This is a genomic window from Mesorhizobium sp. WSM4810 (assembly GCF_055811235.1).
Map to the genome: position 1 here is coordinate 55,951 of NZ_JBVVQV010000020.1, position 56,908 is coordinate 112,858.

At 61.0% G+C, this 56,908-nt stretch carries 54 protein-coding genes and 1 pseudogene (2 of these 55 running past the window's edge); 38 read left to right on the forward strand and 17 right to left on the reverse strand.

Features of this window, described 5'->3' with window-relative positions; genetic code table 11:
- A protein-coding gene (gene gor, locus AC0L3O_RS24735; protein WP_473616873.1) for a glutathione-disulfide reductase crosses the window boundary here: on the forward strand, positions 1-375 show its 3' portion. It extends 1,014 nt beyond the left edge of the window; the window shows 375 of its 1,389 coding nt (coding positions 1,015-1,389); its start codon lies off the left edge, out of view; it ends in the stop codon at positions 373-375.
- 116 nt (positions 376-491) lie between these two features.
- On the opposite strand, the gene AC0L3O_RS24740 is transcribed toward gor, so the two are convergent.
- From AC0L3O_RS24740 to AC0L3O_RS24750, 3 genes are all read right to left on the reverse strand, one after another.
- A complete protein-coding gene (locus tag AC0L3O_RS24740) occupies positions 492-2,396 on the reverse strand; it encodes an ABC transporter ATP-binding protein/permease (protein WP_473616875.1) in 1,905 nt (634 codons plus the stop codon).
- A 507-nt stretch (positions 2,397-2,903) separates the two neighbouring features.
- Positions 2,904-3,584: a DsbA family oxidoreductase gene (locus AC0L3O_RS24745; protein ID WP_473616876.1), complete on the reverse strand. Its 681-nt coding sequence runs from the start codon at positions 3,582-3,584 to the stop codon at positions 2,904-2,906.
- A gap of 23 nt (positions 3,585-3,607) precedes the next feature.
- A complete protein-coding gene (locus tag AC0L3O_RS24750; RefSeq protein WP_473616877.1) occupies positions 3,608-5,422 on the reverse strand; it encodes an extracellular solute-binding protein in 1,815 nt (604 codons plus the stop codon).
- 231 nt (positions 5,423-5,653) lie between these two features.
- Between AC0L3O_RS24750 and AC0L3O_RS24755 the strand changes: the two genes are divergently transcribed.
- On the forward strand, positions 5,654-6,283 hold the full coding sequence (locus AC0L3O_RS24755; RefSeq protein ID WP_023801844.1) for an invasion associated locus B family protein: 630 nt from the start codon (positions 5,654-5,656) through the stop codon (positions 6,281-6,283).
- Positions 6,284-6,420: 137 nt separating this feature from the next.
- Here AC0L3O_RS24755 and hspQ read toward each other — a convergent pair whose 3' ends face one another.
- Both hspQ and AC0L3O_RS24765 read right to left on the reverse strand, forming a co-directional pair.
- Positions 6,421-6,744 carry a heat shock protein HspQ gene (gene hspQ, locus AC0L3O_RS24760; protein WP_023801843.1) on the reverse strand — a complete coding sequence of 108 codons (324 nt, stop codon included), beginning with the start codon at positions 6,742-6,744 and terminating at the stop codon, positions 6,421-6,423.
- Positions 6,745-6,944: 200 nt separating this feature from the next.
- A complete protein-coding gene (locus tag AC0L3O_RS24765) occupies positions 6,945-8,156 on the reverse strand; it encodes a UbiH/UbiF family hydroxylase (RefSeq protein WP_473616878.1) in 1,212 nt (403 codons plus the stop codon).
- Between the two features lie 62 nt (positions 8,157-8,218).
- On the opposite strand from AC0L3O_RS24765, the gene AC0L3O_RS24770 reads away from it, so the two are divergent.
- The 8 genes from AC0L3O_RS24770 to AC0L3O_RS24805 all read left to right on the forward strand — a co-directional run bounded on the left by AC0L3O_RS24770 (position 8,219) and on the right by AC0L3O_RS24805 (position 16,584).
- Positions 8,219-9,157 carry a DUF2182 domain-containing protein gene (locus tag AC0L3O_RS24770; protein ID WP_287342571.1) on the forward strand — a complete coding sequence of 313 codons (939 nt, stop codon included), beginning with the start codon at positions 8,219-8,221 and terminating at the stop codon, positions 9,155-9,157.
- Between the two features lie 12 nt (positions 9,158-9,169).
- The gene (locus tag AC0L3O_RS24775; protein ID WP_023801840.1) at positions 9,170-9,784 is read left to right on the forward strand and encodes a DUF1326 domain-containing protein; all 615 of its coding nucleotides are present in this window, start codon (positions 9,170-9,172) and stop codon (positions 9,782-9,784) included.
- A complete protein-coding gene (gene pcsA, locus AC0L3O_RS24780) occupies positions 9,781-10,617 on the forward strand; it encodes a phosphatidylcholine synthase (protein WP_287342573.1) in 837 nt (278 codons plus the stop codon). The genes AC0L3O_RS24775 and pcsA overlap by 4 nt, the downstream gene beginning before the upstream one ends.
- A 34-nt stretch (positions 10,618-10,651) precedes the next feature.
- Entirely contained in the window at positions 10,652-11,629 is a 978-nt protein-coding gene (locus AC0L3O_RS24785) for a quinone oxidoreductase family protein (RefSeq protein WP_287342575.1), read from the forward strand.
- A gap of 229 nt (positions 11,630-11,858) precedes the next feature.
- Positions 11,859-13,436 carry an ABC transporter ATP-binding protein gene (locus AC0L3O_RS24790; RefSeq protein WP_473616880.1) on the forward strand — a complete coding sequence of 526 codons (1,578 nt, stop codon included), beginning with the start codon at positions 11,859-11,861 and terminating at the stop codon, positions 13,434-13,436.
- Positions 13,433-14,545, forward strand: coding sequence for an ABC transporter permease (locus tag AC0L3O_RS24795; protein WP_287342579.1), 1,113 nt, complete (start codon positions 13,433-13,435; stop codon positions 14,543-14,545). The genes AC0L3O_RS24790 and AC0L3O_RS24795 overlap by 4 nt, the downstream gene beginning before the upstream one ends.
- Positions 14,545-15,465 carry an ABC transporter permease gene (locus AC0L3O_RS24800; protein ID WP_027151731.1) on the forward strand — a complete coding sequence of 307 codons (921 nt, stop codon included), beginning with the start codon at positions 14,545-14,547 and terminating at the stop codon, positions 15,463-15,465. The genes AC0L3O_RS24795 and AC0L3O_RS24800 overlap by 1 nt, the downstream gene beginning before the upstream one ends.
- Before the next feature lie 51 nt (positions 15,466-15,516).
- Positions 15,517-16,584, forward strand: coding sequence for a BMP family ABC transporter substrate-binding protein (locus AC0L3O_RS24805; protein ID WP_473616881.1), 1,068 nt, complete (start codon positions 15,517-15,519; stop codon positions 16,582-16,584).
- A 172-nt stretch (positions 16,585-16,756) separates the two neighbouring features.
- Here AC0L3O_RS24805 and rimO read toward each other — a convergent pair whose 3' ends face one another.
- A complete protein-coding gene (rimO, locus tag AC0L3O_RS24810; RefSeq protein WP_023801833.1) occupies positions 16,757-18,070 on the reverse strand; it encodes a 30S ribosomal protein S12 methylthiotransferase RimO in 1,314 nt (437 codons plus the stop codon).
- 192 nt (positions 18,071-18,262) lie between these two features.
- On the reverse strand, positions 18,263-18,949 hold the full coding sequence (locus tag AC0L3O_RS24815) for a TerC family protein (protein ID WP_023801832.1): 687 nt from the start codon (positions 18,947-18,949) through the stop codon (positions 18,263-18,265).
- Between the two features lie 317 nt (positions 18,950-19,266).
- On the opposite strand from AC0L3O_RS24815, the gene AC0L3O_RS24820 reads away from it, so the two are divergent.
- From AC0L3O_RS24820 to AC0L3O_RS24845, 6 genes are all read left to right on the forward strand, one after another.
- Complete coding sequence (locus tag AC0L3O_RS24820; RefSeq protein ID WP_128172543.1) at positions 19,267-20,064, forward strand: helix-turn-helix domain-containing protein; 798 nt, start codon at positions 19,267-19,269, stop codon at positions 20,062-20,064.
- Between the two features lie 68 nt (positions 20,065-20,132).
- Positions 20,133-20,531: a hypothetical protein gene (locus AC0L3O_RS24825; RefSeq protein ID WP_023801830.1), complete on the forward strand. Its 399-nt coding sequence runs from the start codon at positions 20,133-20,135 to the stop codon at positions 20,529-20,531.
- Positions 20,532-20,560: 29 nt separating this feature from the next.
- Positions 20,561-20,917 carry a VOC family protein gene (locus AC0L3O_RS24830; RefSeq protein WP_023801829.1) on the forward strand — a complete coding sequence of 119 codons (357 nt, stop codon included), beginning with the start codon at positions 20,561-20,563 and terminating at the stop codon, positions 20,915-20,917.
- A gap of 282 nt (positions 20,918-21,199) precedes the next feature.
- Positions 21,200-21,733 (forward strand): hypothetical protein, encoded by a 534-nt coding sequence (locus AC0L3O_RS24835; protein ID WP_051407909.1) that lies wholly within the window; start codon positions 21,200-21,202, stop codon positions 21,731-21,733.
- A complete protein-coding gene (locus AC0L3O_RS24840) occupies positions 21,730-22,323 on the forward strand; it encodes a hypothetical protein (RefSeq protein ID WP_051407908.1) in 594 nt (197 codons plus the stop codon). Before AC0L3O_RS24835 ends, AC0L3O_RS24840 begins: the two co-directional genes overlap by 4 nt.
- Complete coding sequence (locus tag AC0L3O_RS24845; RefSeq protein ID WP_473616883.1) at positions 22,299-22,859, forward strand: hypothetical protein; 561 nt, start codon at positions 22,299-22,301, stop codon at positions 22,857-22,859. Before AC0L3O_RS24840 ends, AC0L3O_RS24845 begins: the two co-directional genes overlap by 25 nt.
- On the opposite strand, the gene AC0L3O_RS24850 is transcribed toward AC0L3O_RS24845, so the two are convergent.
- From AC0L3O_RS24850 to AC0L3O_RS24870, 5 genes are all read right to left on the reverse strand, one after another.
- Positions 22,840-23,991, reverse strand: a complete 1,152-nt coding sequence (locus AC0L3O_RS24850; RefSeq protein WP_473616884.1) for a hypothetical protein — start codon at positions 23,989-23,991, stop codon at positions 22,840-22,842. The genes AC0L3O_RS24845 and AC0L3O_RS24850 overlap by 20 nt on opposite strands.
- A gap of 419 nt (positions 23,992-24,410) precedes the next feature.
- Positions 24,411-24,620 carry a hypothetical protein gene (locus AC0L3O_RS24855; protein ID WP_287342587.1) on the reverse strand — a complete coding sequence of 70 codons (210 nt, stop codon included), beginning with the start codon at positions 24,618-24,620 and terminating at the stop codon, positions 24,411-24,413.
- A gap of 118 nt (positions 24,621-24,738) precedes the next feature.
- Entirely contained in the window at positions 24,739-24,972 is a 234-nt protein-coding gene (locus tag AC0L3O_RS24860) for a hypothetical protein (RefSeq protein WP_128184257.1), read from the reverse strand.
- A 640-nt stretch (positions 24,973-25,612) separates the two neighbouring features.
- A complete protein-coding gene (locus tag AC0L3O_RS24865; RefSeq protein ID WP_473616886.1) occupies positions 25,613-25,837 on the reverse strand; it encodes a hypothetical protein in 225 nt (74 codons plus the stop codon).
- 570 nt (positions 25,838-26,407) lie between these two features.
- On the reverse strand, positions 26,408-28,126 hold the full coding sequence (locus tag AC0L3O_RS24870; RefSeq protein ID WP_128172549.1) for a hypothetical protein: 1,719 nt from the start codon (positions 28,124-28,126) through the stop codon (positions 26,408-26,410).
- Positions 28,127-28,491: 365 nt separating this feature from the next.
- Here AC0L3O_RS24870 and AC0L3O_RS24875 point away from each other — a divergent pair, with 365 nt between their 5' ends.
- From AC0L3O_RS24875 to AC0L3O_RS24920, 10 genes are all read left to right on the forward strand, one after another.
- Entirely contained in the window at positions 28,492-28,797 is a 306-nt protein-coding gene (locus AC0L3O_RS24875; RefSeq protein ID WP_287342588.1) for a hypothetical protein, read from the forward strand.
- Between the two features lie 322 nt (positions 28,798-29,119).
- Positions 29,120-29,932, forward strand: a complete 813-nt coding sequence (locus AC0L3O_RS24880; RefSeq protein WP_287342590.1) for a porin family protein — start codon at positions 29,120-29,122, stop codon at positions 29,930-29,932.
- 55 nt (positions 29,933-29,987) lie between these two features.
- Positions 29,988-31,274 (forward strand): alpha/beta hydrolase, encoded by a 1,287-nt coding sequence (locus AC0L3O_RS24885; protein ID WP_287342592.1) that lies wholly within the window; start codon positions 29,988-29,990, stop codon positions 31,272-31,274.
- 219 nt (positions 31,275-31,493) lie between these two features.
- On the forward strand, positions 31,494-32,402 hold the full coding sequence (locus AC0L3O_RS24890; protein ID WP_287342594.1) for a peptidyl-prolyl cis-trans isomerase: 909 nt from the start codon (positions 31,494-31,496) through the stop codon (positions 32,400-32,402).
- Entirely contained in the window at positions 32,399-33,442 is a 1,044-nt protein-coding gene (locus AC0L3O_RS24895; protein WP_473616888.1) for a HupE/UreJ family protein, read from the forward strand. Before AC0L3O_RS24890 ends, AC0L3O_RS24895 begins: the two co-directional genes overlap by 4 nt.
- A 21-nt stretch (positions 33,443-33,463) precedes the next feature.
- The gene (locus tag AC0L3O_RS24900) at positions 33,464-34,579 is read left to right on the forward strand and encodes a hypothetical protein (RefSeq protein WP_287342596.1); all 1,116 of its coding nucleotides are present in this window, start codon (positions 33,464-33,466) and stop codon (positions 34,577-34,579) included.
- A 58-nt stretch (positions 34,580-34,637) separates the two neighbouring features.
- Positions 34,638-36,581 carry a DUF3604 domain-containing protein gene (locus AC0L3O_RS24905; RefSeq protein WP_473616909.1) on the forward strand — a complete coding sequence of 648 codons (1,944 nt, stop codon included), beginning with the start codon at positions 34,638-34,640 and terminating at the stop codon, positions 36,579-36,581.
- Between the two features lie 921 nt (positions 36,582-37,502).
- Positions 37,503-39,062, forward strand: a complete 1,560-nt coding sequence (locus tag AC0L3O_RS24910; protein ID WP_473616889.1) for a DUF1254 domain-containing protein — start codon at positions 37,503-37,505, stop codon at positions 39,060-39,062.
- 50 nt (positions 39,063-39,112) lie between these two features.
- Entirely contained in the window at positions 39,113-39,535 is a 423-nt protein-coding gene (locus AC0L3O_RS24915) for a hypothetical protein (protein ID WP_473616890.1), read from the forward strand.
- Between the two features lie 103 nt (positions 39,536-39,638).
- Complete coding sequence (locus tag AC0L3O_RS24920; protein WP_287342601.1) at positions 39,639-39,902, forward strand: DUF1254 domain-containing protein; 264 nt, start codon at positions 39,639-39,641, stop codon at positions 39,900-39,902.
- Positions 39,903-39,922: 20 nt separating this feature from the next.
- Here the strand turns inward: AC0L3O_RS24920 and AC0L3O_RS24925 are convergent, their stop codons facing one another.
- Together AC0L3O_RS24925 and AC0L3O_RS24930 are read right to left on the reverse strand one after the other, a co-directional pair.
- Positions 39,923-41,995 carry a mechanosensitive ion channel domain-containing protein gene (locus AC0L3O_RS24925; protein WP_473616892.1) on the reverse strand — a complete coding sequence of 691 codons (2,073 nt, stop codon included), beginning with the start codon at positions 41,993-41,995 and terminating at the stop codon, positions 39,923-39,925.
- Positions 41,996-42,140: 145 nt separating this feature from the next.
- Positions 42,141-42,444, reverse strand: a pseudogene (locus AC0L3O_RS24930) (hypothetical protein); the annotation flags it as partial.
- A 597-nt stretch (positions 42,445-43,041) separates the two neighbouring features.
- Between AC0L3O_RS24930 and AC0L3O_RS24935 the strand changes: the two are divergent.
- The 9 genes from AC0L3O_RS24935 (at position 43,042) to AC0L3O_RS24975 (ending at position 52,678) form a co-directional block, all read left to right on the forward strand.
- Complete coding sequence (locus AC0L3O_RS24935; RefSeq protein ID WP_287342604.1) at positions 43,042-44,679, forward strand: arylsulfatase; 1,638 nt, start codon at positions 43,042-43,044, stop codon at positions 44,677-44,679.
- A 72-nt stretch (positions 44,680-44,751) separates the two neighbouring features.
- Positions 44,752-45,309, forward strand: a complete 558-nt coding sequence (locus tag AC0L3O_RS24940) for a hypothetical protein (protein WP_287342606.1) — start codon at positions 44,752-44,754, stop codon at positions 45,307-45,309.
- Positions 45,306-46,307, forward strand: coding sequence for an HAD family hydrolase (locus AC0L3O_RS24945; protein WP_287342608.1), 1,002 nt, complete (start codon positions 45,306-45,308; stop codon positions 46,305-46,307). The genes AC0L3O_RS24940 and AC0L3O_RS24945 overlap by 4 nt, the downstream gene beginning before the upstream one ends.
- A 17-nt stretch (positions 46,308-46,324) precedes the next feature.
- Positions 46,325-47,293, forward strand: coding sequence for a formylglycine-generating enzyme family protein (locus tag AC0L3O_RS24950; protein WP_473536524.1), 969 nt, complete (start codon positions 46,325-46,327; stop codon positions 47,291-47,293).
- Positions 47,290-47,409, forward strand: coding sequence for a DUF2950 family protein (locus AC0L3O_RS24955; RefSeq protein ID WP_287342612.1), 120 nt, complete (start codon positions 47,290-47,292; stop codon positions 47,407-47,409). Before AC0L3O_RS24950 ends, AC0L3O_RS24955 begins: the two co-directional genes overlap by 4 nt.
- A 217-nt stretch (positions 47,410-47,626) precedes the next feature.
- Positions 47,627-49,759 carry an adenylate/guanylate cyclase domain-containing protein gene (locus AC0L3O_RS24960; RefSeq protein WP_287342614.1) on the forward strand — a complete coding sequence of 711 codons (2,133 nt, stop codon included), beginning with the start codon at positions 47,627-47,629 and terminating at the stop codon, positions 49,757-49,759.
- A 364-nt stretch (positions 49,760-50,123) separates the two neighbouring features.
- Entirely contained in the window at positions 50,124-50,258 is a 135-nt protein-coding gene (locus AC0L3O_RS24965) for a hypothetical protein (protein ID WP_473616894.1), read from the forward strand.
- Positions 50,259-50,333: 75 nt separating this feature from the next.
- The gene (locus tag AC0L3O_RS24970; RefSeq protein ID WP_473536589.1) at positions 50,334-51,671 is read left to right on the forward strand and encodes a DUF3300 domain-containing protein; all 1,338 of its coding nucleotides are present in this window, start codon (positions 50,334-50,336) and stop codon (positions 51,669-51,671) included.
- A gap of 20 nt (positions 51,672-51,691) precedes the next feature.
- Complete coding sequence (locus tag AC0L3O_RS24975; protein ID WP_473536522.1) at positions 51,692-52,678, forward strand: DUF2950 domain-containing protein; 987 nt, start codon at positions 51,692-51,694, stop codon at positions 52,676-52,678.
- A gap of 134 nt (positions 52,679-52,812) precedes the next feature.
- Here AC0L3O_RS24975 and AC0L3O_RS24980 read toward each other — a convergent pair whose 3' ends face one another.
- Entirely contained in the window at positions 52,813-52,974 is a 162-nt protein-coding gene (locus AC0L3O_RS24980) for a hypothetical protein (protein WP_023801807.1), read from the reverse strand.
- 35 nt (positions 52,975-53,009) lie between these two features.
- Positions 53,010-54,659 carry an alpha/beta hydrolase gene (locus tag AC0L3O_RS24985; protein ID WP_473616911.1) on the reverse strand — a complete coding sequence of 550 codons (1,650 nt, stop codon included), beginning with the start codon at positions 54,657-54,659 and terminating at the stop codon, positions 53,010-53,012.
- Between the two features lie 364 nt (positions 54,660-55,023).
- On the opposite strand from AC0L3O_RS24985, the gene AC0L3O_RS24990 reads away from it, so the two are divergent.
- Positions 55,024-55,593, forward strand: a complete 570-nt coding sequence (locus tag AC0L3O_RS24990) for a winged helix-turn-helix domain-containing protein (RefSeq protein WP_287241519.1) — start codon at positions 55,024-55,026, stop codon at positions 55,591-55,593.
- On the opposite strand, the gene AC0L3O_RS24995 is transcribed toward AC0L3O_RS24990, so the two are convergent.
- Positions 55,505-56,029, reverse strand: coding sequence for a PTS sugar transporter subunit IIA (locus AC0L3O_RS24995; protein ID WP_287055665.1), 525 nt, complete (start codon positions 56,027-56,029; stop codon positions 55,505-55,507). The two genes, AC0L3O_RS24990 and AC0L3O_RS24995, sit on opposite strands and share 89 nt — an antisense overlap.
- Before the next feature lie 431 nt (positions 56,030-56,460).
- Between AC0L3O_RS24995 and AC0L3O_RS25000 the strand changes: the two genes are divergently transcribed.
- Both AC0L3O_RS25000 and AC0L3O_RS25005 read left to right on the forward strand, forming a co-directional pair.
- The gene (locus tag AC0L3O_RS25000; RefSeq protein ID WP_027153955.1) at positions 56,461-56,874 is read left to right on the forward strand and encodes a DUF5602 domain-containing protein; all 414 of its coding nucleotides are present in this window, start codon (positions 56,461-56,463) and stop codon (positions 56,872-56,874) included.
- A protein-coding gene (locus tag AC0L3O_RS25005; RefSeq protein ID WP_473616895.1) for a plastocyanin/azurin family copper-binding protein crosses the window boundary here: on the forward strand, positions 56,871-56,908 show its 5' portion. 487 nt of this gene lie beyond the right edge of the window; only the first 38 of its 525 coding nucleotides appear in the window; its start codon is at positions 56,871-56,873; its stop codon lies beyond the right edge, outside the window. Before AC0L3O_RS25000 ends, AC0L3O_RS25005 begins: the two co-directional genes overlap by 4 nt.

A 56,908-nucleotide genomic window follows, 5' to 3' on the forward strand; every position in this document is an offset into this window, starting at 1 on the left:
GAAACGATCGCCACAGCGGTGTTCTCGCAGCCCGAGATCGGCACGGTCGGCCTGTCGGAAGACGAGGCCATAAAGCGTTTTTCCGACGTCGAGGTCTACCGCGCCACCTTCCGGCCGATGCGCAACACTCTGTCGGGCCGCGACGAAAAGATGCTGATGAAGCTGGTGGTCGACGGCGCCTCGAAAAAGGTGCTCGGCGCCCATATCCTCGGGCCTGATGCCGGCGAGATGGCGCAGCTTCTCGGCATTCCGCTGAAGGCCGGGCTGACCAAGGATGACTTCGATCGCACGATGGCCGTGCACCCAACCGCGGCGGAAGAACTCGTCACCATGTACAAGCCGACCTACCGGGTGAGGGACGGCGAGCGCGCCTGACGTTTTGCCCGTATCGTCACCAATGGTGCATCTATGCACCAAGGCAATGGTGCAGCGCCACTCGACCGCAGATCACCAATCCGATGCGACACTGTGCAACGATATTCTGTTCGCCGCTATTTCTGCCTGATGCGGCGAGGGAAGCGCAGCCATCTTTCCTCGACCGGCCTTGTTTCCTCGACTGGCCTGGGGTGCGCGAGGATGGTGGTGAGCTCGACCGGCAGGCTCGGCGCCAGCGGCTTTTTGGTCGCGACGCCGTCCGCGATGGCAACGATGCTGTGGTAGAATTCGGCGCCTGAAAGCGACCTTGGCGGCACGGCCTCGTGCATGATCGAGATCACCATGACATCTGGACAATTGTCCTTGATCGCTTGATGGAAGGCAATCTTCCCTTCCGGATCGAGCGCCCCGGTCGCTTCGTCGAGGAACAGCAGCCCCGGCTGCTGCAGCACGATACGAGCGACAACCAGCTTCTGTTTCTGGCCGCCCGAAAGCACCTGGTCCCAGCTCATTCCGTCACGGCTTTCATCGGCCATGTGTTCGATGAAATCGCCAAGGCCGGCTTTGTGCAGAGCCGATGCAACCTGCGTGTCGGTGTGATCGCGCTCTGAACCGGGCAGGCAGACCAGTTGCTTCAGCGAGACCTGCTGCAGCTTGACCTCCTGGGCGGCATAGAAACTTTCGACCCCTTCCGGGAAGACGATGGAGCCGCGGCCATAGGGCCACAGGCCGTTGATCGCCTTGATCAGCGATGTCTTGCCGCAGCCGGATTCGCCCTTCAGGAACGTCCACTCGCCACGCCGGAAGCGCAAATTCGCAGCACTCAGGAAGGGGGTGGCGTCCTCGCCCTGGTGGGCCAGCTCGAGTTTCTGGATGGTCAAGCCGAAAACCGGGTTCTGACGGTCGTAGCGGAAATCGGAACAGCCGGTGAGACTGTAGAATTCCTGCGGGTGTTGGACGTTTTCGATCGCGTTGGCGAGTTCGGTCACGCGTTGGCTGTTGGCGCGCAGCGCCGCAATGGAAGGCATGACATGGATGAACCACGAACATTGACCGATGAGCGAGTTGACCATCTCGGAGCCGGTTATGTAGCCCTTGAGGTCGAAACGGTTGTGGATGTAGGGCACCAGGCCCGGCGCATAGGCGACAATGCGGGCGCCGATGAAAGTGTAGACCAACTCGAAAGAACGATAGCTGGTGTTGACGATGTTCAGCCTTGCCCAGGTACGGTCGATGTCGACATAAAGCCGGTCGTGCATCGTCTTTTGCACATTCTCGCCCTGGGAGGCGGCGACGTGGAAACTGCGGCGCAGGAACGTGGTCAGTTCGCCGCGATAACTGCCTTCGGATTGCTGCATCCGGATGTTGAGCCGTTCCAGCAACCTGCCGAGCTTCACCGCGATCCAGGTGTTCAGCGGCACGTAAATGGCGACCGCCAGGAAAGCCAGGACCGCGCTGCCATAGCTGCCGAGGAACTCCAGCCCTTTCACCTCTGCCGAGGTTTCAAGCAGTTTCTGGCCGACGAAAAAAAGCGATGTGGCGACAGCCATGACCCCCATGGCGAGGCCGATGGCTCCGCCGGTCATGTCCTTGATCGATTCCTGGACGCGCTGGTCGATGTTGTCGGGAGCAGCAGCGCCGGAGGAACCGTGCTGAGCATGGAAATGCGTGTGATTGGTGTCGAGAAGCGCTGCGTTGAAACGGCTGTCCAGCCAAGCGCGCCATTTGCGATGCAGCGTCGCGGAAACAAAAGTGCGGATGCCGGTAAAGCCCGCGTCCTTGAGCACGACCAGAAGGATGAGCACGCCGGCGTTGGTGAGCAGCGATGCGAGCGGCGTGGTGTTCGCGGCGTCGTGGTAGAAGGCGATCGAGTTGACCAGTTCCCCGGATGCTTCGGCGAACCAGACGCCAGCCTTGCTGGAGAGCGCGGTAAACAGGGCGATGACCAGCGTCAGCGTCCAGGCCTCCACCCAGCGGTCCGAGAACCAGTAGGCCCGCATCAGTCCCCAGAAGCTGCGCATCGAGGAAACCGGTGTCAGGAGCGGCGGCCTTGCGGCACCGCGGAGCCATTTTTCCGATATTGAATGTCGCCCTGGTCTACCGACCCGAATCACAATCCCGCCCAACCCTCTTTTAGTTTTGTTACAGACAGTAACACCAATTGATCATTTTCCATTATCTTTTCTCGGGCTGTCGAGGATTGAACCCCTGGCCGTTGCCATTAAGCAACAGCGGCAACGCCTTGCGAGGTCGCCCTCGACGCAGATTATCCGTCATGAGTTGCTGATTCACGTGTGCAAGCGTCAGCATCTTCCCCAAGGGAAAGCTTTTTGCACAGTTTTGTTATGGGAAGAGCGTGATCGATCGGCCGATTTTTATGCTGCGGAAGACGAATCGACGCAAAGCGCGCCGTCATCTTTGTTGCCATATCGACCTGGCGGCAGCCGGAAAGTGACCGGAGGGCGTTGGCCCGGAGGGCGTTGGCTGCTGTGGCGATGTCGCCAAACGCGCCTATGGAAGGACGTCTATCAGTTCGCTTTCTTCAACTCGCCCCGCGCCTTCGCCGCCGCAACCTGGCGAATGGCGTCGGTGAGCGTGTCAACGTCTTGCGCGCCCATCACCGCATACTTGCCCTCAAGCAGAAAGCACGGCACGCCCGTGATGCCCATGCTCGATGCGGTGCCGATTTCGGTGCGCACCGCCTCGACATCTGCGTCCGTCGGCAAAAGCGTCTCGACGACGAACGCATCCATGCCGGCCTCGCGGGCGGCGTTGATCAGCACGACATGGTCGCCGAGATTGGCGCCTTCCTCGAAATTCAACTGGAACAGACGTCGAACCAGCCGGTTCTGCATGACCTCGCCGGCGGCACCAGCCCAACGGATGAGGCGGTGCGCGTCCAGCGTGTTGGGCGCAACCTTTATGGCGGCGAAGGCGAAATTGATGCCCTCGGCTTCGCCCAATGGCTCGATGCGGGCGTGGATCTCGCTGACGCGTTCGTCACTGCCGAATTTGGCCATCATGTATTCGCGGCGATCCTTGCCTTCGGGCGGGATGGTTGGGTCGAGCTGAAACGGCCGCCAGCGAATATGCACCTCGACCTCGTTTGCCGCGGCGATCGCCTTGTCGAGCCGCTTCTGGCCGATGAAGCACCAGGGGCAGACGACGTCGGAGACCACATCGACGGTAATCGACTTCTCGTCGCTCATCTTGATCTCCTGTTCCGAAGAGGTCACTTCGGCTTGCGCCACCATGTCGGCAGTCGATAACCGGATATGGGGGTCTTTCGCGGATGTTCCAGATAGCTCCAGTAGGCGAGCCATTGCTGCGTGTTGTGCTGCATCGGAACCATATAGTGGCCGGAGATCAACAACCTGTCGAGGACCCGGACGGCGACAACATAATCTTCGCGGCTGCGGGCGTCGACAATCGCCTCAAGTGCTGCATCAATCGCCGGATCGGCGACGCCGGCAAGGTTGAACGACCCTTCGGCATTGGCGGCAGCCGATCCCCAGCGCCCGAACTGCTCGATGCCCGGCGACAGCGAGTTCTCGAAGCCGCTGGCGCCGATCAGCACCTCGAAATTGAAACGTTGCTTACGTGACTGGATCTGGTCGCCGTCAAGGCTGCGGATGGTGACATCGATGCCGATCTTCGCAAGCGTGCGCTGGTAGACGGCGGCAAGGCGCTCCTCGTTCTGGGAGGCGGTCAGGATCTCGAAGCCGAAGGGTTTCTCCTCGGGATCGAGCATCACTCCATCCTGCAAGGCATAGCCCGCGCCCTTGAATATGTCGAAGGCGGCTTTCAGCACCTTGCGGTCCTGGCCCGAGCCGTCGGTGACAGGTGGCCGCCAGGTGCCGTCCATGACATCGGCTGGCACACGACCCGGGTAGGGCGCCAGGAGCGCCTTTTCCCTGTCGTCGGCCGGATGGCCGAGTGCCGACAACTCGGAATTCTGCCAATAGCTCATGGTGCGCATGTACTTGCCGCCAAACAAGTTCTTGTTGGCCCATTCGAAGTCGTAGAGCATGCCGAGCGCGCGTCGAACCACCGGATTGGAAAACTTCTGCAGCCGCGTGTTGAACAGGAACCCCGTCACCACTGGCGGGATGCCGGTGTCGAACGTTTCGGCGATCACGTCGCCCTTGTGGAAGGCCGGGAAGTCGAGATCTCGCTCGCGCTTGACCGGATCGCTGTCGTCAGCGATGGCGCAGATGCCTTTCTTGAAAGCTTCCAGCTTGGCGTTGGCGTTGAGGAAATATTCGATGGTGATCTGGTCGTAATTGTCGAAACCGCGCTTGGCGGGGATGTCCTTGCCCCAATAATTCGGGTTGCGCTTGAACACGATGCGCTGGCCAGGCGCCACATGCGCCACGGTGTAGGGGCCGCTGCCGATCACCGGTTTCAGCGTGGTCCTGTCGAAGGTCGCCTTGTCGAAAGCGTGCTTCGGCACGATCGGCGTCATCGCGATAACCAACGGAGTCTCGCGATTAGCCTTGTCGTTGAATGTAAACCGCACGCTGAGGTCGCCGGTCTTTTCCAGTTTGGCGACCATGCTCATGCGGGCGCTGTAGGGTGGCCGGCCTTTCTCGGTAAAGACCTCGTAGGTGAACAGCACGTCTTCCGCAGTCACCGGTTGACCATCAGACCATTTGGCCCTCGGATCGAGGTGGAATTCGATGCTCTTGCGCTCCGGATCAATGTCGGCAGTGTCGGCAAGCAGGCCGTAAAGACTGAAGGCCTCATCGTCGTTGCGCTGCATCAACGGCTCGAAGACGAGATTGCCGAAAATCCTGTCGATCATGCCGCGTGCCGTCGTGCGCAGGCTCTTCAGGATGAACGGGTTGAGATTGTCGAAGCTGCCAACGACGCAATAGGTGATGCTGCCGCCCTTCGGCGCATCGGGATTGACGTAGTTGAAATGCGCATAGTCGGCCGGCAGCGCCGGCTCGCCCTGCATGGCGATCGCGTGTTTCGGCTCCGACAAGGCCGGCCGGGGCGAAAGGGTGATAATCGCGGCGATCAGCCAAACAAGAACGCGGCCCATGACCGTCTCCTTACCGGGTCGGCTTGTGATTCGGAGCGCACCCTAACATGAGCCGACCGCCTCCCGGCTAATCGCGAGCTCAAGAATTGCGGGTATCGGGCTGGATTCGGCACCGCTTGCAGTGTAACACGCCGTTCGAAGTCATTCTGTTGCCTCATTTCGGCAACAGTTAGCTGGACCACACGGCGCGAAGAAGCCGGTCCCGGGATCATTTGAGAGGAAGTGCACGATATGACGAGCCTGAACAGCAACGCGTACCGCCTGTCGGTCATGGCCGCTGGAGTGGTCGGCTTTTTGGGCGCACAGCTTCCCGCTGCTCTTGCGCAGCAGCAACAGCAGATTCCGCAGGGCTGGTTCAAAGCCTGCACCAAGCAGGAAGACGTCGACATCTGCAATGTCCAGAACATCACCACCGCCGGCAACGGCCAGCTCGTCACCGGCGTCAGCCTGATCGAATTGAAGGGCAAGGTAAACCGCAAGGTGTTCCAGGTGACGGTTCCGAGCGGTCGCCTGATTCCTCCCGGCATTGGCCTCCAGATCGACACCGCGAAGGCGCAGAAGCTCGACTATGTGATCTGCTTCCCCGACCGCTGCGTGGCGGAAGTGCCGCTGACCGATCAGCTCATCAGTTCCTTCAAGAAGGGTTCGAACCTGACGCTGACCTCAGTCAATTTCCAGAACCAGCCGAACCCGATCAAGGTCGCTCTGACCGGCTTCAGCGGCGCCTTCGACGGGCCGCCGCTGCAGCAGTCGGACATCGAGGATCGGCAGAAGAAGCTTCAGGATTTCGTTGCCAAGAACAACCAGGACTTCGCCAAGAAGCTCAAGGAAGAACAGGACAAGGCGAAGACCGCCAACTGATTCCTGGGGCAAACAAGACAATTTCTCAAGCCAACAAAAAGCGGGGTCATGCCCCGCTTTTTTGTTCCGTCCGGCCATTTCTTGATCCGATCCCACGAGGCCCGCAATCGCGTCAGGTCCCCGCGCTTTTCGTCAGCTCAATGTCTTGACTGGCGTCTCGGCTCGTAGCGTCCGTCCGGCCTCTTGTCGAACATCTCGCCGATCTCCGGATGCCGCACCGGTTCGCCAGACCGATCCTCGAGCAGGTTCTGCTCAGACACGTAGGCGATGTATTCCGTTTCCGAATTCTCGGCGAGCAAGTGGTAGAAGGGCTGGTCCTTGCGCGGCCGCACATCCGCCGGGATCGCCTCGTACCATTCGTCGGTGTTGGCGAATTGCGGGTCGACATCGAAAATGATGCCGCGGAACGGAAACAGCCGGTGGCGGACCACCTGTCCGATCGAAAATTTGGCTGTTTTCATCATGGTACTCACCACTAAGTCCTAGAGTGCCGCGTCCTTGGAATGCGCAAAGACTCCCTAAGACCTTGAATTTACGCGTTACGCTTCAAAAAATCGAGCCCGACTTATGGCTGATACCTGACCTATTTGACGCAGACGCCGCATGATTTCAATGCCGAACGCTTGACGCCACGCCAAGCTACGGGCCAGCCCGCCCTGTGCTAGCGCCGGATCTGTTTCCTTAAGCCGCCGGCGAGCGCTGCAAAACCACTGCCGGGCCGCAGCCCCTCGCGCATGAAAAAGGCGCGGAGCGGCGCGAAGCCGCCGAGCACGCCAAGGCCAGCACTGCGCGCCATCTGTGCCGGCAGCATCTGCGAGAGCAGCGATTTGTTGAGCAGGTTGACCGCATTACTGCGCGCCAGGATGTCGGGCCGGCGCTTGAAATCATAGGCTGCGAGGGCCTTGACGGCGCCCGGGTCATCCCTGTTTTTGCAAGCAATTCCAATCAGATCATCGATATCCCTGATACCAAGGTTGAGACCTTGTGCGCCGATCGGCGGAAACACATGGGCGGCTTCGCCGACAAGTGCGACCCGGTTGCGCGCGAAGCACCGCGGCGTCACGCCGGAAAGCTGGTAGATCTGCCGGCCGGGTTCGACGGAAACCCGGCCCAGCATCGATTGCATCCGCTGTTCGACCCGCATCGAAAGCGCCGCGTCGTCCAGTGCGGCGAGTTCCTTCGCCGTTTCCGGCTCTACCACCCAGACAAGGCTGGACCGGTTGCCGGGCAGGGGAACCTGGGTGAACGGGCCGGTCTCGGTGTGGAACTCGGTCGACGTGAAAGAGTGGTCGCTGCGGTGGCCGAAATTGAGAACCAACGCCGCCTGCGGATAGGACCGCGCCGACGTCGAGATGCCGGCAGCCTCGCGGGCCGGCGACAAACGGCCATCGGCAGCGACGGCCAGCGATGCCGTGATCTCGCTGCCGTCAGGCAGGATCGCATGCGCATGGTCGCCGTCCAGGCGCCAGGTCTCCACCATCGCTTTTCGCCATTCGATGCCGGAATGGGCGGCAACAACACTGGCAAGCGCGGGGTTGAGCGCACTATTGGGTAAATTCAGCCCAAACTGCTGCTCGCCGATTTCGCTGGCGCGGAAAATGACCACCGGGCTGCGGATCAGCCGGCTGGTTGCATCGACGATGCGCATCACCTTCAGCGGTGCGGCCTGGGACCTCACCGCATCGAGGACGCCCAACCGCTCGAGGATCTTCAGGGCCGGGTTCATCAGGGCCGTCGTGCGGCCGTCCTGGCCATTTGCCTCGGGTCCGACGAGCGTCACGGGAAGGCCGGCGTCTGCGAAACCAAGCGCTGCAATCAGCCCTGCCGGGCCACTGCCGGCCACCAGTATCCGTGCTGTTTCCCGACGGTCCAATTCGGCTTCCCGGTTCCGATGCGAGGCGGTTGGTCCGACCTGAGGAGCATATAGATCAGATCATGCGGCTTGATCAACGCGGCGATTCGGCCCATTCGACTGCCATGACCGCCGAAGACCATGATTTCAGTCATCTCGACCGTTTCGGCCGCGCAGCGGCGAGCGTCTCGCGCAATCCTCGACTGGCGGTGAACATCGTTTTGGGCGCCGCCGTCGTCCTGGCATGGCTGTTGCTTGGCGCCATGGCCATACGTGGCGCCGAAAGCCGGGTTCCGGGCGTGGATGCACCCGGCGACACGATGCTCAGGCACCTGCCGGGGCTGCCGCTGCCGGATCTTCTCGAGCGCTTCTTCAGCCTTTGTCTTGCACCTGCGCCGCTCGACGGCGGCGTCGGCGCGCAGGCCGGAGCGCTCATCGTCATGTGGTTCCTGATGGCGGTCGCCACCATGCTGCCTTCGGCGGCGCCGATGATCCGCACCTATTGCGAGATTGCCGATACCGCGCGGATCAAGGGCGAAGCGGTCGTCCATCCGCTGATCCTGGTCGCCGGTTACCTCAGCGTGTGGTTGGCTGCGTCGGCAGTGTTTGCGGCGCTGACGCTCATCGTTCACGCCTTCGCCTCATCTGTGCAGATGCTCGATCCGGTGGTCGGAGCGACAGGAGCGGCTGCGCTTCTGGTTGCTGGCCTCTATCAGTTCAGCGGCCTGAAGGAAGCCTGCCTGACAAAATGCAAAAGCCCGTTCTCGATCCTGTTTTCGAACTGGAGCGCGAGGCCCGGCCGCATTTTCCGGCTCGGCATGGAGCAGGGCGTCTGGTGCCTCGGCTGCTGCTGGGCGCTGATGCTGGTGATGTTCGCCGTCGGTGTGATGAACGTGTTCTGGTTGGCGTTGATCGGCCTGTTCACCTTGATCGAAAAACAGACGGCGGGCAGGCTGCCAACCCGGGTCGCCGGTGCGATACTGCTTGTCTGGGCAACCGCCCTGCTAGTAGTCTCGGCATAGGGAGAGAATTCTATGGCGGATCAAGGCTGGGCAATGAAAGGAGAGTTGGTGCTCTCCTGCAATTGCACGGTTTTTTGTCCTTGCGTGCTCTCTCTCGGCAGTCATCCGCCGACCGAGGGCTATTGTCAGACCTGGGCGGGGTTCCGCATCGACGCCGGCCATTTCGGCGAGGTCGAGCTTTCCGGCCTCAATCTTGGGCTGGTCATGGAAATCCCCGGCTATATGAGCCGCGGCAACTGGACCGCCGGACTGTTCATCGACAAGCGCGCCTCAGTCTACGCGGTAAAGGCGCTGACCAGGATTTTCACCGGCAAGGCTGGCGGGACCACCTCGCTGCTCTCCATCCTGGTCGGAAAGTTCCTCGGCGTCGAGCAGGCGCCGATCACCTATGAGACGCGCGACAGGACCCGAATCTTCCAGATCCCGAAGATCATCGATGGAGCCGTAACGCCGATTTCCGGCAAGGACCGCGACAAGGATACGGTGATCAGCAATTCGGAGTACTGGATCGCACCGGAAATCATCGTCGCCAGGTCCGACAAGAGCAAGATGCGGGCCTTCGGCCGCAACTGGAATTTTGCCGGCCGCTCGGCCGAAATCTGCAAGCTGGACTGGCGGGGCCCGTGAGCAAAAAAACAACGGCCAGAAAAATCACGGCCGGAAAAATCACGGCCAGGAAAATCGCCGACAAGATTCCGAGGCCGAAGAAGAAAGTCACATGGCCGCAGGCGCGCGCGTTTTCGGTGCATCTGCTGACCGCATCAGGTTCGTTCCTGGCGTTCCTGTCGCTGGTGGCGGCGAGCGAGCAGCGCTGGACGGCGATGTTCTGGTGGCTGGGGCTGGCGCTGTTCGTCGACGGCATCGACGGGCCGATCGCAAGGAAGCTCGAGGTCAAGGAAATCCTGCCGACGTGGTCGGGCGAAGTCCTCGACAACATCATCGATTACGTCACCTATGTGCTGATACCGGCCTTCGCGCTTTACCAGCGCGGCTTCATGGGCGAGGGCCTGTCGTTCCTGTCGGCGGCGATCATCGTCGTGTCGAGCGCGATCTACTACGCCGACACCGGGATGAAGACCAAGGAGAATTTCTTCAAGGGGTTTCCCGTGGTCTGGAACATGGTGGTGTTCACGCTGTTCGTCATCGAGCCGGGACAATGGGTTTCCTTCGCCGTGGTCGTGGTGGCCGGCATCCTGACCTTTGTTCCGATCAATTTCATCCACCCGGTGCGGGTGGCGCGGCTGCGGCCGATCAACCTTGGCATGACGCTGCTATGGTGCGCTTTCGGAGCGCTGGCGCTGGCGCAGGCAGCTCTTGCCGCCTTCTACGACCAGATCGGCGTCCTGGGCGAGCAGGTGAGTGTCTTCACCAAGATCGGCATCACGGTCACCGGACTTTACCTCGCATGCATCGGCGGTATCATGCAGCTCTTTCCAACGCTCGGCGCCAAGAAAACCTGATCCCATAGAGTCTGGTCCCAAGAGAGCCTCATCAATGTCCAAAGCAATACGCATCCACGCCCATGGCGGTCCGGAGGTCCTGACCTATGAGGACGCCGATCCGGGCCAACCCGGCTCGGGGCAAATCCTGGTCAGGCACACGGCGATCGGCCTCAATTTCATCGACGTCTATCATCGCTCCGGCCTTTACCCGCCGCCAGGCGGTTTCCCGCTGATACCCGGCGGCGAGGCGGCCGGGGTGGTGGTGGAAGTGGGCGCGGACGTCGACTGGCTGAAGCCGGGCGATCGCATCGCCTACGCCGTGACGACTGGCGCCTACGCCGAACAACGCGTGATCGCCGCCGATCGCGTCGTCAAGGTGCCGGACGGCATCAGCGACGAACAGGCGGCCGCCATGATGCTGAAAGGGATGACGGCGGAATATCTGCTGCGCCGTACCTTCGAGGTGAAGGCGGGCGACACGATCCTGTTTCACGCGGCGGCCGGCGGCGTCGGGCTGATCCTCGGCCAATGGGCCAAGCATCTCGGCGCAACCGTGATCGGCACCGCCAGCTCCGCCCACAAGATCGAGCTCGCCAAGGCGCATGGCTTCGACCACGTCATCAACTACCGCGAGCAGGACTTCGTCGCCGGCGTCCTCGCCATCACCGGCGGCAAGAAGTGCGACGTCGTCTATGATTCGGTCGGCAACGACACCTTTCCGGCTTCGCTCGACTGCCTGAAGCCGCTCGGCATGTTCGCCAGCTTCGGCCAATCGTCGGGACCGGTCCCGCCGTTCAGCATGTCCTTGCTGGCGCAGAAAGGTTCGCTGTTTGCAACCCGTCCAACACTGTTCGTCTACAACGCCAGGCGCGAAGACCTGGAGGCGTCCGCCGCCGCGCTGTTCGAAATCGTGCTCAGCGGCGCGGTCAAGATCAAGATCAATCAGCGCTACGCGCTCCAGGACGCCGGCAGGGCGCATTCCGACCTCGAAGGCCGCAGGACGACCGGGACAACCATTTTTGTCCCCTGAGCCTTGCCATCGCTTGGAGCGACCTGCGTCCACTTGGACGCACAAAAGCACGCTCTGACATTTTGAATCTGCGCATCGTGCTTTCCGAAAATCGATTTCGATTTTCGGGCCGATGCGTTAGGTTTCCGCTGAAATTCTTGAAGCTCTTTCAAGACGGGTGCCGCTTTGCGACGACAGCAGGCCACGCATACCATGCCTGCGGGAACACAGAACATATCTGGCAAACCAGATGGGAGGCACTGTGAGTGCAAATCAGGACGACGCCAACCTGCTTGAGGTTCGTGGCCTTACCAAGACGTTCGGCACACTGACAGCGTGCGACCATATCGATCTCATCGTCGCAAAAGGCGAAATCCATGCGTTGCTCGGCGAGAACGGCGCCGGCAAGTCGACGCTCGTCAAAATGCTGTTCGGAACGCTGGAGCCCAATTCGGGCGAGATTTTCTGGAACGGCCAGACGGCCACGATCACCAATCCCGGCTTTGCGAAGAAGCTTGGCATCGGCATGGTGTTCCAGCATTTTTCGCTGTTCGAGGCACTGACGGCGGCCGAGAACATCGCGCTGTCGCTGGACGACGGTTCGCCGATCAGCACGATCGCCGCGAAGGCGAGGGCGCTTTCCTATAGCTACGGCCTGCCGCTCGATCCGCAATCGCTGGTCGGCGACCTCTCGGTCGGTGAGCGCCAGCGTATCGAGATCATCCGCTGTCTGCTGCAGACGCCGCAGCTCATCATCCTCGACGAGCCGACCTCGGTGCTGACGCCGCAGGAGGCCGACAAGCTGTTCGAGACGCTCGAACGGCTGCGCTCGGAAGGAAAGTCCATCCTCTACATTTCGCACCGGCTGGAAGAGGTCAAGCGTATCTGCGACCGCGCTACCGTGCTGCGCCACGGCAAGGTCGTTGGCCATTGCAATCCGCGCAAGGAAACCGCGGCATCGCTGGCGCGCATGATGGTCGGCAACGACGTGCAGGCCGTGGTGCGCGCGCCGGCCCAGGGTATCGAGACTGCGCAGCCGCTGCTTGAAATCCGCGCGCTCAGCCGCAAGCCCGCAACGCCGTTCTCGATCCCGCTCAGAAACATCAACCTGGCCGTACGCGCCGGCGAAGTGATCGGCATTGCAGGCGTCGCCGGCAACGGCCAGGGCGAGTTCTTCGAATCCGTTTCCGGTGAGGTGCCGCAGCAGGATGCCGCCTCGGTGCGTATCCGCGGCAAGGACGCCGGCCACCTCAGCATCACCGGCAGACGGCAGATGGGCGCTGCCTTCGTGCCGGAAGAGCGGCTCGGCCACGGTGCAGCACCGCGCATGAAGCTTTCGGAAAACCTGCTGCTGTCGCGCCATGCCACCGACGGCAAGGTTTTTGTCGGCGCCGGCGGAATGGTCAAAAGCGATGCGATCTATGCAGCTGCCCAACGCATCATCAAGGCGATGGATGTGCGCAAGAGCGCTGCGGACCCGGAGGCGGCAGCGCTTTCAGGCGGCAACCTGCAGAAATTCATCGTCGGCCGCGAACTCGACCGCAGGCCAAGCGTCATGGTCGTCAATCAGCCGACCTGGGGCGTCGACGCCGGTGCGGCCGCCCATATCAGGCAGACGCTTATCGAATTGGCGCGCAGCGGCTCGGCAGTGCTGGTCATCAGCCAGGATCTCGACGAATTGTTCGAGATATCCGACGCGATCGCGGTGATGCACAATGGCGAGTTGTCGAAGCCTTTGCCGATCGCCGAGGCGACGTTCGAAAAGATCGGACTGCTGATGGGCGGGGCCGAGCCGGGCCACGCCGAACACGCTCTGGAGACGTCATGATGCGCCTCGAACTCGTCAAACGGCCGCAGCGCTCGATGCTGTTCTCGGCGCTGTCGCCCTTCATTGCATTCGTGCTGACGATCATTGCCGGCGCCATCCTGTTCGCGCTGCTTGGCGTCAATCCCTTGAAGGCGTTCCAAATCTACTTCCTCGAGCCTGTCAGTCAGGTCTGGCAGCTGCATGAGCTGGCGATCAAGGCGGCACCGCTCATCCTGATCGGGGTCGGCCTGTCGGTTTGCTACAGAGCCAACATCTGGAACATCGGCGCGGAAGGCCAGTTCATCCTGGGCGGCATCGTCGGATCGAGCATTCCGGTGCTGTTTCCGCAGTTTGAAGGGCCCCTGGTGCTGCCGCTGATGCTGCTGTTCGGCATGGTCGGCGGTGCCGCCTACGCCGCCATTCCCGCCCTGCTCAAGGCGCGCTTCAACACCAACGAGATCCTGACCAGCCTGATGCTGGTCTATGTCGCGCAGCTGTTCCTCGACTGGCTGGTGCGCGGGCCGTGGCGCGATCCGAAGGGTTTCAATTTCCCGCAGACGACACAGTTCAACGACTCGGCGATATTGCCGGAACTGATGCCGGCCTCCGGCCGCGCCAATTGGGGTTTCGTGTTCGCGCTGGTCGCGGCGGTGCTGGTCTGGATCCTGATGAGCCGCATGCTGAAAGGCTTTGAGGTCCGCGTGCTCGGCTCAAGCCCCAGGGCAGGGCGCTTCGCCGGCTTCGGCATCCACCGGATGGTGTTCTTCGCCTTCATGCTATCGGGGGCACTGGCCGGACTTGCCGGCATCTCGGAAGTCTCCGGCGCCATCGGCCAGCTGCAGCCGGTGATTTCGCCCGGCTACGGCTTTGCCGCCATCATCGTGGCGTTCCTCGGCCGGCTCAATCCATTAGGCATTGTCGCGGCGGGCCTGGTGCTGGCGCTGACCTATCTTGGCGGCGAGGCGGTGCAAAGCGCGCTCGGCATCTCCGACAAGGTGGCGCGCGTGTTCCAGGGCATGCTCCTGTTCTTCGTGCTCGGCTGCGACACGCTCATTCACTACCGCATTCGTCTGATCGGCCTGGCTGCGCCGACGCTTGAAGCCGCGCCGAAGCTGGAGGAGGCCCGCTGATGGACATCACCGTCAACATTCTTTTGACCATCGCAACCGCGGCGACGCCTTTGCTGATTGCGGCGATCGGCGAGCTGGTGGTCGAACGTTCCGGCGTGCTCAATCTCGGCGTCGAAGGCATGATGATCATGGGGGCGGTCGGCGGTTTCGGCGCCGGCTATCTCACCGGATCGCCATGGATCGGGTTGTTGGCGGCGATCGCCCTGGGTGCGGTGTTTTCACTGCTGTTCGCCGTCATGACCTTGTCGCTGGCCACCAACCAGGTGGCGACCGGCCTGTCGCTGACACTGCTCGGCCTAGGGCTTTCCGGCATGATGGGCACCAGCTTTGTCGGCCAGCCCGGCGCGAGGCTGCCAAACCTCGACATTCCCGGCCTGACGGCGATGCCCGTCATCGGCAGGTTGCTGTTCGGCCAGGACCCGATCTTCTACATCTCGATTGCATTGACCGCCGCCGTCATGTGGTTCCTGTTCAAGACCCGCACCGGGCTGACGCTGCGCTCGATCGGCGACAGCCACACATCGGCCCATGCGCTTGGCATCGAGGTCATCCGCTACCGCTACCTGGCGGTGATCTTCGGCGGCGCCTGTGCGGGCCTTGCCGGAGGGCACCTGTCGCTGGTGTATACGCCGCAATGGGTGGAGAACATGACCGCCGGACGCGGCTGGATTGCGCTGGCGCTGGTCGTGTTCGCATCATGGCGGCCATGGCGGGTGCTGGCGGGCGCCTATATCTTCGGCGCGGTCTGGATCGGCCAGCTTCATGCACAGGCTTTTGGCATTCCGGTTCCCTCGCAACTGCTTTCTTCGTTGCCCTATCTGGCAACCATCGTGGTTCTCGTTCTAATCTCGCGCAACAAGCGTTTGACGATGATGAACACACCGGCTTCCTTGGGGCAGCCATTCGTTCCGGATCGCTGACGATAAAAGACAAACGGGAAGCTCCAAGGCTTAACTCAGAGAGGTAACACGATGAAAAAACTGCTTATTGCGCTGATGACCGCGGCGGCGGCATTGTCGCTGGCGGCGACCGCCGAAGCGCAGGAAAAGCTGAAAGCCTGTTGGGTCTATACCGGCCCGATCGGTGATTTCGGCTATTCGTACCAGCATGACCAGGGCCGCCTGGACGTGGAGAAGGCGCTCGGCGACAAGGTCGAGACCGCTTATCTGGAGAACGTCTCCGAGGGTCCCGATGCCGATCGTGCCTTCGAGCGCCTGGCGCGCGAAGGATGCAAGATCATTTTCGGTACGTCCTTCGGCTTCATGGACCCCGAAGTGAAGGTCGCCAAGAAATTTCCCGACGTGATGTTCGAACACGCGACCGGCTACAAGACATCAGAAAATCTCGGCATCTACAACGCACGCTTCTACGAAGGCCGCTACATCCTCGGCCAGATCGCCGCCAAGCAATCGAAGTCGGGCGTCGCCGGCTACATCGTTTCGTTCCCGATTCCCGAAGTGGTGATGGGTATCAATTCCTTCATGCTCGGCGCCCAGTCGATCAAGCCGGATTTCAAGGCGAAGATCGTCTGGATCAATTCATGGTTCGATCCGGGCAAGGAAGCCGATGCCGCCAAGGCTCTGTTCGACCAGGGCGCCGACATCATCGTCCAGCACACCGACTCGACCGCTGCCCTGCAAGTCGCCGAAGAGCGCGGACTGCAGGGCTTCGGCCAGTCTTCGGACATGATCAAGTTCGCCCCCAAGGCGCAGTTGACCTCGATCGTCGACGATTGGGGCCCGTACTATATCGGCCGGGTGAAGGCCGCGCTCGACGGCACATGGAAACCCGGCAATGTCTGGCTGGGCATCAAGGACGGCGCCGTTAAAATGGCCCCTTACACCAACATGCCCGACGACGTGAAGGCGATGGCGGAAGCCACCGAGAAGAAGATCGTCGAAGGATGGAACCCGTTCACCGGCCCGATCGCCAAGCAGGACGGCACGCCGTGGCTGAAGGAAGGCGACGTCTCCGACGACCCGACGCTGCTCGGCATGAACTTCTACGTCAAGGGCGTCGACGACAAGCTGCCGCAGTAAGCGCAAGATGGGCCAAAATCTTGACAGGAAGGGCGCCGCGCGGCGCCCTTTCGTTTAGCAAGAGCCCGAAATAGGGATCGATTTCGGGAAGGGTCATGCGCAAAATCAGGTGTGATGTTATGCGGCGTCCTTTGCCGCCCGAAAGGACGCGGCGCCGTAGGGCGAGATGCGGTCAGACCGCTGAGCCGTAAAGATCGTAGGCGTCGGCACGGTCGATCTTGACGGTCACGACATCGCCGGCGCGCAACGGACGCCGCGACTGGATATGCACCGAGCCGTCGATTTCGGGTGCGTCGTATCTGGTGCGGCCCTTCGCCGAGGTGCCATGCGCCTCGTCGATCAGCACTGGCAGACGCTTGCCGACCTTCCTGGCGAGTTGCGTTGCCGAGATCTTCTGCTGGCGCTGCATGAAACGGTGCCAGCGCGCCTCCTTGATCTCCTGCGGTACCTGTTCGAGGCCGAGGTCGTTGGAGCGGGCGCCCCTGACCGGCTCGTATTTGAAGCAGCCGGCGCGGTCGATCCTGGCTTCGTCCAGCCAGTCGAGCAGCATCTCGAAATCGTCGTCCGTCTCGCCGGGGAAGCCGACGATGAAGGTGGAGCGGATCGCCAGATCCGGACAGATTTCGCGCCAGCCGCGAATGCGGTCGAGCGTCTTTTCGCCATGGGCGGGCCGACGCATGTTCTTCAGCACTCGCGGCGAGGCGTGCTGGAAAGGAATGTCGAGGTAGGGAAGGATCGTTCCTTCGGCCATCAGCGGGATGACATCGGCGACATGCGGGTAGGGATAGACGTAGTGCATGCGTACCCAGACGCCGAGCTTGCCGAGTTCCTCCGACAGATCGAGGAATTTGGCCCGCACTTCGCGATCGCCGAACATGCTGGTCTGGTATTTGATGTCGATGCCGTAGGCGCTGGTGTCCTGCGAGATCACCAGGATTTCCTTGACGCCGGCCTTGGCCAGTTTCTCGGCCTCGCGCAGCACGTCGGCCGCCGGCCGCGAAACGAGATCGCCGCGCAACGCCGGGATGATGCAGAACGTGCAGCGGTTGTTGCAGCCCTCCGAAATCTTGAGATAGGCATAGTGGCGCGGCGTGAGCTTGACGCCTTGCGGCGGCAACAGATCGACATAGGGATCGTGGCTCGGGGGCGCGGCCTCATGCACCGCGGCCATCACGCTCTCGTAGGCCTGCGGACCGGTGATGGCGAGAACGTTGGGATGTTTTTCGCGGATGACGTCCGGTTCGGCGCCGAGACAGCCGGTGACGATGACCCTGCCGTTCTCCGAAAGGGCGGAGCCGATGGCATTGAGCGATTCATCGCGAGCCGAATCGAGAAAGCCGCAGGTGTTGACGACGACCAGATCGGCGCCGTCATGCTTGCGCGCGATCTCATAGCCCTCGGCGCGCAGGCGCGTGATGATGCGCTCCGAGTCCACGAGGGCTTTGGGGCATCCAAGGCTGACGAAACTGACGCGAGGGGCAGACATTTGCGGTTTCCAATGGACGCGGGCCGGAAACCCTTAGGCCCGGCCCGGAAGTCTCGATGCATGTTGATCTTTTGAACTTTCGCAGAAGCTCAATTCGCACGGCGCAATAGCATAGTTCCGCAATCAGGCAAACCGAGGAATGGCTTGGCGCCTCGGGCGGGCCTGCACGCTAAGACCGGCACTGCTCAGGTTTCAATGGCCGCCCGGCCCGAACCAGGGCGCCAGGAACGCAAACTGTTCGGGCCACTGCTGCACAGCACCATCCAGAAGCATCTTCACGGCGACATAGAAAATGATCACCAGGCCGATATAGGCGATCCAGCGGTACTTATGCAGGAGGCGAGCGACAAACGAAGCGGCGAAGCCCATCAGCGCAATCGACAGCGCCAAGCCGATGATCAGGACCGTCGGATGGTCCATCGCCGCGCCGGCGACTGCAAGGACGTTGTCGAGAGACATCGAAACGTCGGCAATGACGATCTGCCAGGCTGCCTGAGCGAAGGTCTTGCGCGGCCCCTTGCCGCCAATCGTCCCGCTTTTGTCATAATCGACATTCGACAACGCTTCCGTCGCGTCATGTTCCTGCTCGTAGCTGACACGCAACTCGCGCCACATCTTCCAGCACACCCAAAGCAGCAGCAGGCCGCCGGCTATGAGGAGAATGGGGCCGATGGTGAGAAGCCACTGGGTGATCAGAGCGAAGAAGATGCGAAGCACGGTGGCCGCCGCAATGCCGACGAGAATCGCCTTCTTGCGCTGATCCGACGGCAGGCCCGCCGCAGCAAGGCCGATGACGATGGCATTGTCGCCGGCAAGCACAAGGTCGATGGCAATGACCTGGAGCAGGGCCGCGAGGCCGGCGGCGGTAAAAATTTCCATCAGCTGGAATTTCCTTGCTTGGTCGCCAATCGTTCGTGCCCGGACGCCCTAACGTGTATGGTTCCCGTGCGTCAAGGCTCCACTGCGATAAAGACGGCAAACTGCCTATCGCGGGCGACATCTCCAGCAGCCGGTGAAAGCTGCCAATCGAACGGCGCCCCGGTCGTCAGGACGCATTGCACCGCAGACGTCCGCTCACAGTGCAGGCCTCAAACGAGGGTGGAGCGCAGAGGACAGGGTTGAAGCGCGCCGCCAGCGCAATAGATTTCGGGGACCGAAGAGTACGATGCCTAAAGTGTTCCTCACAGGAGAGGCTCGTGACGTCTGACGACAACACACCCGTCCTTTCCGGGGCACCAATCCTTTCCGGGGCAATCGGGGAATACCGCGAGTTCGATCCTGCGGCCGCACTCGAAGGGCATTTCCAGTGTGCCTGGTCCAATACATTGCGCCCGGACGCGGCGAGCCTGTCGGCCGTGGTCCCCGACGGCTGCGTCGACATCACCTGGATTGACGGCGATCTGGTCGTGGCGGGCCCCGACGTGGCCGTTGCCCTCTCTACTCTGACACCTGGCTCTACGGTGATCGGCGCCCGCTTCCGACCGGGTGCGGCAAGCCGATGGCTCGGCCTGCCGATGTCGGAAATCGTCGGCGGCCGGGTGGCGCTCAGCCACTTCTGGGGAGCGCTTGCGCGCGAAATCGCCGAAAAAATTGGCGAGGCGTCCTCGACGATAGAGCGGATGCGGGCGATGCAAGCGGCACTCTGCAGGCTTGCGCCGGATGTCGAGCCGCCGCCTGCGGACATGGGATTTGCCTTCAACGCGCTGAAAACCGAATCCGCCGGTCCGGGCATGGCGGTGATCCTCGACCGGCTCGACGTCAGCCCGCGAACGCTTCGCCGCCGCTGCCAGGAGGCTTTCGGCTATGGCCCGAAGACGCTCGACCGCATCCTCCGCTTCCAGCGGTTCCTGAACCTGGCGCGGCAGTCCACCGAGCCGCGCCTGGCCGGTCTGGCGTTCGAGGCGGGCTATTCCGACCAGGCGCATCTGACGCGCGAGGTGCGGCGCCTGTCGGGCTTCTCGCCGGCGACGGTTCTGCGGCAGCTCGGCGCCTGAGCTGGCCGTTTCGTTCAATACGCCACCGCCAACGCGGCCTAGTCTGCCTTCGTTGAAAGGAGGCAGATATGACGATCTACAAATCCCGCATCATCACCGTGTCCATCGACCGGGACTGGCGCGAAGTCTATGACTTCGCCTCCATCCCTGAGAATTTCCAGCGCTGGGCGGCAGGCCTCGGCAGGCGCTTCGAAAGATCGGGCGAGGAATGGACCGCGGAGGACCCCGACGGCCGGCCCATCCGCATCCGCTTCTCCCGGCCGAACGAATACGGCGTCCTCGATCACATCGTCTTTGCCGATGACAAGGAAACCCGCAATGCGGTGCGCGTGGTTCCTAACGGGACCGGCGCGGAGGTCATGTTCGTGCTGTTGAGGACGCCGGACATGACGGAGGAGATATTCGCTGCCGACGCCGAGGCCGTGCAGCGCGACCTCAACAGCCTGAAGGCAATGCTCGAGCGCTGAGCATCCAAAAACCGCGAAAGGAGAAGATCATGGCCAAATCCAGCAACGACAAGCGCATCGATTATGTCGAGTTTTCCGTCGGCGACATCGCGCGCTCGCGCGACTTCTATGGAAAGGCGTTCGGCTGGTCCTTCAAGGACTACGGGCCGAGCTATTGCGAGTTCAACGACGGCCGCCTGACCGGCGGCTTCGCTCTGGGTGGCCAGGGCAAGGCGGCAGGCGGACCGCTGGTGATCCTTTATGCCGACAAGCTCGACGAGACCCAGCGCCATGTCGAGGAGGCCGGCGGAAAGATCGTCAAGCCCGCCTATTCCTTCCCGGGCGGCCGCCGCTTCCATTTCTCCGATCCGGACGGCTACGAGCTGGCCGTGTGGTCGGACAAGTGAAGAAGGTGAGGGGCGCCGAGCCGAGTCCGGTGCCTCTTCACATGGTTTGCGCGGGCCATCGGGACTTAATGCGGCTCTTGGCGCCAGGAGTGGAGATAACACCGGGCGAGCCACCGATTGCGCGGCAGGTGTCCCCGCGCTGAACTCCTTGGAGATGCCTGCCGCTGCTGTTGTAACAAATTGATCTCGCATCGTATAAGGCTGGCCTGAGGACCATCGCATACCGCACGGCGCATGACGGAACCGACACGAACGACAATACGGCAAAGGCTGTATGCTTTTTTGATTGCAGGCCTGGGCGGGCTGGCCGCATCGGCAATCTCGTTTTCAATGACGCTCTACGAAGCTGCCCATCCGCCAAAGGTGCCGGTTGTGCAGGCAGGCCAGCAAATCGATGCCGGTCGCTGGTTTGTGACCTTGCGAACGGCACGTGTCGGAACCGTGCCGCCGACAGGCGTTCCCCCATCGCGGCCCGTGCAGCTTGTGATGGTGGACATGGATGTGGTGAACCGTTCCGCCACCCCCAACAACGTGCTCCATCGCGTCGTCACGCTCAGCGCGCCGGCGCAAAAGCTGCCGATGCCAACGGGTTATCTCGATCGTGACAAGTATCTGGCGGGATATTTCAATCCCAACATGCCGGAACGCCTGACCATGGCCTGGGAGTGGCCGGCCGGTGTGCCCGTGCCCGACAAGGTGACGATCACCGTCACCGGCCAGATCTACAAGCTGCGTGACAATGTCTACGGCGCAAGCGGGTGGTTCGACCGTGATCCGGTTGCGACGGTCGACCTGCCGGTGGAGAAGGCGCCATGATGCGCATGCTGCGTTCGGTGCTGGCGCTGCTGTTGGCTGCCGCCGTGCTCTACGGCATGCAGCACACGCGCCCGCTGTACAGCGACATTACATCGCCGATAGTCGCTTCGGGCGGGATGAACAAGCGTGTGGAGGCCCGCGCCTTCGCGCTTTCGCTTGACAGCGCCAGGGTGGCGCGTGTTCTCAACGTCGAGACCTTCGGCAAGTCAAAGACCTACACGAGTTCCGGCGTATGGGTTGTGGTCGAAGGCGAGGCCGAGGCGAAATTCGAGACCCTGGGACTCACATCGGGCGAGTGGCTGAGCCGCAGCGGCATCCGTTATGTCCTGACCGACCGCTTGTGGGCGACGATCGAAATGATGCCGGGCGATGTCTACCAGCCCGGGCTGCCACGCCGGGTCCTTCTGGTGTTCGAAGTGCCGGAGGATGCCGTCGCCGACGGCACCGTCGTGGTCGCACCCACAAAATTGCTGCCGCTCGACGACGAGATCCGCATCGCCACGAACATTTCGGGCAAAGACATCGAGCCGGCGATCACCATCCGCCGCAACGAAGAAAGGCCGCCATGGACAGTTCTCCCGCAAAGGTGACGTCAACGCGGCGAGGCTACTGGCTGAGCATGATGGCGCTGGTGGTCGCACTGCCTGCCGCGCTGGCCGTGCAGACGTGGGGAAGCATCAAGGACTGGCGCTCCCAACATCTGCGCCAGCCGCTATCTGCGAGCTTGGGACAGCCGGTCGATTATGCCGGCGCCAGCTGGACCGTGACACGCTTCACCAGACTGGCAGGCAGCGCGGGCAGCGCCGTCGTGCTTGCCGAATTCGAAGCTCTCGCTGCTGACCCGAAAGCGCTCGGCTCGGTTCCATGCGAGGTGCGGCTTTCCGATGGCAGCGGTCGCGAATGGCGGCCAACCCTGTTTGCCGATCCGGTGGTCAGGAAGCAATATCCGGAGGCCGAGCAACGGTCCCTGTGCGGCGGCATGGCATTCGCCGCGACGGAGCCCGGCAAACCGGCACGGATGGCTGCCAGTTTTTCGATCCCACCTGCGGCGAGCGGCCTCAGGCTGTCGATCGCCCTCTACTCGGCGCTGCCGAGTTATCTCAGCGTCAGCGAGCCGCGGACCTGACGCCATTCGCTTCGCCAGCCATGGCGACCGCGGTCTCGAGCACGGCTGCAAGCAGCGCGACCCGGACCGGATCGAGCAGGATTCCTCCGTCGAGGTCGCTAGGGCTGCCGATGAACAGGCTGATGGCATCGGCGAAGATCTGCCAGGTCCCGAGATCGTGCGCTCCGATCAGCCTGGTCAGGCCATACCATGTCCAGGCGCCGGCCCACGAGATCGCCTGATAGGCGATGACGAAGGTGACAAGCGTGGCCAGGCCGGCACTGAGCGTCAGCTTGACGCAAGTCCAGACCGGCGAATAGCGGCTGCGGTAACCGTCAACGAAGTGAGACGCGAAATCCTTCAGCCACTTCTGCCAGGAGGTCGCTCGGGATGGCGCAGGACCGGGAGCGGCCGGCGCGGAAAGCTCATAGCCGTTGATGATCGCCGCCATCACCAGCCAGACAATCGGCAGCAACGCGAAAAAGAATAGATTCTGAAGCTGCTCGCCGAAGGGAAGCGGCCGGAATTCCACTGGAACGAACTGGCCGGCCGCGGCCGCCTGACTTACCGGCGCAAGCAAATCGAGGCTGAGTTGTTGCAGAGCGGCGCCTGCGCCAAGCCAGCGGATGAACTGGTCCTTCCATACGCCGAGCGCGTAGAGGCCGATGAAGACCCAGGTTGCGTCCGTCGCCACGATCAGCAACCGCCAGTAGGGGTGAGACGCCCGCGCATTCAGTCGCTTGGCGGCAAAACGCACCAGCCAGCATATGACGATCGACAGTGCCACGCCGCTCGACTGAAGAATGGCGAAGATGTCGACGCTCTTGCCGAAATCGGCCTGGGCGAGCGCCATGCGCGAATATTCGCGAACCGTATCGCCAAGAAAACCCCAGGCGGCATAATAGGCGAAGAACGGCAGGATCGCAGCGGCGGTAATCGCCAAGACCGGCTCGCGCTTTGTTTCGTCCACTTCCTTTTTGGCTTTTTGCCTCAGTGCCGCCACCGCCGGCATATGCGGCCGAAGCACCACGAACATCATGACCAGCACCGTCAGCTTGGCGAGGACCACCAGCGACAGCATGACCATTCCGCCCAGCGGGAATTGGAGGCCGATCGTCACGGCGCCCTGAAGCAGCAGACCACGAGCGATCATACCCAGGCAGCCGACAAGCAATAGCTGCGGCCAGCACTGGACAAGCAACCTCGCGGTTAAGGCAAGCGGCCGATATATGTCCCCAATTGCCGTGGTCATCGCGTCGGCTTCGTGCTCCGATCCTGGATTTTGTTTCACCAAACGGTCCGCCTTCAGACCGTTGCGATCAAATTGAAACCACCTGGGGTTGAATACGATCGGAGGTATCGCAAGTTCACCTGATCCGCCTTGCAGGTGATGGCAGCTGCGGTTCAATCACGGCATTCGGTGTCCGTCAAATCCGTTCATAGCGCGACCATGCTCGGCCAAGTTGTTTCCGGGCGATCGGGGATCCCCGTCATCTTCCAAATCAATTCATCAATTCGCCAAAACCCTTTGGAATCACGTAGAAATCGAACCTGGCTCTTAACTGCGTTGAGTTATCGCCATCCCCCATGCGCAGTCAATAGCTTGTGCTTTTCGAAGATCGCCAGTTTCTGCGGATAAGTGATCCGCACCTTGGCGTTGCACCCGTCGCACTTGAAGTGGGCGATCGTTTTCAGCGCAGAGCCCTTCCTTACCGCCGGATGCGAGCAATCCGGACAAGCGAATGTGAGGGCAACATCAGACAGGTTTTCGGCCAAACCCATTTCCATCTCCTTCGCAAGCGCTGTGGCTACACTCTGGCGAGACTCAAAAGGCAATTAAGATGCCAATCCGGCTGTCCCAAAGCGGGACAAGAACGATTCGTCTCGGAAAGCCGCCAAGCTAGCGCGCCTGTTCTGCGCCCTTTGAACGACGAAGCGACCTGACCTCCTCCAGCAGTTCGTGCTCACTGGTCGTAATGTTTCGGAAGATTGCGACAATCATCACCGCCAAGGCTTCGGCATCCCGGCTCAAGGGGTCGATGTGTTCATCTGCGCAAACCTGATCGTACACGCGTTCACAAATAGCCAGATCGTGAGGGCTGAGGCGGGTGCGATTGAAACGCCGGTGCGGCATTGCGAACCTTCGAGGCTCGCTGCCCGTGCAAAAGAAGCGGGCCTTTGCACAAACGCGAACCGTCGAGTGGTTGTTCCCGGCTGCAAGCTTCTGTTGCACCGACCACCGGCAGGATCCGCATCTCGCCTCCACGCAATTACGCCAACGTGCGTCGTGGGATGGCGTATAAATCCGTCTGTGGTCGTCATTTGACGACTGTTCAAAGCGGTATCCGTTGAGCATTCTCAGCGCCAAGCGCGGGGGCGGAGATGTTTTTCAAACAGAATCCACAGAATTCAATGGATCATCTAACAGACGATCCCATTATCCGCTGCGATATCGCAGATCGGGTATTAAAGGCCGCCGAGAGCGATGGGAATCTGCCGATTGCGTGGCGCGTGTACAGATCGCCGCAAGTTGCGGAAAAAACCCGTCAAACCCGCGCGTCTCCTGGTCCAATGCATGTTGCCCAAAAGCATGCCCTCGGGGCCGGACACGAGGGTGCGCAGCCAAGCGGCCGGCGCCGCTTGGGGGGCGTGGGGTAAGGACGCTCGACGGCGCCGGCCAGGCGGATTGGGGGTCCGCCGCCGTTGGATAGTACCGATTTTGGCAAATCAAGTAATTCCGTTATCGCGGAATGTCACGAGCCGGTCGACAACGCTCAGTCCTTTGCATCGTCATCGTCTTGCACAGAGCCATCGTTTTCATCTGCCTGGCTTTCAAACCCGGCCAACTGCCGGTCGGCCACTTCTTTGGCGAGGCCCACCAGGGCGTCGACCTCTTGCATCTGGTCCACATGACCGCGATTGGCGACATGTTTGCGGATCCTCTTCAGTTGGTCGGAGGTTCGTCGCAACGTTTGCGCGATTGACAGCTTCTTGGCCACGCCTGCATCTCCTGCATCCCAACCAACCATCCAGACGAGCAAGCGTTCCGGCTGGAAGGCTTTTGCGGCAAAAAAGTCGATACTCCATCGACCGGCTCGATACAGCCCTCGCAACTGCGACAGGCGGTCGTGGCATCAAAGGTGCGCCGCAATGGGTCAACATGTCTGGCACCGCAATTGCATGGGCATTGATGGGGGGCGAGTGGGGGGCCCCGCCGCTTCGCAAATGGAGTGGCGGGGCTTTTTTGCGTTCTTCATTGGCAAGTGCTCAATGATGCAGCAACTCGCCAAAGATGATGCCTCTGGTGTGCTTGTTGGTTCTAATCCTGGAAGTCCGCGCCTTCCATTGAGCAAGTTCGAGTGGCCCGGCAGCTCTACTGGGGGACTGTCAGCAGGCCGCCGGGCCAAGACCAGCGGGCTTAAGAGGAGGCGCTGTGCTGGCTGAGCAAAATCTGCGCTCAAGACAACGCAATAGCATCATTCGAACGAACACTTCCGTCCATCCAGATCTCGTTGTTTTTGATGCCGGCTTCGACGCAGGGCAGGTGAGGGGCGGGCGCCGCTGACCTCTTAGTCGTCTGCGACGCCAAGGCCCGCTTTCCTTAGCGAGCCCAGGAACAACTCGACATCTTGCGGACGGGCCAACCGCGCCGAAACCACCTGGCGCATGTTCTTCACCAAATCAGGTTGATTTTGGTTCAGCCATGCGACCTCGCGATCAGCCGCGATTTTGTAGCCTCCCTCACCGAAAACGGCAGCGGCAAGCAAATGATAGATCGGATTCGACGGAAATGGCGATTTGTTGATCCACATAGCTGCCTGAGGATAATCCCCGCTGAAATACGAGCAAAGGGCCAGATCCACGTCATAGTAACCTGGCCCTGGGTTCTTCTGACGCGCCTCCGCTATCAACTGGCATCCGTCATGCCAATTTCCAGAAACCGCCAGGCGCTCTCCATATTCGCCCATAAACTCGGTGTCGTTCGGGTTGATGGTCAAAGTCTGCTTGCCCACTTTCAATGCGGCATCGATCTCCTTGTGGAAATAGAGCGCAACCATTTCCGCCTGGCGTCCCCGGATGTTGACAGGATCAAGCCCCACAGATCGCCTTGCCGCCGCCAAGGCGCGATCGAGCGCAGCGGCGGACTCAGCGGGGTTGGCTGAAAACTCGAATCGGTAGTCATCTATGTAGATCAGCGAGAGAAGACCCCAAGCGGTGGCGTAGGTCGGAAAGCGGTCCACCGCCTTCTCAAGGCACGCGCGTACCGATGACCGGCTTTCTGCATCGACACCGACCCGATATGCGTAAAAAGAAAGCGTGCAAGAGTAGGCGGCCCAATCGTCGGGCGGATTGACGACGTGGAGATTGGCGTCTGCCTGGAAGATGACGCCATATGCCTGGGCCAGGCTCGATGACACATTACGCGCGATGTCCGTCTGGACTTCCACAAGCTGCGCCACTTTCAGCCCGCCATCATAGCTTTCTGCCCACAGAACCGAGTTGTCCGCCCGGTTGAGCAGCCGGACCCGAAGCCGGAAGGCATCGGTCGACAGGTTCACGCTTCCGGCCAGGACAAATCGTGCCGGCGAGATCGATGGATCCTCCCCCTTTGCGGCCGACTCCACGACCACGATATCCTTGAATTTGGAAAGCTGGCTGACGACTTCCTGCCTCAATCCACTCGCGATGGCCTTGGAGGCTTCCGTTCCTGAAAGGTCGTCAAACGTCTCGACCAGCAGTCGCGGGATCTCAGGCGAAGTCGGGCGAACGTCGCTCCTCGCCAATCCCAATGCCAGAACAGCCAGTGCCGCGATGATTGCCGCAAGAGCCACCGTCAGCCATGATGCCTTCATCCATCGAGCAGGGGGCGGGACTTTCTCTGCTCGGTTGACCGGCAAGGCCGGCTCAATGGTCTCGAGGGGCGATCGCACCGAGAACGTTGGAACGTAACCGCCTTTCGGGATCGTGATGAGAATAGGATCGTCGTGTCCGGCAGTCAGGTAGTATCGTTCGAGCCCGCGCCGGAGGTGGCCAGCCTCGATGCGGACAATCGGATCCGTCTGCGGGTCGAAGGACATGTCACGGCCGAACACTTCGACTGCGATCGAATAGGCCTTGATCCGATCACCGCGACCCGCCAGCGTCTCCTCCACCACATGGCTGAGGAAGCGGCGCTCGCGACCGGTTGCATCGAAGTCCGCGCTGTTGAGTATCCGGGCAAGCTGGGCACGACAATCCTCTGGAGCGAGCCCATGTTCCCTCCCTATGGCTGGTTCGGCCCGGATCACCTTGGTTTCCCTCACCTGACGTTCTGGGGGTACTACTCCCAGTTATATTTCATTTTTCGCCGGCTACCCCGCTGCGTAATTTATATCCGCGAGAGCCTGTTCTTGCAATACTAGTAGTCTGAACGGATAACGCTGGGACGACGGCAACGGTTTGCGCAATGCGCCGGCGGATGACACACGAATCAAAGAGTTAGGCGGCCTCACCGGCAGCGCGGTTTGAATTTGCGATTTACAGGCTTGTGCCCGACCGAGCTCGGTATGGATGTCCAGAAATTACCCTGTTGCCCACGTAACTTACATTCCTCAGCCGCCTCCCTGCGATAGGCTAGGGTGGTTTCGGAAGAACACGAATTTGCGCCATGAGGATGGACGACGAACCGGCTGATAGACAAAGAGCGGTCTCGACTGCGGTTCGTCGGTTCCCGCTATTTGAATTGGCGATCCATCGGCTGATGGGCCGAAGTGAGGGCTTTCAGGATATGTGCGAGGAACTTGCTGAGGCGGAGCTGGCACTCTTGAGGATCGACAAGGTGCCGCCGGCATTGCGCGAGTCCAGACGAGCCGAATGGCAGGAACTGGTGGATCGGTTGGTTGGGGAGGTCGGAGCCGTGCTGCGCGCGGATGCCGCCCGGAAACCGCATGTCATTCCTTGGCCGCCACGCCAGAACTAAGCGGAGGCTGGCTTGGAATTTCTGTCTGGCAATCGACCTCCACCAAACTATAGCAGCCGTGCTCCCGGCACTGCTTGTCGTCACGGTAAGCCCCGATAGCGGACCCGAGGGGCTCGATTCCGCACGGGACTGCTGTTCCCGAAGTAGGCCCGGCACTGTCCGTCCGTGACCGCACGAACAAATGCACCGCTGTCGACATGAAAGACGATCGGAAACCGATATCCATTAGCTGAGCGGCACGAATAGAGATATGTTGTCACTGCGGGTGCAAGACGATCGCATCGGACATGAAGTAAAGGACGGAACTGGAGGGGACTTCGATATGGGAATCATCCGAGCTCTCGTGTTGGTTTCGGCTGGAACAGCGGCAGCGCTGTTTGCGGTGCCGGCGATCGCTGCTGACGCTGCGACGCAGCTTCCTGAGGCCGCACCCGTGCCTGCTGAAGCCGCGCCAGCCTGGACCTTCACCGCAGAGCCCTATTTCTGGATGGCAGGCATGAAGGGCAGGGTCGGCGTCAGGGGCCTGTCGCCGGTCGATATCGACGTCGATTTCGGCCAGATCTTTGACCACATCGATTGGTCTCCCCCGCCGGTCATGCTTGCCGGTGAGGCGCGCAATGGCCGCTACGCTCTGTTCACCGACTTCATCTACCTGGGCCTCGAGGCCGACGGCACGTCGCCCGGCCCGTTGGCTCTTTTTTCGGCCGAAGCGAACATGAACACGGTGGTGTGGACCTTCGGCGGCTCCTATCGGGTCTTCGACAATGGCACCGCGACCTTGGACGTTCTGGCCGGCGGACGGCTTTGGCACCTCGATGCGGATCTGACCGTTACTGGCCCTCTCGCCGTAAGAGAGGCCAGCGGCAGCCAGACCTGGGTCGACCCCATTATTGGCGTGGCCGGCGACGTTGCTCTCGGCAACGGATTCGGACTCCATGGCGAGGCCGATATCGGTGGCTTCGGCCTTGGCGCCGACCTCGATTGGCAAGTGCAGGGCACGCTTCAATACCGGTACAGTGATTCGGTCACGCTGGAAGCGGGCTATCGCTACCTTGCCGTGGACTACGACGACGACGGATTTGTGTTTGACATAGCAATGCAGGGACCAATCATCGGCGCCAGATTTCGGTTCTGATTGGATCTGAGCCTGGGATGACTTCGAACGGGAGAAGAGTTTGGGAAACTGTTTCGTGAGTCTGTCCAAAGTCAGGCGGATCAGTAACGTTTTGTTGGCGTCGGCGTTGGTTGGCCTGCTGTGGGGGTGCGCCTCCCGTCCGACGAATGTGCTGCTGCCCGTGGCCGATACCTCTCCTTCCTCAAGCAAGGTGGAGATGCTGGTCACAACGACACGCAGTCGTTCCTCCAATCCGGCACAAATGTATACGGGCGAGCGCGGACTGGCCCCCTCGTTCGCGGAAATCACGGTTTCGATCCCTCCGCCTTCGGTCCGCAAGGTTGGAGAGGTCGCATGGCCCAAGAAGCTGCCATCAAACCCGGCGACCGATTTTGCCGTCGTGCAGGCCCAGGAATTGACGCTCGAGACAGCGAAGGGGTGGCTTAGCGCCTCTGTCAGGAAGAGCCCGGATCACAGCGTCCTCGTCTTCATTCACGGATTCAACAATCGCTTTGAAGACGCGGTCTATCGTTTTGCGCAGATCGCGAAGGACACGGACACGCAGAGCGTCCCGATCCTGGTCACATGGCCCTCCCGAGGCAGTGCGCTGGCTTATGGCTACGATCGCGAAAGCACCAACTACACGCGAAATGCGCTTGAACTGCTGTTCCAATATCTTGCACGCGATCCCCAGATAAAGGAAGTTTCGATCCTCGCCCATTCGATGGGCAACTGGCTTGCGTTGGAAGGCTTGCGCCAGATGGCCATCCGCAATGGCGGCCTTCCGGCGAAGTTCAAGAACGTCATGCTGGCCGCGCCAGACGTCGACGTCGATGTTTTTCGCACTCAGATTGCCGACATGGGCAAACAGCACCCGCAGTTCACCCTCTTTGTCTCGCAGGACGATCGCGCGCTCAAAGTTTCGCGACGGGTCTGGGGCGATATCCCCCGGCTCGGATCGATTGATCCGGAACAAGCTCCATACAAGGAAGATCTCGCCAGCAACAACATAACCGTCATCGATCTGACGAAAGTCAAATCCGGCGATCCTTTGCATCACGGCAAGTTCGCCTCGTCACCGCAGGTCGTGCAACTGATTGGGGCGCGTATGGCCGGCGGCCAGACGTTGACCGACAACAGGATAGGCCTCGGCGACACGATCATTCACGCAACGACCGGTGTGGCGGCAGCGGCGGGCAGCGCAGCAGGGTTGGTGATTGCGGCACCTGTTGCAGCCGTCGATCAAAACAGCAGAGAAAATTTGGGCAATCACATCGGCGCCTTGACGGGGTCCCAGGCCAGCCGGAAATCGAGTGCCGGCAAGGAATGCGTTGGCTCCGCCACAAAAGGTTGCAAGAAGTAGGCCCTCGGTTGGCTTGCGCGGAGTAATTTCGAGGTTGGCGCACGACTCCTCACACGCTCAGCTGCGGCTTTGTTGTTGCCCTGTTACGTGCTTGCCCACGTAAATTACATTCCGCCCCGGATTTTTGGGCCTACCATCCATGCAGAGCGAAAGAAGTAGTCGTCGAGGTATCACACTCGAATGGCTCTGATGCGAGTTGCTGTCGTCCTGGACCGAACCATGGATGCGACGGCAGGGGGCGCAGGAAAACGTATGATATTGCTCAGGGAGCCTCTGCTGCATTTTGCTGTCATCGGTGCGATCCTGTTTGGCGGCTATTCCTGGCTGAACGACAGGCAAACCGAAGCGACAGCCGCCGAGCCGATCCGGCTCGGTGAAGGCGACGTGCGCTGGCTCAAGCAGACTTGGTCGAGCCAATGGCTGCGTGAGCCAACCGCCGATGAGCTCAAGGGTCTCGTCGACGATCTGCTAAATGAGAAAGTGATGGCGCGCGAAGCGCAGGAGATGGGCCTTGAGCAGGACGACACCATCATCCGCCGCCGCCTGGCGCAAAAGCTGAAATTCCTTGTCGAGGACACCGCCCAGCTTGCCGAGCCGACCGAAGCGGAACTGCGGCAGTTCCATGCCGCCAACCCTGCACACTTCGAAACGCCCGGAAAACTTTCGTTCCGGCAGGTCTACTTCAACCCGGAGCATCGCAACGATGCCGCGGCGGACGCGACCGCCGCGCTGGGTGCGCTGTCAGCGAATACAGAGGACGGTTCGACCGCGGGCGACCGGCTGCTGTTCGGCGACAGCTTCGCCGATACCGACGAGTTGGCACTGTCCGGAATGTTCGGTGCGGATTTTGCGCGCGCGGTGTTTGCACTCGAAGCCGGCCGATGGCAGGGGCCGATGAAATCCGGCTATGGCTTTCATCTGGTGCTCGTCACGCAGCGTACAGCGACCACCCTGAAGCCCTTCGGGACGGTCAGGGATGCGGTCCTTTCTGAGTGGCGCTCTGCGAAGCAGACCGAGCTCAGCCGCGATTATCTGATCGCGTTGCGCAACAAGTATGGCGTCGAGCTGGACGACACCACGAAAGCGGTATTGGGGCCCGAGCCCGCACCGAAAGTGGCCACGCAATGAACCCGCTGACCAAATGGTCTGCACTCGTCCGAGGTGCCCGCGCCGCGACGGAGTGCGTTCGGCTGGTCGTGCTGACAGCGGCCATCGCCATGCTGTTCTCGCAGGTTGCCTCGGCGCACGAGGTGCGCCCAGCCTACCTCAGCGTTCAGGAAGAAGCGCCGAACGCGTTCAGCGTGCTGTTCAAGACACCGATGCAGGGTGACGCGCGTCTGGCGCTGTCGGCAGCATTCTCGGGCAAGGTCGAGAACCTCACGCCGGTCGTCTCGCGCCCGACCGGCGACGCAATGGTGCAGACCTGGCAGATGCGCGCGGTCGAGCCGTTGGAAGGCCAGGTAGTATCGATTGACGGCCTGCAAAACACGATGACCGATGCGCTCGTGCGCATCGAGTTCGCCAGCGGCGACGTGTGGATCGAGCGGCTGACGCCCGGCGCCCCGGAAGCGACGATCCCTGCAACTCCAAGCCGCTGGTTTACGGCCGCCACTTATTTCAAACTTGGCGTCGAGCACATCCTGTCAGGCTTCGATCATCTGCTTTTCGTGCTTGCCCTGCTCATCATCACCGAGGGCTCGTGGCGGCTCGTCAAGACGGTCACCGCCTTTACCGTTGCGCACAGCATCACGCTGGCGCTGGCGACGCTCGGCTTTGTTAACGTACCCTCGCCGCCGGTCGAGGCGGTGATTGCGTTGTCGATCGCGTTCGTCGCAGTCGAGATCGTCCACGTACGGCAGGGGCGCAGAAGTTTCGCCGCTCGAGCACCCTGGCTGGTAGCATTTGCATTCGGGCTTCTCCATGGCTTCGGTTTTGCCGGCGCCCTTAGCGAGATTGGACTGCCGGCGGGACAGATTCCCGTTGCGCTACTGTTCTTCAACCTCGGAGTGGAAGTCGGACAGCTTGTTTTTGTCGGAGCCGTACTTGCGCTGGTCGCACTGATCCGGGTCCGCAGGCGATCGCTGCCGGCCTGGCTGGATCTCGTGCCGCCATACGCTATCGGCACGATTGCAATGTTCTGGGTGATCGAACGTGTGGCGACCTTTTGAGATTGTCGGGAAGGGCGGCATATGAACACCTCGCGCAGGGATCGGCGAACCGGGCTGACAAGCGCAGCACTGGCATCGCTGATGTGCATGATTGCCGCGGCGTTCCTACTGACCGCGACGCCGGCGCATGCCTGTGTGCTCTGTATGTCCTATCCCAAGGTGACGAATGCCGACCAGGTCGTCGGGAGCGGCACGGCGGTCTTCGCGCGCGAGAATCCGGCAAGACCTTTCTCCTACGCAGTGCTGGAAACATTCAAGGGACGCTACGACGGCAGCGCCATCCCTCTGTTCCTCGATTCGACGACGGCCCGCGCCCTCCAGCTGTATCCGGCTCTCCAGGTTATTCTTGTCCAGAACGGCCCCGGCGGGGCCTGGAGGGCGCTTGGCATGGCGGGGCGCGAGTATCAAAGTGTAATGCGCCAGGTGGCGCAATGGGACAAGAGCTCGAAGACGCTGGCCGAACGCGCGGTGTTCTTCGCCACTTACCTCCGGCACGAAGATCGCAGGCTCGCCGAACTGGCCTTCCTCGAGGTCGCGCGCGCGCCCTACGCAACGCTGCGCGATCTCAAAACAAGAGTTGCGCGTGACGACATTTATCGAATCGTCAACGACTTGTTTCATGTCGAATGGCATGGGCTTTACATCCTCATGCTCGGCATGTCGGACCGCCCGGAAGACATCGCCTTCGTTCGCGGAAAACTGAGGACCGCGGCGGAGTATGGGCTGACGGTCAACCTCGGTGCCTACGCCACTGCACTCATCGAAATGACGGGCGCGGACGGGGTGACCCAGCTCGCGGAAGAATACTTCGTCGAGCCCGGCCGAAGTCATGCTGAGCTGCTCGAAATCGTGAGAGCATTGTCGGTACAGGGGACGGGCGGGGCAGTCGAACTGCGGTCAGCGATCATCGAAGCTTACGGTCGCCTGCTCGCGCATCACCCCGAGCTTGCCGGGAATGTCGCAAATGACCTGTCCGATTGGAAAGTGCTTCGTTTCGTGCCCCGGCTGCGTGAAATTCTGAATGCGGGCGTTGGCCTGGACGACGCATCGCATTTCGCGATCGCTATGTACGTTTCAAGCGCTGATGAAGGCGGGAGTTCCAAGGCCGTGTTCACGCGGTCCAGTGGTCCCCGATGAGCAGTTTTCCAGGGAATGATTGGCTTGGCATGCACCAAACAGTTGGAGGAGGACTATGATGAGACCGTTCGGACTTTTGCAGTTTGTTTCAGTCGCCGCTCTTGTAGCTGCAAGCCTGACAGGCGCGCTGCCCGCTGCAGCGCAGGATACCCTGCTGGATTCCGGTTCCTTGGACAAGGGAACCGCCGACCAGCTCTATCCGGCCAAACGGCCCTATTCTCCCTGGGCCGGGCGCAACTTCCCGACGAGGCCGCTGTTCGGCGATACCCACACCCACACATCCTTCTCCTTCGATGCCGGCGCCTTCGGTGCGCGCCTTGGACCGCGCGATGCCTATCGCTTCGGCAAAGGTGAGGAGGTGATGGCATCCTCCGGGCAATTGGTGAAACTGTCGCGGCCGCTCGATTTCCTGGTCGTCACCGACCATTCCGACAATATGGGCTTCTTCAACGACCTGTTGGCCGGCAAGCCTGATATCGTGGCGGACCCCAAGGGACGACGGTGGTACGACATGATCCAGTCCGGCCAGGGCGCCGCTGCCGCGATCGAGCTCATCAATGCTTTCGGTGCAGGGGAGCTCACCGGGCCGCTGCTTTATTCGCCCGACTCCGCCCCCTATCGCTCGGCATGGCAGGAGACTATCGACGCGGCGGAGGAGGCGAACGATCCAGGCCGCTTCATTGGCTACGAGTGGACATCCAACACGAGCGGCAACAACCTGCATCGCAACGTCATTTTCCGCGACAATGGCGATCTCGCCCGCCAGATCGTGCCTTTCACCGTGCTCGCACCGGGCAGCGACAATCCGCGCGACCTATGGAAGTGGATGGCGGCCTATGAGGAGAAAACCGGCGGCGACGTGCTCGCCATCGCCCATAATGGCAACCTTTCCAATGGCCGCATGTTCCCGATGATCGAGCCGGGCGTCGACAAGTCAATAGACCGCGAATATGCGGAGACGCGCGCCAAGTGGGAGCGTCTCTACGAGGCGACACAGATCAAGGGCGACGGCGAAACGCACCCCTTCCTGTCGCCAAATGACGAATTCGCCAACTTCGAGCGCTGGGACAAGGGCAATCTCGACCTGACCGTCGTAAAGACGCCCGATATGCTGGAGTTCGAATATGCGCGCTCGGCCCTGAAGAACGGGCTCAAGCTGGAGCAGGAACTCGGGGTGAACCCCTACAAGTTCGGCATGGTCGGCTCGACCGACGCGCATACCGGGCTTGCCGCTGTCGAGGAGGACAATTTTTTCGGCAAGACATCCAGCAGCGAGCCGGGGCCGGGCCGCGCCACACACCCGTTCGTCAAGACCGAGAAGGCGACCATTATGGGCTGGGAGCAGACCGCTTCCGGCTACGCGGCGGTCTGGGCGACCGAGAACACCCGCGAGGCGATCTTCGACGCGATGGCACGCCGGGAGACTTATGCCACGACCGGATCGCGGATGCTGGTTCGCCTGTTTGGCGGCTTCGATTTCGTCGCCGCGGATGCCGATACCCGTAGTCCGGCGCTGGCCGGCTATACCAAGGGCGTGCCGATGGGCGGCGATCTCACAGCCGCGCCGGAAGGCAAGGCGCCGACCTTCCTAGTTGCAGCGCTGAAGGATCCGATCGGCGCAAACCTCGATCGCTACCAGATCGTCAAGGGATGGCTCGATGCTGCGGGCGAAGTGCAGGAAAAGGTCTATGACGTTGCGTGGTCGGGCGACCGCAAGCCGGGCGCTGACGGCAAGGTGCCTTCGGTCGGGAGCACTGTCGATGTCGCCGACGCCACCTGGACCAACACGATAGGCGCGCCGGAACTGGTCGCCGTCTGGGTTGATCCCGAGTTCGATCCGGCCCAGCGGGCGTTCTATTACGGCCGCGTGCTGGAAATCCCGACGCCGCGCTGGACGGCCTACGACGCCAAATATTTCGGTGTAAAAATGCCGCCGGAAGCGACGATGGAGATGCAGGAGCGCGCGTACACCTCGCCGATCTGGTACAATCCGGCTGGCTAAAGGAAACGCCGGATTTTGCTTGGCTGGTGTTGGGGCAGGCGGATCGTGCGCCGCCTGCCAAGACAAGACAAGAAGGCTCAAACACGGCTTTGGTTCAAATGATGGCTTGGCTTCGAGAGCAGCTTTCGCGCCAGGCGACCTTGTTAATCTTGCGACATTGTCATCCGTGACCGACGCTGTGATCTCCGCGAAGGCCGACGTCATCCCGCGTCCCGCCGAACATCTTGCCTGGCCCTGGAGGCTCTCGCCGCCAGTTGTCGCGACGGCTCTCGCCCTGAATTCTTTGCTGATAGAGCGGACATTTCGGCGTGCAGAGCGCACACATTTGCGGGGATCCAACTCCAATGCGTGCCGGGCGATGGCCAGGGCACGACCGACCGCCGACGACGAGGCGGAGGCAGCCGGAAAGCGTGAATCGGACTTCGTCGATGGTGATTTGAGCCAGCAGGGCCCAGGCAGTCGCATAGTTAGGAAATCGCCCGACCATCCAAGGCAAACGCGTGCTCCAGCGCTGGCCTTGGGAATGAGGCCCACCGGTATGCCGTCCGCGATCCGGTGGACTTGGGCACGACAGTCTTTCCGTGCAGGGGATTGAACTTCCTTACTGCAGAGGCATCCGCCCGGATCACCGTACCCTCGCGTGTTGAGGTTTTCGACCGCCCGCGCCTCGTTTTTTCGTCAATTACGGGTTGGTCCACGTAATTTACATACTGCGGCTGGCACGGCACGAATGCCGAGCCTAAGTTGCTTTGAATAACGTGGCGCAATGCCAGCGAGTATCGGCCAAAAGGCAAGAAAAGCATTTTCAGCGCAGCGCGTCGGTTCCCGATCCGTCGGTTGATGGACCGGACGCTTCTGTTCCCGAAAAAATGAGAAGACCGGCCGCCCCGCGGCCTGAACCGCTGTGAAGGATGAAAAGCCATGAAACACTACCTGAAATTGGCCGGCTCTACTGCGACCGCTGCACGCACGACGAGACTGCTTTGCGCCACCGCCGCGGCGGTACTGATCGGCATGAGCACCGCTTCCGCCGAAGCGCCGAAGATGAAAATGACGACGCCGATACCGGATTCCATCGTCACGCCGGAAAGTGTGGACACCAGGATTGGCAAACTGAATTTTTTCGATGGCTTCCCGGATGACGCCACTTCGGAGAAGATCTACGACAATCTCGATTTCATGCGCGGCGTCGATGCTTTTCTCAACGCCATGCCTGGTGCATCCGTCGAAGCTATGCGGGTTGGATTTGCCAGCCAGGGAGCCGACAACAACCAGACCATCCTGGTCTTCGAAAACCTGGCGGACTCGCATTCGCTGTTCCTGACGGCCAACACCGAAAGCATCTACAATCTCATGTGGCTGGACACCAAGGCTGGCCCGCTGGTCATCGAGACACCGCCCAATATCCTGGGCATGATCGACAACCACTGGTTCCAATATGTCGGCGATGTCGGCAATGCCGGACCGGACAAGGGCAAGGGCGGAAAATACCTGCTTTTGCCGCCGGGTTACCAAGGCGAGATACCCGAAGGCTATTTCGTGTTTAAGACGTCAACCTACGGAAACCTGTTCTTCTGGCGCGGCTTCCTCGAGAACGGCAGCACCGCCACTGCTGTCGAAAACACCAGGAAATTCGCCAAGGTTTATCCTCTTTCGGAAGCTGACAACCCGCCGCCGATGAAGATCATCAATTCTTCCGGCAAGGAGTTCAACACCATCCATGCCAATGATTTTCATTTCTACGAGGAAGTGAACGACATCGTCCAGTACGAGCCGGAGGAGTCCTATCACCCGGAAGTGTTGGGACAACTCGCCGCCATCGGCATCGTAAAAGGCAAACCCTTCGCGCCGGACGAGCGGATGAAAAAGATCCTCACCGAAGCCGTAGCCGTCGGCAACGCGACGGCGCGCACCATCACCTTCAAGACCCGCATGAAGGATGCCTACTACTATCCGGACAGTGCCTGGTTCACCGGCTTTGTCGGCGGCAGCTACGAGTTCCTTCTGCAGCCCGGCGTTCGCTATCTGGATGCCCGTGTCCTGTTCCACTACTATGCGACGGGCATCACGCCGGCCATGGCGATAAAGCGCGTCGGCATCGGTTCGCAGTACGCAGGCGCCACGACCGACAAGGACGGCAAGCCGTTCGATGGCGGCAAGACCTATAAGGTGCATCTGCCGCCAAACATTCCGGCAAAGAATTTCTGGTCGTTCGTCTTGTATGACAATCAGACGCGTTCGATGCTGCAGACGGACCAGCAATTCCCTAGCATCGGCAGCGACAAGAAAGACATTGTGATCAACGCGGACTCCTCGGTCGATGTCTGGTTCGGCCCGACGGCGCCGGAAGGCAATGAGGCCAACTGGATCCAGACAGTCCCCGGCAAGGGCTGGAACGTTCTTCTTCGCCTCTATGGTCCGCTGCAGCCGTGGTTCGACAAGACCTGGAAGCCGGGCGAGATCGAACTGGTGCAGCAATAGAGCTGGTTAACGCGGGCCGGCCCGCGGACGCCGGCACCGCGCCGGTGCTTATGCCGATGTCCGGCAAATGCAGGCAATCGAAACATGAAGCGCTGGATAAACCGTATCACGGAAGGCAGGTCACTCGCGAAGAAACCCGGAGGAGCCCTGATCGCTTCAGCCCTTGTCACCGTGGCGTCGCCGCAATTGGCGGCAGCGGATGTCACGGAACCGGAACTGAAATCGATCTCGATCCCGGACAAGGTCGACACTTCGATCGGCACGCTGGAGTTCTTCGACCGCATACCAATCGGCAACCCGTCCAGGCGGTTTACGACAACCTCGACAGAATGCGTGCCACCGACGTCTTTCTGGACAACCTCGGCGCCGTGTCGATTAACGCCACTCTCGACGGATTTGCCAAGGAAGGCGCGGACTCGCCGAACAAGATCGCCGTATTCGAGCAGTTGATGGATTCGGCAACCCTGTCGTGACGGCGAACACGTCGACCCTTTATGCGCATTCGGGGGCGGATCTCGCCAATGACGGCCCGACGGTCATCGAAGTGAAGTACCGCCTGGATGCTCGGCTCTCTCGATGATTCATGGCAGAGATTTGTGTCGGCAATATCGGCGTCACCGGTCGGACAAGGGCAAGGGCGGAAGGTACCTTGTGCTGCCGCCGGGCTATGACGGAGATGTGCCTGATGGATATTTCGTGCTGAAGCCCCCGACCAACAGAAACTTCCTGTTCCTGCGCGGCTTTATCAAGGACGGCCTGGAGCCGGTCTGCCAGTCGCGCTTCAGCCTACACGGTCAACATCGATGCCTTTCTCAGAAAGGTCAGGCCGAGTTCGGATGACGTGGACAGACCGCGCAGCTCTATGGCGTGTCCCTCACCGCCTCCAAGGGGGCCTTGCTCTTTTTCAGGGTTTGGGTTGCCTGATGAGCAGCCGCCGCAGTCTCCCCGCCACCCTCGACGTGAACGGTGGGAACCGCGATCTTGATACCGTTTTCCGCGAATGCCGCCTTGATCATCATGAGTGCGCGCCGCTTGATGCCGAATTGGGTCCCGGGCTTCGTCATCAACTTCATCCTCAGAACGATCGCATAGTCCCCGAAACTGTCGATGCCCTGCATCTTGAGCGGTTCGATCGTGTCGGGCGCAAATTCAGGATCGGCTGCCAGTTCCTGGCCGATCTTCTTGATGAGCTTGCGCGCCAGATCCACGTCGGAATCGTAGGTAACGTTGATCATCATCTTGTCGAGCACCCAATCCCTGCTCATGTTCTGGACCGCCCCGAGCTCACCGAATGGGACGGTGTAGACGGGGCCGCGATGATGCCGCAGACGCACCGAACGCAGGCTGAAGGATTCGACCGTGCCTTTGTAGCTGCCGCTCTGGATGTATTCACCGACCCGGAAGGCGTCGTCCATCATGTAGAAGACGCCGCTCAGCACATCTTTGACCAGGGTCTGCGAGCCGAAGCCGATGGCGACGCCGAAAATTCCGGCACCCGCAATCAGCGGCGCAATCTGCACGCCGAGCCCAGCGAGGACGGTCAGAATGGTGACGGCGACTATGAACACGGCAAGGGCGTTGCGAAAAATCGGCAACAGCGTGCGAAGCCGGCCGCTGCGAGCCAGTTCATCGGCGCTGCTCCCATCCGTCGGCGCGAGGTTCATCCGATATTCGATCAATGCCTTCGACAGTTGCCAAAGCATGTCGGCGATGAGCAAAATGATGATGCCGTTGAGCAGCCCGGCTATCAGGAAGCCGCCGGTCTCGCTGCCGGCGAAAGTTGCGGCCCTGAGCCGCCAGATATAGGCGAGCCATGCGACCGCCGCGGCAATGACCGCCGCCCTGGCGCCCCTGACAATGAGCACGTTGAATACGACCATCGCGCCGCTGCGCTTCGACCTGCCGGCGAAGGCCTGTGCCGCGGCGCCGACCCCGCGCAAGGCTGTCGGCAGCACCAGGGCGAAAATCCCAAGCCACAGGACGCCGAGCAGGCCGGCGACCCAAGCCCCCCAGAGCACGATCAGGAACAAGGTGAGAAACGATTGCTTGACCAGAGAACCTCGCACGTCGGGCCGGTGCCAGACGACGTCGATTGCGGTTGCCAGAATGCCAAGCCCGAACAGGAAGGCGGCGAGCTCTGCAGCCTCGGGAGAGAAGCCCAGGCCAGGCATGAGGCTGGCAATCGCCCAGCCGAACAACAGGAACCCGGCCACAAGGCTGACTCGCCACCGCCAGAAACGGGTCGAAGCTTCGCTTTCGAAAAGCGGAGTCGGCCTGTCCGAGGGAGCGCTCGTCGCACCGCCGAACGCAAACAGCAATCGGGCTGCCGCGCGAACGATACGGAACGCTATGAACGCAAGAAGCAGGGTCAGAATGATCCTGCGGAGCAGGGGTGGCCATCCGAGTGCCAAGAACGAACCGGCGCTGGCGAGCGCAAAAGTCAGCAGGGCGACAGTCTCGAAGAGGATCGCTTGTCCGGCGTCTTCCTGAGCAACCGCGCTCCTCGTCCTGGCGAGCGCTCGTCGCACCGCCCACTCGGCTCCGAAACCGACCGCGATCAAGACCGCCAGGATGCCCATGACCAGCCCTGGCCTGCCGGAGTTCACGTCACGCGAGACAATTTTGGCGGCGCGCGACAGTTCTTCCGGCAGGCGCGGGATCGCGGCGCCGAGCGCACCGATACGGGCACGAATACCCGCCTCCAAGCTCAAGATGTCCTCGGAAATGGACAGGCCGGGCTCGTCCGTGGCCGCTGGAATCTTTCCCTCGAGCCACGCCTTTAGTTGCGGATCGGACAAAAGCTCGAGGAACTGCTTTGCCTTTTCGGGCGGAAGGTCTGGGGAGGGCTGTTGAGCTAGCGAAGTTCCCTGCAAGAGCGCTAGCAAGAGCACGACGATAACTGGCAAGAACCCGAGCCGTAGCTTGTAATTCATGAGTGCCTCGAGTTTTGAATGCCGCAGCTGCACATATTGGCTCCTCGCCCTTTTATGGGCAACTGTTCTGGCTGCATGCTACGTCTCCGGGCAGAGTGGCTGCAAGCTAAGGGCGAAGTCAAAATCCATCGGACTCCTTGTGCCACTAAAACCGGACAACGAGTCCCAGAATCGGACCTTGCTGCGACATCGAGGAAACCGTCGTCGTTGCTGTAGTCGACGCCCAATGCCCGGTACCCGATGACCGATGAGACGCGATCGCTGAAACGATAGCCGATCGCCACGGCGACATCCAGTCGATGTCGGCTTCGCCGGCGCCGACGAGCCCCACCGGCCAGAATAGACCTCGGGCCTGACCGAATAGTTTCCGCGAGGACCGGCCGTGGCATCCACCCAGACTGCGCCGTCGCTTCACTGAAGGAGACGTCGGTGTCGACCGTCCACACCCTACTGTCGCGGAATGCCTCATTTGCGGATCGCAAATTCGGCATTTGGCAGGCGTCGCTTGCCGCCGAATATCACTGCTCCCTGCCAGGAGTTTTGCCGTTTGCTGCCATAGCGCCATCCCTTATGCGCTAGAATGCGCATAGTCTTTTTGATGGTGCCAGTATCGGTATGTAAGTTACGCAGTCAGACTGTTGCTTGGTGAAGCTGTATCCGCCGATGGCCGAGGATTGACACGCTTGTGGCAGCGGTCCTCAAAGAACCCGCAATGTCTTCCCGATCCGACCCAAGGCCATTGCGCGGTATATCGGCGCCGGGAATTGGATCTCCCTACTGCCATTTGTCCCATCGAGCTAGCCGTATCCTGGATAGCCCGCTTTCGATGCAACCGAGCGGATTCCGTCCGTAGGTTACCGTTAATTACCTTCCGCCCCGAGCGGCAATAGGCAAACCTCACGAAGGACGATTTTGTCGAAGGCATGGTTGAAGCGTCCTGCCACGAGTTTCGTCTCGTCGACAGAACGCGGAGCATGTTTTTCTCGCCAAGGAACCGAAAACCCGGCTCATTTTGGAAAAGCGGTACAATCAAAGGAGGACGTCAGATGAGTGACAAGCAGGCGAATCCAGACCGACAACCGAACCGGCGCGACATTTTGCTGACCGGAGGATCTGTGCTCGCCATTTCAGCTGTCGCATCCGGAATAGCCACGAGCGCGAAAGCTCAAGCAGCCGGTGCAAAACCCAACATCCTCGTCATTTTCGGCGATGACGTCGGTTATTGGAACCTCAGCGCCTACAACCGGGGCATGATGGGCTATCGCACGCCGAACATCGATCGGATCGCCAAAGAGGGCGCGATCTTCACCGACCACTACGCCCAGCAGTCCTGCACAGCCGGGCGCGCCGCATTCATTACCGGCCAATCCTGCTTCCGCACCGGCCTGCTGAAGGTAGGCCTGCCGGGTGCCAAGGAAGGGCTGTCGGAGAAGGACCCGACACTTGCGGAACTGCTCAAGCCGCAGGGCTATGTTACCGGGCAATTCGGCAAGAACCATCTCGGCGACCGCAACGAGCATCTGCCCACCGTTCACGGCTTCGATGAGTTTTTCGGCAATCTCTATCACCTCAATGCCGAGGACGAGCCTGAGCATCCCGACTACCCGAAGAACCCCGAGTTCAAGGCCAAGTTCGGTCCACGCGGCGTGATGAAATGCAAGGCCAGTGCAACCGACGATCCTACCGAGGATCCGCGGTTCGGGCGGGTGGGTAAACAGGAGATCGAGGACACCGGTCCGCTGACGAAGAAGCGCATGGAAACTGTAGACGAAGAGTTCCTCGGCAGCGCGCTCAACTTCATCGACCGCTCGAACGCCGACGGGAAGCCGTTCTTCTGCTGGTTCAATTCGACCCGGACCCACATCTACACGTTTCTCAAGGAGGCTTCGAAGGGCAAGACCGGCTTGGGCATCTATGCGGACGCCATGGTGGAGATGGACGGCATGGTTGGCGAGCTTCTGGGCAAGCTCGATGACCTCGGCATCGCCGACAACACCATCGTCCTTTGGACGACCGACAACGGCGCGGAGGTTTTCTCGTGGCCGGACGGCGGCACCACGCCCTTCAAAGGCGAGAAGAACACAAACTGGGAAGGTGGCTACCGCGTGCCGTGCATGATGCGCTGGCCCGGCGTCATCAAGCCCGGAACCGAAATCAATCACATAACGTCACATGAAGACTTCGTGCCGACGCTCGTCGCCGCCGCAGGCGAACCAGACGTGACGGCCAAGCTGTTGAACGGATACGAAGCTGCTGGCAAGACGTTCAAGGTGCATCTGGACGGCTACAACCAACGCGACGTGTTAGCCGGCGAAGGCGAAGGCAAGCGCCACGAATACTTCTACTGGACCGATGACGGCAATCTCGCCGGCTTGCGTTACGAACGTTGGAAGATGGTCTTCCTCGAGCAGCGCGAGGAGGGGCTTGCCGTGTGGGAGAATCCGCTGATTCCGCTGCGGTTCCCGAAGCTCTTCGACATCAAGGGTGACCCGTTCGAACGGGCGCAGACGGACGCTGGGGAATATGACAGATGGCGTGTCGAGCACGCCTTCGCGCTCGTGCCGGCGCAGGCTTATGTCGCCAAACACCTGCAGACCTATGTCGAGTTCCCGCCGCGGCAGAGGCCCGGCAGCTTCGCGCTCGACCAGGTCCTGGCGAAACTGCAGGAGGGTGGCAGAAACTGAGTCTTCGCTCTGAACAGGCCGCGCTCGCACTATCGGCAGGCGCGGCCTCCAAGCTAACTCGGAAGCAGATCAATGGCAGTCGCGAACAACAATTCCTCGACCGAGACCATTGCTCAGCGGGCAAAGAACGAACTGCGCGAGTACGCGCTCCTGTCCTTGTATCTATTCGTCTGCTTTGGTGCGCTTATTCTCTACAAGGCAGCGATCCTTGGCGAGGAGGGCATCAGCTATCTGCCATCAGGTCTGGCGGCCATCAAGGCACTGATCCTGGCGAAGTTCATAATGCTCGGACAGATGATCCGCTTGGGAGACCGGCGTGGAGGAGGCAGAATCGCCTACGTTATAGCCTACAAGGCCTTGCTCTATCTGATCCTGCTTCTCGTTCTCTCGGTCCTCGAGGAAGTCGTCGTCGGTTTGATTCATGGGCGATCGGTCGCCGCCTCGCTCGCTGAGTTCGGAGGCGCCAAGCTGCCTCAGACGCTGGCGACAAGCCTGATCATGCTGCTGATATTGATCCCCTATTTGGCGTCCAGGGAACTGAATGTCGCCCTCGGCGAAGGCAGGCTCTGGACGCTGCTGTTCGAACACCGTCCCGCTCAAATTTCAGAAAGCAAAGGTGTCAAGCCATGACCGTTCTCGCTCGCGCCACCAGGCGCTATTTGCTGCCCCTTTTTCTGTTGATGGCGATTGCGCCTTCCGCGCAAGGCGCGGAAGTACTCGCGTCATGGAACGAAGGCGAGGCGAAGCAATCCATCGTGCGGTTCGTCGAAAGCGTGACCAAGGAAGGGTCGGCGGATTTCGTGCCTGTCCCCGAACGCATCGCGGTGTTCGACAATGACGGGACGCTGTGGGGCGAACAGCCCATGTATTTTCAGCTTCTGTTCGCGCTCGACCGGGTCAAGGCGCTCGCGCCCCAACATCCCGAATGGAACACGCAGGAGCCCTTTGCCTCGCTGTTGAAGGGCGATGTGAAAGCGGCGCTAGCTGGCGGAGAACACGCGATGCTGGATATCGTGATGGCCGCGCATTCCGGCATGACGACCGACGAGTTCGAACAGATCGTCCGCGACTGGTTTGCGAGCGCAAAGCATCCGAAGACAGGCAAACCCTACACGGAGATGATCTACCAGCCGATGTTGGAGCTGCTGGACTATTTGCGCGCCAACGGTTTCAAGACATTCATAGCCTCGGGCGGCGGCATCGAGTTCGTGCGAGTATTCAGCGAGCAGGTTTATGGCATTCCGCCCGAGCAGGTAATCGGCAGCAGCGGCAAAATGAAATTCGAGTTGAAAGGGGACCAGATGGTTCTCAACAAGCTGCCGGAAGTTGATTTCATTGACGACAAGGCGGGCAAGCCGGTGGCCATCCAAAAGCATATTGGGCGGCGGCCGATCGCGGCCTTCGGCAATTCCGACGGCGATCTGCAGATGCTGCAATGGACCTGCGCCGGACCAGCCCCGCGCTTCTGCCTGTATGTCCATCATACAGACGCGGAGCGCGAATGGGCCTATGACCGGCAGTCAAGCATCGGCCGTCTGGACAAGGGTCTCGACGCCGCAGTCGATTCTGGTTGGACGGTTGTCGATATGAAGAAGGATTGGAACCGGGTGTTCGCCTTCGAGAAGTAAGGAGTCGGAGCAAGACGATGCGTCAATTTGTGGAACGCCGGGCTCAATCTACACAGGTCGAAGAGCCATTCCTGAACATGGTCTGGATTCCTGGCGGTACATTCCTCATGGGATCGGACAAGCACTATCCCGAGGAGGCGCCGGCGCATAGGGTGACAGTGGGCGGCTTCTGGATGGACGCCTGCACCGTCACCAACCGCGAGTTTGCCCGCTTCGTCGATGCAACTGGTTACGTCACCTCGGCCGAACGTCCCGTAAATCCCGACGATTATCCCGGAGCGAAGCCGGACATGCTGGCGCCATCGTCCGTGGTGTTCAGCAAGGCCAAACAGCGTGTCGATCTTCGCGATCACTACAATTGGTGGGTCTACGTGCGCGGCGCCAATTGGCGCCATCCGCGCGGGCCGGCGAGTTCGATCAAGCGGCTGGCCGACCATCCGGTCGTGCATGTGAACTTTGAGGATGCCGAAGCCTACGCATCGTGGGCGGGCAAGGAATTGCCCACCGAGGCCGAGTGGGAATTCGCGGCGCGGGGCGGGCTCGACGCGGCCGAATTTGTCTGGGGCGATGAAATGGCACCCGATGGCCGACACATGGCCAATACCTGGCAAGGTGAGTTCCCATGGCAGAATTTCTGCGAGGACGGCTACGAGGGGACGTCACCCGTCGCCTCCTTTGCCGCCAATGGCTACGGCCTCTACGACATGGCTGGCAATGTCTGGCAGTGGACCACGGATTGGTACCAGGAACACGGCAAGATCGACAGCCCGTGCTGCACGGTTGACAACCCCCGCGGTGCCAAACGGGACGACAGCCTCGATCCACGGCAGCCGCAGATCAGAATCCCGCGCAAGGTGATGAAAGGCGGATCGCATCTTTGCGCGCCCAACTATTGCCGGCGCTACCGCCCGGCCGCGCGGATGGCGCAGCCGATCGACACGTCGACGTGCCATTTAGGTTTCCGCTGCATTGCACGCAGAACGTGACAAATACTGCTAAAAACGCCCGGCACGAGACCGATCTCGGCCCGGCTACCGAGGCGATCGTAAAACATATCGACCGCTTCAATCCCGGCGACACCTGGGAAGTGGTGGCCGATTGAGGAAAACCGCGTTCCATCTGCCAACGCTAATATCAATGTATCGAAAACCGGATTATTTTCGAGTCGATCGGCAAAACGCTGTGCTTTGGCAGAAGAGGTCTCCAATGCGATCTGACATGAAGCGCCTTGTTCTTTATTGTGCTTGCAGCGCCATGCTCACATTCCCTGTTCGCGCTGCAGATGTCGTTTCTGCCGCGGCGGGTTAGCGGGTTAACTGATGTCTTCTATGAAGGCGGCTGGATCGTTTCGACCCGCGCGCTGGGGCTTGGCGGCGAAGCTGTTTACAACCCTCGTCCTGCTCGGCGCTATCGCGGTGCTAGTGACTGGGGTGCTCGGTTACTTCCGCGCACAGAATGCTCTCGAAAAGGCAGTCTTCGACCAGCTCACGGCCGCCCGCCAGACCAAGACGCGCCAGGTTGAAACCTACTTCCGTACGATACAGGCCGATCTGCGCCTGCTCGCCACCTCCAAGATGGTGGTCGATGCGACGCGCGAGTTCCGGATTGCAGTCGACCAACTTGACCGGGCGGGCGTGCCGCCCGAACTGCAGAAGAAGGTCGGCGACTGGTACGCCGCGAACTTTATCCCCCAGATGACGGGTATCCTGGGCAGGGAACCACCCCTGTCGGACTACCTGCCGGTCGGTGGCGCCCCCTACCATCTGCAGCATCACTACATTGTGGAAAATCCGAACCCGGCGGAGCGGCGCAAGCTTCTGGACGACGCCGGCGACAGGAGCGACTACAGCAGGCTGCACGCCGTTTATCATCCATTGATGCGCGCCGCGGCTACGACCGTCGGCTTTTTCGATTTCATGATCGCCGATTCCAAATCCGGTCGCCTGATCTACACCGTCCAGAAGGAGGTCGACTTCACCACGTCCCTCCAGTTCGGTCCGTACCGCCGCTCCAACGCCGCCGCCGTCGTCGCCCGCTGCGCGGAGAGCGCCGACCGATCGGCCGTCTGTCTCGAGGATTTCGCTCCTTATGCGCCCTCTGGCGGCGCGCCGATTGCCTTCATGGGAGCACCGGTGATCGACCAAGGGATCGTCATCGGCGTGCTGATTGCGCAATTGTCGAACGAGGAGATCGACGACGTTGTCACCGGCGGTCGCCGCTGGCGGCAGGAGGGGTTCGGCGAAACGGGTGAGGCCTATCTCGTGGGGCCCGATTATCTGGTTCGCTCCGGCCCGCGGGCGTTCTACGAGAACCGGGAGACCTACTTCGCCGAACTAAAGTCCGTTGGCCCCGACGACGAGGAGCTCGACGCAATTCAGCGTTACGGGACGCCAGTGTTGCATCAGCGCATCGACACCAAGGCCACTCAGGCGGCACTGGCCGGTGTCGAGGGCACCGGCGAGATCATCGGATACCGTGGCGTCCCGACGCTCGCTTCGTGGGGGCCGCTGGCGATTCCCGGCGTCACCTGGGCCCTCGTCGCCAAGGTCGACAGCGCCGAGGCCTTCGCGCCGATCGCCCGGCTCCGCCAGGATCTGCTGCTTGTAGGGGGACTGGCCCTGCTGGTGGTGGCCGCCACCGCCGCGTGGCTGTCGCGCGCGCTGCTCGGACCGCTGCGCGAGCTCACTGCCGGAGTAAAACGCTTCGCTGCCGGCGACTATCGCGCCAGCGTGCCAGTGCGCACGCGCGACGAAATCGGCCAGCTGTGCGCAGCTTTCAACGGCATGGTCGAGGATCTGCGCGAAAAGAATGTCGTCATCGAGAACAAGAACCGCGAGAATGAGGAGCTGCTACTGAACGTCCTGCCGGCGCCGATCGCCAATCGGCTGCGCGGAGGCGAAGAGAGGATCGCCGACGGCTTCGCGGAGGTCACGGTGGCCTTCGCCGATCTTGTCGGGTTCACCGCTCTCACATCGGAGATGCCGCCGCAGGAGGTCGTGACGTTTCTCAACGGGCTGTTCACGCGCTTCGATGCCGCGGCCAACGATCTCGGCATCGAGAAGATCAAGACTGTGGGCGATGCCTATATGGCGGTGTGCGGTCTGCCCGTGCCGGTCGCCAACCACGCCGAGCGCATGGTGCGCATGGCCATCCGCATGGTCCACATTACCCGCGAGCACGCCATGGAGCACAACGTCCCGATGAAGCTTAGGGTTGGCGTCAACAGCGGGCCGGTGGTGGCCGGCGTCATCGGCAAGAGCAAGTACATCTACGACCTGTGGGGTGACACGGTGAATCTCGCGAGCCGCATGGAATCAGGTAGCATTCCCGACGCGGTTCAGGTGACGCGGGCCGTCTACGAGCGGCTTAAGGACCAGTTCGTTTTCGAGCCGCGCGGCGCTATAGAAGTCAAGGGCAAAGGGAAAGTAGAGGCCTGGCTCTTGAGGTTGTAGAGTTGTGGCGCCGGACTCGGTCGTCGGCCGAATCTCTGAAGCGGCTCGTTTCGGCGCAATCGCGCCGGCTCCATCTCTCTTCACGATGCTTCGAACCAGCCTTCTCGACGCTCCGCGTATTCTGCGGGACATCTCTTATCGGCGCGATATGTCGAGCATTGGATCCAGAATTGGCGCTGGCGAGGTGCAGTTTTCCGCTCACCGCCAACTGCGCGGTCGCCCGCATTTGGCTGCTCGCGTTCGACGTAAATTACATAGAGTCGCTGGTGCAGCTGGGCCTATTGGCGCATCGTTTCAGCCTGCGGACAGGCGTCCTCGTTGGTGCCGGCCCTCAAAGCCTTTCTGCCGGCCAGGAGGAGATGAGTTGAAGGCCTTTCTTGCCACTGTCGTTGCTCTCTTGGGGTTGCCTTTCGCGGACGCACTGGCCCAAGACGACAGCCAGGATCTTGCCAAGAAGCTTTCCAATCCGATCGCCTCGCTGATCGGTGTTCCTCTCTAGTTCAATCACGACGAAGGCTTCGGACCGAACGGCGTAAGGCTTGCCGAGACAGAGACAGACAGGGAGGATCAACGCATGACGGGCAATGAGATGTTGAAGGTCGGTGCAGCGGCGCTGGCGCTGCTGCTTGCCGGGCCTGGTTCGGCGTACCCTGTCCTTGCACAAGAACAGGTCGCGGCGGCTGACGCATCCGGCGATGCGGCGGCCTCGCCGGGGCCGCTGAGCGCCGACGAGATGGAGGTCCTGGTTGCGCGCATTGCGCTCTATCCGGACGAACTGATCGCGGTGATCACGGCGGCTGCGCTTTATCCGCTGCAGATCGTCGAGGCGGCGCGCTTCCTAGACCGCTACGAGAAAGACAAGAGCCTGACACCCAAGGACAGCTGGGACGGCTCCGTCGTGTCGCTGCTCAACTATCCGGACATCGTCAAGATGATGAGCGACGACCTCGAATGGACGCAGACGCTCGGCGACGCCATCGCCTACCAGCAGAAGGACGTGCTGGTTGCCATCCAGCAGCTGCGCGACGAGGCGGTCGCCAAGGGCGTGATCAAGACCGACGACAAGATCCAGGTGGTCAAGGAGAACGACAATGTCGTCATCAAGTCGGCGAGCTCCGAAGTGATCTACGTCCCGCAATATCCGCCGCAGATGTTTTATGAGCCGGGTTACGTGTGGGAACCGATCCGCTATTATCCCGATCCTTACCCCTATTATGTGTATCCGGGCGCGACCTTCTTCGCCGGGGCGGTGACGGGCGCCATCTGGGCCGCCGCCGTCGACTGGGACGACTGGGGGGTATGGGGTGGAGGCTGGAACGGCAACGACATCGATATCGACTGCAACAACTGTTTCAACAACCGCGACTTCAACGGCAATATCAACATCAACGACGTCGACTGGAAGAATGTCGATCGCAGCAAGATCAAGATCGACCGCGATCAGTTGAACAAGTTCGACCAGAACAACATCAAGAACAGGATCGAGAAGAATGGCGACAACGCCATCCGCGACCGCGCCCGCGACATCAAGAAGAACGACAGCCTCGCCAACAGGGCGCCGGGCAAGACGGCGGGAACGAGAGACGTGCGCAAGAGCACGCTCGACGGGCTGAAGGCCAAGCCCGCCAACGTGACCCGCCCCGCCAAGCCCGCCAACATCCAGAAACCTGCGGCCAGGCCTACCGCCAACCGCCCGGCGGCGAATCCGGCCAAGGTGAACCGTCCGGCTGGCAAGCCAAAACCTGCGGCAAGGGTCGACAACCGGCCGAAGAAACCGTCGGGGCTTGGCAACGTCGATCGCGGCAAGGCGACCAAGGTCAGCTCCAACCGTGGCCACAAGTCGATGGGTGGCGGCAGCCGTGGCGGCAGCCACAAGCAGATCAAACGCGGCGGCGGCGGACGCCGGCGTTAACGGTACGGGAGGACAGGACCATGACACAGATGTTCAGCACCACCCGTCACACGGGACTTTTGCATACGATCGTTCTCCGCACTGTCTGCGCCGTGGCGCTTGCAGCCAGCATCGCCGTCTCGCAGCCAGCCGCTGCACAGGATGCGCCGGATGCGCCGGAGATCACCGCCTTTGCGGCCGCCGCCGAGCCGCCTGTCTTCGATACGCCCGAGGCAGCGGTCGAAGCATTCAAGCAGGCGCTCAACGACGCCGGCAACGGTGCGGTTGCGGCCCTACTCGGCCTCGATGCGGAAAAGCTGAAGGCCGACGAGAACGCAGACGAGACGCTGGCGGCGATCAAGGAGGGTGTGGCCAAGCAGCTTGTCCTCGATGGCGAGGGCGACCGCCGCACGCTGCAGATCGGCGACAAGCTGTGGCCGCTGCCTTTTCCGATCGTCAAGGGCGAGGACGGCAAGTGGGCTTTCGACACCTATGCCGGGCTCGAAGAGATCGTGAACCGGTATGTCGGCGAGAACGAGCTCACCGCGATCGAGACGATGCGCACCTATGTCGACGCGCAGGAGGACTATGCGTCGCAGGACCGCGACGAGGATGGCGTCGAGGAGTTTGCGCAGAAACTGATAAGCTCGGAGGGCGCGACCGACGGCCTCTACTGGCCGACCGACGACATCAACGGCGAGAGCCCGGCCGGTGGCAATATCGATCAGGCCGAACTTCAGGACGCGGCCAAGGGCGAAGGCTATTTCGGCTACAAATACAAGATCCTGACCGGCCAGGGCGATCAGATCGCCGGCGGCGCCTACGACTACGTCATCAACGGCAACATGATCGCCGGCTTCGGCCTTATCGCCTGGCCGGCCAAATATGGCGAGACAGGCGCAAAAACCTTCGCCGTCAACCAGCACGGCGTCGTCTACGAGGCGGATCTCGGGCCAGCCACCGAGCAGATCGTCAAATACATCGACCGCTTCAATCCGGACGATACCTGGCAGGTCGTGGGCGACTGAGAGAAATGGATCAAAAGCCGGGTTATTTTCGAGTCGATCGGCAAAACCCTGCGCTGTGGCAGAAGAGGTGGTATGGAATTGAGCTTCGCATTCATGGCCAGACCCGGCCACCAGTCCGTCGTCAGGCCGCGCGCCTACACCATGATCCGCAGGCCTTCGCGGCGAACGGCATCAATTTCGCCCAGCCGACGGTGCAGGTCGGGAACGACGAGAAGCAGGCGGCTGCCGCCGCGGCCAACGTCTTCGGCCAGTTGGAGGCGCAGCTCAGGCGCGCCCGGAATGGTCGTGAACGGCATACGTCCAGGCGCTTGGCCTTCGCCAGCCGCTCCCTTCACCGCCGTCGCAAAAATTCCAGCTTCAGCCGGTTGATCTGCTCCGCGGTCCATCCCCGAACGTCAGTCACTTCGATCCAGGCATCGATGTAATGCTCCGGCGCATAGACATGCCCGTACCCCATCGGGGCCGTTGTGGCCATCGCCATGTCGACGGTGAGCTGGAGAAGCGTCACCACCGGATACCATTTGAGCTCGGGAGACACGTCGGAACCGCGCGGCCCCGCCATCCATTCCGGCTGTCGGTACAGGGAGCGGTAGTCGAAGAACGTCACCGGGTCGCTCGCATATTGAAGATAGACGATCCGCATCGGTCCCCAATGTGCGTCCGGGATCGCCAGGCCGTTCTCCTGGCTCGTGAACCGCACATACGACCCGTCCCTGAAGCGTGGCAGCCAGGCCGGCGATCCTCGCTCGCGGTCGTCGGTGACGGAACGCCAGATCCTGCTCGGAAATGGCGGGCCGCTCCAAAGTGCCCCCTGATACGGGTCGCCGATCACTTCGAACAACTCGGCGGATTGCTCGGAGCTCAAGGCGCCAAGGCTCAGCCCATGCAGGTAGAGCCTTGGGCGCCTTTCCTTGGGAAGCGTGGTCCAATGCGCGTAGATTTCCGCAAACAGGGTACGAGCGGCCTCGGCGCCATAGCCGGGCTCGACCAGGAGAGACAGCCAGCTTGTGAGATACGAATACTGCATGGCGACGCTCGCGACGTCGCCGCCGTGGAGATATTCGACGGTGTCCATTGCAGCAGGGTCTATCCAACCGGTACCTGTCGGCATCACTACGATCAGCACCGAGCGATCGAATCCGCCGACGCGCTTGAGCTCCTCGAGGGCGAGCTTTGCGCGCTCCTCGGCTGTCTCCGCAGACCGCAATCCGACATAGACGCGGATCGGCTCACGCGCATCCATCCCCAGGAACGAGCCTAAATCCTTGCTCGTCGGCCCGGTCGCGATGAACTCCCGTCCCGCCCTTCCTAGCTCATCCCACTCGATCAGCGAGGTATCGCTTCCGGTCTTGCTGGGGTCGGCAGGCTGTTGGGTCTCGGGCTCGATCAGTTCATCGAATGCCTGGAACGACGAATCCGCGGCATGGAGCGCAACCCTGAAGAAAACGCCGTTGACCACTGTCCAGAATAACGCAGCTGCAGCGGCAATGCCGATCACGTATGACACGCGTATCGGCACGATCCGGCCAAGCATTCGCGAGATGAACAGGAACGTGACCTGAAACAATCGCGCCAAGAGGATCAAGAGCACGAAGGTCAGCAACGCGATCAGACCGACCTTCAGGGGGTGCGCAGTGTCTACCGGCTCGAGCCTCATGAGCTGCCGGATCGAATTTTGCCATTCCGAAGCCTGCCAGAGAAACGCCACGGCAACCAGGATGCAGGTGGCCGCAGCGACGAGTTTGATGGCCCGCAAGATGCGGCCGGTGGGCTTGGGCAACTCCAGGTAGTCGGCCAGCCAGCGCCCGAACACGCCAAGCCCATATCCGGCCGCGAAAGAACATCCCGATAGAATGCCTTGCGTCACAAACGTGCGTGGAAGCAGCGTAGGGGTGAGCGAGGCCGCCAAGAAGAGTGTTCCGATCAGCAGGCCAGCGGCTGAGAAGGAACGCCAGAACCTGAAGATCCAGAACAGCCTCATTGGAGCGGCCACGTGCGATCGCTGGAGTGCTTCGAGGCAGCTTGCCGTGCAAGATGCGTCGGCGCAACCCGCAACTGCGCGGAACCACGGCGACGCCACGAACTCGATACCAATCTGGAGCAGTCTTTGTTCTGGAGCAGTCTTTCCAAACTTTAGGGGTGCGGTCGCTCGCCGTTCACCGCGCGTGTCAAAGGAGACTGAGCAGCGCGGCACGATGGCCGAGCTTCATCGTTTGTGGAGGTTAGAAACGGAGTTTGGAACAGAAAGGCCACAACTCACAAAGCGCAATGATAACAAACGCTTACTGTATATCTGGCGATTCCGCGATGTGCGATGCTTGCCAGCGATGTGCGCGGAGGTGCGCTTGGATTACGCTACGGCCCCTTCCGGCCATCCTCTGTTAGGAGTGTTGCGCAGAACGACAATTGGATGGAAACAGGTGGACAAACGGCCATGGCGGCATCACCTGACGACGCTGCTGCTGCTGCGCGCGGGCTATGCCTGCGTGCCCTACAAGCTCGCTGGAGAGCGTGATCGAGCAGAACAAGGAAGTTATTACCTGTCGCTTCGGCGGACGCAGGGGACGATCCGGATGGATGCGCCGGACTGGAACCCATGGCTGGAGTTCTTCCTGCGGGCCTTGCAGAGCCAAAAACAGCACCTCGAGAAAAAGATGGAGCGCGAGCAGGTCATGCTCGCTGCGCTGCCGGAGTCATCGGTCCCGATCCTCGAACTGGCGAGTGAGCATGGCCGGGCTACGGTGGCCGAGACCGCGAGGGTCAGCGGCGCGAGCCGCAACACGATCAAGGACCATCTGAAGGCGCTGGTCGAGCAGGGCCATCTGACTAGGCATTGCTCAGGTGCCTGGACACCAGAACGCCAGGCTCGAAGCAGCAAGTATGCAAGTTGGTGGAAATTGCCGGAACCGGCTTAGCTTCGAGAATCGCCAACGCCTCATCGGATGTCCGTGCCTGTCGGAGTCGCGCCCGAACCTGAGATGCCCGAAGCAGCCGGCATATTTGGGAGAGGGCAGGGAGGAAGGCGGACGTGGCAGAGGCCGGCCAAAGTATAGTGTAAATGAGGTCGACGGGATCGTCGTCCGGGCCGTCGAAATCGATAGGCTGAGCCAAACGTGTCAAAGACGCGGCAGGCGAAGAGATCATACCGAGCAGAGCGTGGGGGATCGCGACGCCACGACCGATGCCCGTCGAGCCGAGACACTCACGGTCGAAAAGACCACGGATAACCATCTGCTCGTCAAGCCCATTTCTCCGAGCAATCCTGATCGCAATTCTTGACAAGGCTGATTGCTTTCCCTTCGTCACAAGATCAAGCGAAATGTCTTCTTCTGACAGGATGGGGGAGATCATCAGGGTCAACCTCCGTGTCGATCCAGACGCGATCGCAAATGAGCGTTCAGCCGCACTGGTCAAGCAGGACAGAGTTCTCAGTGGACTGAGGAGTGGAGATGAGGCTGGCTGTCCCGGACGCGAACTCTCTCGCGTCCGGGCTAATGGCCCGTTTTGAGGCGTTTAGGCTCCCGCCGAAAATTGAGGCTGAAAATATTCATAGCAATTCAGAGGTAGTGGAAGATATTTTGAAAATCAAGCAAAACAGGTACGGGCCTGACTAACAGAAATAATGCTTTTAAATGCCAGTTATTTTCGTTTGACGAACAGAACAGTCTCCTGCTTACTAGCTGGGCGCGAACATGCCGTGTCAGAAAGTGAAAATCGAATTTTTAGACGGACTTCCAGATCTTCAGCCGTCGCAATTTTTATTTCAACCAGGAGATGCCGTGATGAAAAAACTCGTCCTCGCAGTTGCCTTGACAGTGGGCAGTTCGCTTTGCGCCATGGCGGCGAATGAGGTCACCAAAGCTCCGCCAGCCGCTCCTTACGAACAGGTCAGCAAGCTTGTGAAACTGCCCGACTTCCTGCCGGGCATGGGCCAACTTTTCGTCGATCCGACGACATTGCCTGCCGGACCATTCCTTGCCTATGACCACGATGGCGAGCTTGTCAGCACGATTTACATGCTGCCGATCAAAGACCTCAATCCGGACAAGCGTTTTGACGACCTCGCTTCACCCGGCGGCAATGTCGACCATGTGGACGTCTACTACAATGCCGGCCATCCGGGGGTAGAAGAGCCGCATGTCCATGTCGTGCTGTGGCATGTTTCGGCGGCTGACGAGGCACAGGTCGCCAAATGACACTGACGCGTCGTGAGATACTGGGCGCTGGCGG

Bases quoted from the DNA above. Each gene is read 5' to 3' on its own strand.
- AC0L3O_RS24740 (WP_473616875.1), bottom strand. From the start codon at position 2,396: ATGCGCAGCTTCTGGGGACTGATGCGGGCCTACTGGTTCTCGGACCGC.
- AC0L3O_RS24745 (WP_473616876.1), bottom strand. From the start codon at position 3,584: ATGAGCGACGAGAAGTCGATTACCGTCGATGTGGTCTCCGACGTCGTC.
- AC0L3O_RS24750 (WP_473616877.1), bottom strand. From the start codon at position 5,422: ATGGGCCGCGTTCTTGTTTGGCTGATCGCCGCGATTATCACCCTTTCG.
- AC0L3O_RS24755 (WP_023801844.1), top strand. From the start codon at position 5,654: ATGACGAGCCTGAACAGCAACGCGTACCGCCTGTCGGTCATGGCCGCT.
- hspQ (WP_023801843.1), bottom strand. From the start codon at position 6,744: ATGAAAACAGCCAAATTTTCGATCGGACAGGTGGTCCGCCACCGGCTG.
- AC0L3O_RS24770 (WP_287342571.1), top strand. From the start codon at position 8,219: ATGCGGCTTGATCAACGCGGCGATTCGGCCCATTCGACTGCCATGACC.
- AC0L3O_RS24775 (WP_023801840.1), top strand. From the start codon at position 9,170: ATGGCGGATCAAGGCTGGGCAATGAAAGGAGAGTTGGTGCTCTCCTGC.
- AC0L3O_RS24785 (WP_287342575.1), top strand. From the start codon at position 10,652: ATGTCCAAAGCAATACGCATCCACGCCCATGGCGGTCCGGAGGTCCTG.
- AC0L3O_RS24790 (WP_473616880.1), top strand. From the start codon at position 11,859: ATGGGAGGCACTGTGAGTGCAAATCAGGACGACGCCAACCTGCTTGAG.
- AC0L3O_RS24795 (WP_287342579.1), top strand. From the start codon at position 13,433: ATGATGCGCCTCGAACTCGTCAAACGGCCGCAGCGCTCGATGCTGTTC.
- AC0L3O_RS24800 (WP_027151731.1), top strand. From the start codon at position 14,545: ATGGACATCACCGTCAACATTCTTTTGACCATCGCAACCGCGGCGACG.
- AC0L3O_RS24805 (WP_473616881.1), top strand. From the start codon at position 15,517: ATGAAAAAACTGCTTATTGCGCTGATGACCGCGGCGGCGGCATTGTCG.
- rimO (WP_023801833.1), bottom strand. From the start codon at position 18,070: ATGTCTGCCCCTCGCGTCAGTTTCGTCAGCCTTGGATGCCCCAAAGCC.
- AC0L3O_RS24815 (WP_023801832.1), bottom strand. From the start codon at position 18,949: ATGGAAATTTTTACCGCCGCCGGCCTCGCGGCCCTGCTCCAGGTCATT.
- AC0L3O_RS24825 (WP_023801830.1), top strand. From the start codon at position 20,133: ATGACGATCTACAAATCCCGCATCATCACCGTGTCCATCGACCGGGAC.
- AC0L3O_RS24830 (WP_023801829.1), top strand. From the start codon at position 20,561: ATGGCCAAATCCAGCAACGACAAGCGCATCGATTATGTCGAGTTTTCC.
- AC0L3O_RS24840 (WP_051407908.1), top strand. From the start codon at position 21,730: ATGATGCGCATGCTGCGTTCGGTGCTGGCGCTGCTGTTGGCTGCCGCC.
- AC0L3O_RS24845 (WP_473616883.1), top strand. From the start codon at position 22,299: ATGGACAGTTCTCCCGCAAAGGTGACGTCAACGCGGCGAGGCTACTGG.
- AC0L3O_RS24850 (WP_473616884.1), bottom strand. From the start codon at position 23,991: ATGATCGCTCGTGGTCTGCTGCTTCAGGGCGCCGTGACGATCGGCCTC.
- AC0L3O_RS24855 (WP_287342587.1), bottom strand. From the start codon at position 24,620: ATGGGTTTGGCCGAAAACCTGTCTGATGTTGCCCTCACATTCGCTTGT.
- AC0L3O_RS24860 (WP_128184257.1), bottom strand. From the start codon at position 24,972: ATGCCGCACCGGCGTTTCAATCGCACCCGCCTCAGCCCTCACGATCTG.
- AC0L3O_RS24875 (WP_287342588.1), top strand. From the start codon at position 28,492: ATGGACGACGAACCGGCTGATAGACAAAGAGCGGTCTCGACTGCGGTT.
- AC0L3O_RS24880 (WP_287342590.1), top strand. From the start codon at position 29,120: ATGGGAATCATCCGAGCTCTCGTGTTGGTTTCGGCTGGAACAGCGGCA.
- AC0L3O_RS24890 (WP_287342594.1), top strand. From the start codon at position 31,494: ATGGATGCGACGGCAGGGGGCGCAGGAAAACGTATGATATTGCTCAGG.
- AC0L3O_RS24895 (WP_473616888.1), top strand. From the start codon at position 32,399: ATGAACCCGCTGACCAAATGGTCTGCACTCGTCCGAGGTGCCCGCGCC.
- AC0L3O_RS24900 (WP_287342596.1), top strand. From the start codon at position 33,464: ATGAACACCTCGCGCAGGGATCGGCGAACCGGGCTGACAAGCGCAGCA.
- AC0L3O_RS24905 (WP_473616909.1), top strand. From the start codon at position 34,638: ATGAGACCGTTCGGACTTTTGCAGTTTGTTTCAGTCGCCGCTCTTGTA.
- AC0L3O_RS24910 (WP_473616889.1), top strand. From the start codon at position 37,503: ATGAAACACTACCTGAAATTGGCCGGCTCTACTGCGACCGCTGCACGC.
- AC0L3O_RS24915 (WP_473616890.1), top strand. From the start codon at position 39,113: ATGCCGATGTCCGGCAAATGCAGGCAATCGAAACATGAAGCGCTGGAT.
- AC0L3O_RS24920 (WP_287342601.1), top strand. From the start codon at position 39,639: ATGATTCATGGCAGAGATTTGTGTCGGCAATATCGGCGTCACCGGTCG.
- AC0L3O_RS24925 (WP_473616892.1), bottom strand. From the start codon at position 41,995: ATGAATTACAAGCTACGGCTCGGGTTCTTGCCAGTTATCGTCGTGCTC.
- AC0L3O_RS24935 (WP_287342604.1), top strand. From the start codon at position 43,042: ATGAGTGACAAGCAGGCGAATCCAGACCGACAACCGAACCGGCGCGAC.
- AC0L3O_RS24940 (WP_287342606.1), top strand. From the start codon at position 44,752: ATGGCAGTCGCGAACAACAATTCCTCGACCGAGACCATTGCTCAGCGG.
- AC0L3O_RS24945 (WP_287342608.1), top strand. From the start codon at position 45,306: ATGACCGTTCTCGCTCGCGCCACCAGGCGCTATTTGCTGCCCCTTTTT.
- AC0L3O_RS24950 (WP_473536524.1), top strand. From the start codon at position 46,325: ATGCGTCAATTTGTGGAACGCCGGGCTCAATCTACACAGGTCGAAGAG.
- AC0L3O_RS24960 (WP_287342614.1), top strand. From the start codon at position 47,627: ATGTCTTCTATGAAGGCGGCTGGATCGTTTCGACCCGCGCGCTGGGGC.
- AC0L3O_RS24970 (WP_473536589.1), top strand. From the start codon at position 50,334: ATGACGGGCAATGAGATGTTGAAGGTCGGTGCAGCGGCGCTGGCGCTG.
- AC0L3O_RS24975 (WP_473536522.1), top strand. From the start codon at position 51,692: ATGACACAGATGTTCAGCACCACCCGTCACACGGGACTTTTGCATACG.
- AC0L3O_RS24980 (WP_023801807.1), bottom strand. From the start codon at position 52,974: ATGCCGTTCACGACCATTCCGGGCGCGCCTGAGCTGCGCCTCCAACTG.
- AC0L3O_RS24985 (WP_473616911.1), bottom strand. From the start codon at position 54,659: ATGAGGCTGTTCTGGATCTTCAGGTTCTGGCGTTCCTTCTCAGCCGCT.
- AC0L3O_RS24995 (WP_287055665.1), bottom strand. From the start codon at position 56,029: ATGATCTCCCCCATCCTGTCAGAAGAAGACATTTCGCTTGATCTTGTG.
- AC0L3O_RS25000 (WP_027153955.1), top strand. From the start codon at position 56,461: ATGAAAAAACTCGTCCTCGCAGTTGCCTTGACAGTGGGCAGTTCGCTT.